This window comes from Plantactinospora sp. B24E8, assembly GCF_039871735.1.
GTDB lineage: Bacteria > Actinomycetota > Actinomycetes > Mycobacteriales > Micromonosporaceae > Plantactinospora.
This window is the reverse complement of the sequence record NZ_JBDPMH010000004.1, coordinates 345,536-401,476: the sequence shown is the minus strand read 5'-3', so window position 1 is coordinate 401,476 and position 55,941 is coordinate 345,536. Positions and strand designations below refer to the sequence as shown.

The window sequence follows — 55,941 nt, the reverse complement described above, 5'->3', positions numbered from 1 at the left end:
CGGTCGACCCTCCTCGCCGAGTACGGTGACCTGCCAGCGGCCGGCGGTGTCCCGGGCCCGCAGTGCCTCGACGAACCGTTGTCCCACCATGCCGTTGCCGATGACGACAACCCGCTCCGACGTCCCCATCAGGCCGCCACCTCCTCCGCCGCGTCCGGCGTGTCTACTGTGGAAAGCCAGCCGAGGATCCCCTCGACGGCGTCCCGGCAGCTGCCGCAGCCCGTGGTCGCCCGGGTGGCGGCGACCAGCTCGTCCATGGACCGGGCCCCGGCGCGCCAGGAGCGCACCAGCGCACCCTTGCGCACGGTGTTGCACTGACAGACCGTCGCCGCGTCCGGCATCAGCGCCGGAGACTCGACGGCGGCCGGAGCCGCCGCGTCGCGGCTGCGGCCCAGCAGCAGGGTCCGGCGGTCCAGCGGCACCGGCGTACCCCGGTCGAAGAGCTGGATCACGGTGCCGACCGCCGGGTTGTCGCCGAGCATGATCGCGCCGGTCAGCCGCTCGCCGACGATCCGCAACCGGGCGTACGTCCCCCGGCTCGGATCGGAGAAGCTGAGCTCCTCGACGTCGGCGCCACCGCCGAACCCGGGGTCGCCCATCGCGGCGAGGTCGATCCCGGCCGCCTTCAGCCGGGTCACCGGCGGCCGGGGCCGGTAGCGCTCGCCGGGGTTGTCCCCGGTCAGCACCCGGGACAGCACCCGGGCCTGTTCCCAGGCCGGAGCGACCAGGCCGCCCACCATGCCGTCGTGTTCGGCGCAGTCGCCGATCGCCGAGATGTCCGGGTCGCTGGTCCGCAGCCGGTCGTCGACCACCACACCCCGGTTCACGGTCAGCCCGGCGGACCGGGCCAACGCCACGTCCGGACGGATCCCGCAGGAGAGGACCAGCAGGTCGGTGCTGATCTGCCGGCCGTCGGAGAGGGTGAGCACCACCTCGTCGCCGCGGGTCTCGACCGCGGTCGCCGCCACCTCCAGGTGGGTGGTGACGCCGAGCCCGGCCAGGGTCCGGGCCAGCACCGCCCCGGCGGCCGGATCCAGTTGCCGTTCCATCAGGTGGCCGACCGGGTGCACCACCTGTACGTCCAGACCCCGGGTGGCCAGGCCCCGGGCCGCCTCCAGACCGAGCAGCCCGCCGCCGAGCACCACCGCCCGGCGGGCGGCGTCGGCGATCGCGAGGATCCGGCGGCAGTCGCCGAGGGTACGGAAGACCGCGACCCGCTCCGGCAGCCGGTCCGGGTCCAGACCGGCCAGCGGCGGGATCAGCGCCCGGCCACCGGTGGCGAGCACCAGGTGGTCGTAGCCGAGCACGTCACCCCGGTCGGTGCGGACCGTCCGGGCGGCCCGGTCGATCGAGGTCACCTCGACCCCCGGTCGTACGTCGATCCCGTGCCCGGCCGCCTCGGCCAGCTCCACACCCGCCTCGTCGACCTTGCCGGCCAGCAGGCTGGACAGCATGATCCGGTTGTAGGCCCGGTGCGGCTCGGCGCCGAGGACGGTCACCTTCACGTCCGGCGACCGGGCCGGTAGCTCGGCCGCCAGCCGGGCGCCGGCCATGCCGTGTCCGACGATGACGATCCGGTTGCCTGGGTTGCCCACGCTGCTCGCCTCTCGCTCGTTCCCGTCCGTCCTCCACACCCCTGGTCCACGCCCTCGTGGACCCCGCTTCTGTCGCGCCCCCACCGCCGTTGCGCCCCGACCTCGTTCAGACCTTCTCGACCCGGACCGCGCAGACCTTGAACTCCGGCATCCGGGAGACCGGGTCGAGGGCGTCGCTGGTCACCGAGTTGATCCGGGCCGTACCCGCCCAGTGGAACGGGGCGAAGACGGTGTCCGGGCGGATCGTCGGACTCAACCGCGCCGGGGCCCGCATCTCGCCGCGCCGGCTGGTCACCCGTACCTCGTCGCCGTCGTCGACGCCGAGCCGGGCCGCCAGGTCGGGGTGCAGCTCCACGAAGGCGTTCGGCGCGGCCCGACGCAGCGGGTCGATCCGCCGGGTCTGCGCCCCCGACTGGTACTGCGCCAGCACCCGGCCGGTGGTGAGGTACACCGGATAGTCCGGGCACACCTCCTCGGCGACCGGCCGGTGTTCCACCGGCACGAACCGGGCCCGGCCGTCCGGGGTGGGGAACCGGTCGGTGAACATCCGCGGCGTGCCCGGCCGGTCCTGTGCGGCACAGGGCCAGAAGACCCCCTGCTCGGCGTCGATCCGGTCCCAGCTGATCCCCGAGTAGTCGGCGATCCCGCCCGCCGACGCCCGGCGCAGTTCGGCGAAGACCTCGTCCGGCTCGGTCGGGAACCGGGGTCCGGCACCGACCGTCGAGGGCGGATCGAGCCGGTCCGCCAGCTCGGCGAGGATCGCCAGGTCGGTCCGGACCCCCGGCGGCGGCGGACGCAGCGCCCGGCGGCGCAGCACCCGGCCCTCCAGGTTGGTCATCGTGCCGTCCTCCTCGGCCCACTGCGCGGTGGGCAGCACCACGTCGGCGAGCTCGGCGGTCTCGGAGCGGACGAAGTCGGCGACGACCAGCAGGTCGAGGGCGCGTAGCCGGTCGGTGACCCGGGCTGCCCGGGGCGCCGAGACCACCGGGTTGGAGCCGAAGACCAGCAGCGCCTTCGGGCCGTCGGCGGTGCCGAGCGCGTCCAGCAGCTCGTACGCCGACACACCCGGCCCGGGCAGCGCCTCCGGCGCGACCCCCCAGACGCCGGCGACGTGCTCCCGGGCCGCCGGGTCGTCGATCCGTCGGTAGCCGGGAAGCTGGTCGGCCTTCTGCCCGTGCTCCCGGCCACCCTGGCCGTTGCCCTGGCCGGTGAGGCAGCCGTACCCGGAACCGGGGCGGCCGGGCAGCCCGAGCGCCAGGGCCAGGTTGATGAAGGCGCTGACGGTGTCGACGCCCTTGGCGTGCTGCTCGGCGCCGCGCGCGGTCAGGATGACCGCCCGTTCGGCGGTGCCGAGCGCCCGGGCCGCCGCCTCCAGGTCGGCCACCGGCACCCCGGAGAGCTGCTCGACCCGGGCCGGCCAGTAGCCGGCCGCGACCCGGCGGACCTCGTCGAATCCGGTGGTCCGGGCGGCGATGTAGTCCTTGTCGAGCAGGCCCTCGGCCAGGGCGATGTGCAGCAGCGCGTTGCCGACCGCGAGGTCGGTGCCCGGGGTGGGCTGCAGGTGCAGGTCGGCCTGCCGGGCGGTCGCGGTGGCCCGGGGGTCGACCACGATCAGGGTGCCGCCGCGCTGCCGCTGCTCCACCAGGTAGCGGACCAGCGGCGGCATCGTCTCGGCGACGTTGGCGCCGACCAGCAGCAGGGTGTCGGCGGTGCCGAGGTCGGCCAGTGGAAAGGGCAGCCCCCGGTCGACGCCGAAGGCCCGCATCCCGGCGGCCGCCGCCGAGGACATGCAGAACCGTCCGTTGTAGTCGATGTTCCGGGTGCCGAGCGCCACCCGGGCGAACTTGCCGAGCGCGTACGCCTTCTCGTTGGTGAGGCCGCCGCCGCCGAAGACCGCCACCGCGTCCCGGCCGTACGTCTGCTGTACGCCGCGGATCCCGCCTTCGATCCGGTCCAGTGCCTCGGCCCAGCTCGCCGGGCGCAGCTCGGCGCCGGGACGGTCCCGTAGCAGCGGGGTGGTGAGCCGGTCCGGGTGGTCGAGGAGTTCGGCGGCGGTCCAGCCCTTCTGACAGAGCCCGCCGCGGTTGGTGGGGAACTGCCGGGGCAGTACCTCGACCCGGCCGCCGGGCCCGGCGGCGCGCAGCGTCATGCCACACTGCAGGGCACAGTACGGGCAGTGCGTGGCGACGTCCTGGGACACATCACCCGAATGCGTCGCAGCTCGTGCACCGTCTGTCATGTCCGGAAGCGTGCCGGCGGCCGGTTTCACTGCCGGGTCCCGTGTGTTTCGGGCCTGTCAAGAGCCGCTCACACAGAGCCGGGGCAGCCGGTCGGCCGGTATCCCGGTGGCACGATGGTGGCGCCGACCCCGGCCGGGACTAAGATCGGCTTCGGTATCTGGGACCGATCTTCCACCTGTCAGGAGAAGCGTGATGGCGGTGGCCTCCCTCTTCGACGCGGCGGCCGGCACGTACGACGAATCCCGGCGTCGGCTGCTGCCCTGCTTCGACGACTTCTACGGCACGGCGGTGGAGGTGGCCGCCCCGCCGCTGCGCCGCGCGCTCGCCTCCGGACGTGTCCCGACGGTGCTCGACCTCGGCGCCGGCACCGGACTACTCACCCTGCTGCTCGCCGGTGCGGTGCCCGGAATCCGGTCGACCCTGCTCGACGCGGCGCCGGCGATGCTCGCGGTCGCCGAGGGGCACCTCGTCCGGCGCGGCATGGCGTACACGACGGTCGTCGCCGACCTGGCCGGGCCGCTGCCCGGCGGGCCGTACGACGCGGTCGTCTCGGCCCTGGCCATCCACCACCTGGACGACGTCACCAAGCGCGACCTGTACCGGCGGATCCGGCAGGTCCTGGTGCCCGGCGGCGTCTTCGTCAACGCCGACCAGGTCGCCGGCCCGACCCCCGACCTCGACCTGCGCTACGACGAGGTGTGGCAGGCGCAGATCACCGCGCTCGGCGCCACCGAGGAGGAGATCGCCGGCGCCCGGCAGCGGATGGCGCACGACCGGCCGGCCCCGGTGCCGGACCAGTGCCGCTGGCTGGGCGAGGCCGGTTTCGTCGGCGTCGACTGTTTCTACAAGGCGTGGCGGTTCGCCGTCTTCGGCGGCCGGCGCGAACTGGACTGAGGTCGTCGGGCGGGCCCGTCTCACCACCTGGCCGGACGGGTCGTGCGCGGACCGTTGCCGGCCCGACCCGTGACGCGAACGGTCGGGAAACCGCCGACTCCTACGTTCGGGCGGCATGACCGACACCGCCGCCCGTACGGGCACGACGGCCGCTCCCGGCGGCACCGACAGTACGGCCACCGCCCCGGCGGTGCATCCCACCGAGGCCAGCCCACCGGGTCGCCGGCACCAACTCGACGACTGGCGTCCGGAGGACCCGGACTTCTGGCGTACCACCGGGGCGCCGATCGCCCGGCGCAACCTGATCGTTTCGATCACCTCGGAGCACATCGGCTTCTCCGTCTGGAGTCTCTGGTCGGTGATGGTGCTCTTCCTCGGCCCCGAGTACGGCATCGACCCGGCCGGCAAGTTCCTGCTCACCGCGGTACCGACCGCGCTCGGCGCGGCCCTGCGGCTGCCGTACACCCTGGCCGTGGCCCGGTTCGGGGGGCGGAACTGGACGATCGTCAGCGCCCTGCTGCTGCTCCTGCCGGCGGTGCCGATGACGATCCTGATCGAGCCGGGCGTGTCGTACGGCACGCTGATGGTGCTGGCCTGCCTCGCCGGGGTCGGCGGCGGCAACTTCGCCTCGTCGATGGCGAACATCAACCTCTTCTACCCGCAACGGCTCAAGGGCTGGGCGCTCGGGCTGAACGCCGGCGGCGGCAACATCGGGGTCGCCGCGGTACAGCTGGTCGGGTTGGCAGTGCTGGCGACCGCGGGCGCCGCGTACCCGAGGCTGGTGCCGGCTGTCTACCTCCCGTTGATCGTGCTCGCCGCGCTCGCCTCGGCCCGGTACATGGACAACATCACCGGGGTCCGCAACGAGAAGCGCGCGATGCGGGAGGCCGCCCGTGACCCGCACACCTGGATCATGTCGGTGCTGTACATCGGCACCTTCGGCTCCTTCATCGGGTTCGGCTTCGCCTTCGGTCAGGTGCTCCAGGTGCAGTTCAGGGAGCAGTTCGCCACCCCGATCGACGCGGCGTACCTGACCTTCCTCGGGCCGCTGGTCGGCTCGTTGATCCGCCCGGTCGGCGGCTGGCTGGCCGACCGGTTCGGCGGGGCCCGGGTCACCCTCTGGAACTTCGCCGCGATGGCCGCCGGTGCGGCGCTGGTGTACTTCGCCTCCGGCGAGCGGTCGTTGCCGCTCTACCTGATCGGCTTCATCGGGCTTTTCGTCTTCTCCGGGGTGGGCAACGGGTCGACGTACAAGATGATCCCGGCGATCTTCCGGGCCAAGGCGGGGCTGGCGGTCTCGTCGGGCCGGCTCGACGCGGCCACCGCGCAGCGGCAGGCGTGGCGGCTCTCCGGAGCGTTGATCGGGATCGCCGGCGCGGTCGGCGCCTTCGGCGGTGTGCTGGTCAACATCGCCTTCCGGCAGTCGTTCCTGGCCTACCAGACCGCCGACGCGGCGTACCTCGCCTTCATCGTCTGGTACGCCCTCTGCTTCGCGGTCACCTGGGTGGTCTACCTCCGGCCGGCCCGCCGACACGCCCTGCCGGGGGTGTGACGAGAGGGGCGGCCGGAGTCGTCCCGCGCTCGATCTCGGCCGACCGCGTGACGGGTGTCCGTGGCGCCGGAAAGGGCTGGTTCCGGACTGCCCGTGAGCTGGGCCCGGCGCCGGACCGGCTGGCCCGGGGTCGTTTTGACCCCGAGGCCGGCGACCGGGTATCGTTGCCTGCTGTTGTGTGACAAGCAATTTTTCACGTGACAGCCGAAAGCGTGCCGACAAGAGCGGACGTGCCCCGAGCAGGTGGTGCGGACGTACCTCAGGTACGCTTGGTCGTTCGTACGCGCCTGGCGACCGGTGCGTGACCCCAGACCGACGACGAGACAAGGTAGACCTGTGCGTACGTACAGCCCGAAGCCGGGTGAAATTGAGCGTCAGTGGCACGTCATCGACGCCTCTGACGTCGTGCTGGGCCGACTGGCCACCCACGCCGCCACGCTGCTGCGGGGCAAGCACAAGCCGACCTTCGCGCCGCACGTCGACACCGGTGACTTCGTCGTCATCGTCAACGCGGGCAAGGTGGCGCTGACCGGTAACAAGCGTCAGCAGAAGATCGCCTACCGGCACTCCGGCTACCCGGGCGGTCTGAAGCAGGTCCGCTACGAGGAGCTGCTGGCCAAGCGTCCCGACCGGGCCATCGAGCTGGCCGTCAAGGGCATGCTGCCGCACAACAAGCTCGGCCGTCAGCTGATCAAGAAGCTGAAGGTCTACGCCGGTGCCGAGCACCCGCACGCCGCGCAGCAGCCGGTGCCGTTCGAGATCAAGCAGATCGCGCAGTGAGCGCGGGCGAAGGAAACAGCATGACCGACACCATCGCGACCGCCGACGCTCCGGTGCCCGCCCCGGTGGTCCGGGCCCCGCGCGGCGACCGCCCGATCCAGACCGTGGGCCGCCGCAAGGAGGCGATTGTCCGGGTCCGGATCGTCCCCGGCAGCGGCAAGATCACCTGCAACGGCCGTGAGCTGGAGGCGTACTTCCCCAGCAAGGTCCACCAGCAGCTGATCAAGGAGCCGCTGGTGACCGCCGAGAAGGCCGAGGCCTTCGACGTGATCGCCAACCTCCGTGGCGGCGGCATCACCGGCCAGGCCGGTGCGCTGCGGCTCGCCATCGCCCGGGCCCTGATCACGAACGACCCGGACGACCGCCCCGCCCTCAAGAAGGCCGGCTTCCTCACCCGGGACGCCCGGGTCAAGGAGAGCAAGAAGTACGGTCTCAAGAAGGCCCGCAAGGCGCCCCAGTACTCGAAGCGTTGATCACCAGCTTCACACCTTTGTACTACTGACCGGACGGCCGGTACCGCCCCCCTTTCTGCGGTGGCGGTACCGGCCGTTCGGGCTTTCCAGGTCTTTCCAGGTCTTTTCCACGGGTGCGCTCTGACGGAGGTTTCAACCATGGGGCGGCTGTTCGGCACCGACGGCGTACGCGGACGCGCTAACGCCGACCTGACTCCCGAGCTGGCGCTCGCGGTGGCGGTCGCCGCCGCGCACACCCTCGCCGAGTCCGACCGCAGCCATCCGCCGCTCGCGGTGGTGGGCCGGGACACCCGGGCCAGCGGCGAGATGCTGGAGGCGGCGGTGGTCGCCGGACTGACCAGCGCGGGCGCCAACGTGGTCCGGGTCGGCGTGCTGCCGACCCCCGGGGTGGCCTTCCTGGTCAGCGAGGCCAAGGCGGACTTCGGGGTGATGCTCTCCGCCTCGCACAACCCGATGCCGGACAACGGGATCAAGCTCTTCGCCGCCGGCGGGCACAAGCTCCCCGACGAGATCGAACTGCGGATCGAGGCGGCCGTCGAGGCGAACGACACAGCCGGCTGGACCCGGCCGACCGGGGCCGCCATCGGCCGGGTGCACGACCTGCTGGACGGTGCCGAGCACTACGTACAGCACCTGGTCGGGACGGTGCCGCACCGCCTCGACGGGCTCAAGATCGTGGTCGACTGCGCGAACGGCGCCGCCTCGGAGGTCGCGCCGGTGGCGTACCGGGAGGCCGGCGCCGAGGTGATCGCGATCCACGCGGAACCGGACGGTCTCAACATCAACGACGAGTGCGGGTCGAACCACCTCGACGCGCTCCGCGCCGCGGTGCAGGAGCACGGGGCGGACCTCGGCATCGCGCACGACGGCGACGCGGACCGGTGTGTCGCGATCACCGCCGACGGCGACGAGGTCGACGGCGACCAGATCATGGCGATCCTCGCCCTCGCCATGCGGGAGGCCGGCACGCTGACCCGGGACACCCTGGTCGCGACGGTGATGAGCAACCTCGGCCTCCGCCTCGCCATGTCCGCGGCCGGCATCCGGCTGGTCGAGACCAAGGTCGGCGACCGGTACGTGCTGGAGGAGCTCCGGGCGTCCGGGCTGGCGCTCGGCGGCGAGCAGAGCGGCCACCTGGTGCTGCCCGCGTACGCCACCACCGGCGACGGGATCCTGACCGGGCTGCACCTGATGTCCCGGGTGGCGGCGACCGGCCGGTCCCTGGCCGAGCTGGCGTCGGTGGTGACGAAGCTGCCGCAGGTCCTGATCAACGTGCCGGTCGGGGACCGGACCGTGGGCGCCGGGGCGCAGGGGGTGCTCGACGAGGTCGCGCGGGCCGAGGCGGAACTGGGCGAGACCGGTCGGGTGCTGCTCCGCCCCTCCGGGACCGAACCACTGGTCCGGGTGATGGTCGAGGCACTGACCCTGGATCTCGCCCAGGAGATCGCCGAGCGGATCGCCGCCGAGGTCCGTGCCGCCAGCCCCTGCTGACGGCGCCCCGCCGGGTCTGACGGCGCTCCGGCTCTGACCTCCCACGAGCGGTCAGAGCCGGAGCTGGGTCGCCCGGTGCAGGGTTTCGGCCGGGTCGTCGCCGCCGGTGAGGTCGAGTTCCTCGGCGATCCGCCCGTCGCGCAGCCGGACCAGCCGGTCGCACCGGGCCGCCACGTGCTGCTCGTGGGTGGCGAGCACGATCGTCATCCCCCGCTCGTCGTGCAGCCGGAGCAGCAGGTCGATGATCTCCGCGCCGGTGGTCGAGTCGAGGTTGCCGGTCGGCTCGTCGGCCAGCAGCAGCGCCGGCTCGCCGATCAGCGCCCGGGCCACCGCGACCCGCTGTTGCTGACCGCCGGAGAGCTGGGCCGGCAGCGCCTGTTCCCGGCCGGCCAGGCCGACGGCGTCGAGCAGTTCGCGGGCGCGGGCGACCCGGTCGAACCCGACCCGGTACGGCAGCACCGGCGCGACCACGTTGTCCAGCGCGGTGAGCGCGGGCAGCAGGTGGTAGCGCTGGAAGACGAATCCCACGCTCCGGCGGTATCCGGCGAGGGCCCGCCGGGAGAGCCTGGTGATCTCCTGGCCGCCGACGACAACCGTGCCCTCGTCGGCCGCCTCCATCGCGCCGACCAGGTGCAGCAGGGTCGACTTCCCGGAGCCGCTCGGTCCGGTCAGCCCCACCACCGAACCGGCGGCGACCGCGAGCGACAGGTTGTCGAGCGCGACGATCGGGAGGTCGCCACTCCGGAACGTCTTGGTCAGGCCGGTGATCGTGATCGGGACCCCGGTGTTCGCCATGGTCACTCCTCCGCGAGCAGTTGGCCGGTGGGGATGCGGCGCAGCAGCGCCGCCGGGACGAGCGCCGCGAGGCAGGCGACCAGCGCCCCGGCGGCGGCGGTGCCCGCCCCGGTGAGCAGGACCCCGCCGGTCAGGTCACCGATCAGCACGGCGGCGCCGGCGAGCCCGAGCGCGCCACCGACCGCCGCGCCGAGCAGGCCGATCCCGATCCCCTCGTACGCGGCGAGCCGGGTCAGCGCGGCCTCGGTCCAGCCGGTGGCCCGCAGGGCCGCGAGCTCGGCCGACCGGTCGCGGATGTTCAGGTACAGCACGTCGGCGACGGCCGCCGCGCCGAGCAGCACGGTGGCGATCGCGGCGACCAGGTCGGTGGTCCGGACGGTCGCCGAGACGGTGTCGCCGAGCAGGCTGCCCAGCACGGTGTCCCGGAACGCGTGGTTGATCGCGGCGAGCACGGTCAGCGCGGCGACGCCGATGCCGAGGGCCGTCGCGCCGAGCAGGGCCCGTCCCGGCACCCGGACCAGGTTGGCCACGGCGAGTCCGAGTACGCCACGTACCCGTCGGGCCCGGCGCACCGGGGTGACCGCCGGGCGGAGGGCGGCGGCCGGGTGGGCCCGCGCGGCCCGCAGCGCCGGACCCGCACCGGCCACGACCGCGACCAGCAACGCCACCGGTACGGCGAGCAGCGCCCGCCGCCAGCCGACGTCGACGTCGAGGACGGCGCCCAGCGGGGCGGCGAGGAGCAGCGCCAGCAGCCCGGCGGCGAGCCCGATCAACGCGACCTCGCCGAGGATCGCCGCGGCGATCCGTCGGGCCGGCCAACCGAGGCAGGCGAGTACCGCCAGTTCGCCGCGACGGTCCCGGACGGCGGCGGAGACCGCGTTGGCCAGGAACAGCGTGCAGACGATCAGGACCAGCAGGAAGAGCACGACGCTCTTGCGGTCGACGGCCTGGACGATGACCGACGCCACGCCGATCGAGGACCAGCCCTCGGTCAGCCGCAGTTCCGGCCGGCCGAACGACCCGGCGGGCAGTTCGACGGTCTGCGGAGCCGGGGACGAGCCGAAGGTGACGTCCACGTCCAGCCCGGTCCGTTCGGCGAGCTGGGCGGCGACCTGCCGGACCTGCTCTTCCGCCCCCTCGGTGTAGCCGTCCACCCCGGCGACCCGGACCCGGATCGCGCTGATCGGGGCAGTCGCCTGTTGGTCCTTGCGGCTCTCGAGCAGCTTCGACGCGCCGGCGAGGCTGGTCAGCAGCAGGGGAGGGCTGGAGAGGTAACCACCGGGGTTGCCACTCGGCAGCATCGGCCGGTCGCCGAGCGCGTCCCGGCTGTCCTGGTCGGCGCCGACCGCCGACGGCACCGCGTACGTCTCCAACGGGACCTCGGAGAGGGTGCTGAAGTCGGTCAGCCGTTCGGGGTCGAACATGCCCACCGGTGCCCAGGCCATGGGTTCGAGGAGGCTCGGGCCGTTGGGATCGGGCACGGCGAGCCGACGCATCGACCGGAAGGCGAGGTCGCCGGTGAGCCAGGGCACCAGGACGGTGCTGGACCCGTCGTTGCGATAGACCGTCGAGTCTCCCTCGGTGGGTCGGGGACGCAGGCTGCCGTCCGGCAGTTGGTCGTAGTCGACGGGTCCGGCCTGGACCAGCGGGCTCAGCCAGCCCCACAGGGTCGTCTCCCGATCGATCGCGGTCCGGATGTCCTCCTGGTATCTCTCGACCAGTTCCACGCTGCCGCTGCCAGTCGGTTCGCCGCCCTGCAGGGCGCCGAGCGTGCTGAGCAGTTCGGTCTGTTGCAGGCCGGCGACCCGGTCCGGGCGCAACCGGGTGTAGGTGGCGCTGACCGTGCCGTCGACGTACGGGCGGCTGGCGGCCAGCACCGGGAGGTTCTGCACGGTGTTGCCGAGCAGCGTGTCCTCGACGGTCACGTCCTGGGCGGTCAGCGGCCGGCCGTCGACCACCGCGTCGGCGAGGCCGACGAGCTTGTCCTCGGCCTCCGGCTCGACGGCGGCGAGCAGGAACGGGACGAGCCAGCGGACCGGTAGCACCAGCCGTTCGTCGACGGCGGGTTCTGCGGAGTCCGGGAGGGTCGGGTTGTACGGCGGGTTCTCGAACCGGCCGTCCGGCAGCAGGCGGACCGCATGCACCTCGCTGACGTCGGTTTCCGGGGCGGTACGGGTGGTGGTGGCCTCGGCCAGCGTGTTGCAGACCGGTTCGGTGTGCCCGTCCGGGAAGATCTCCCGGGGCGAGATGTAGCCGTTGGTGCAGGCGTTCAGCGGGTAACGTTCGCCGTCGGTGTAGAGGGTGTCCGCCCCGAAGCCGCCGTCCTCCACCATCGGATAGGCGAGCCGGTTGCGGGTCAGGTAGACGTACCGGGGCTTGGCGGCGGTCTTGGACAGGCCGCGTTCGCCCAGGAAGGTGGGGTCGACCCGGATCACCTGACGATCGGCGGTCGGGTCCACCGCGTCGGTGAGGTCGAAGTACGCGAACATCGGGTGGATCGTGTAGCCCAGCATCGCCACCGGCGCCGCGACGTCGACGCCGGGGGTCTGCCGGATCTGTTCGTACTGGGCGAGACTGATGCCGCCGTAGAGACCGGAGAGGTAGTTGGGGCGGACCACCCGGCGCTGCGTCTCGAGCGTGGTCTGGGTGCCGTTCGGCCGGACCAGGATGTCGTACGCGGCGCGGGTCTCGTACTGAACCTGCTCGGTGAGCCGCAGGTGGGCGGAGGTGGTGGCGTTGGTCAGCACCACGAAGCCGGTGGTCGCGACGAGCACGCCGGTGAGCAGGGCGAGCGACCGCCGGAGTCGGGCCCGCAGGTGTCGCCAGATGAATCCGAACACACCAGTTCTCCTCGGCTGTCGCAGAATCTTCCTCGGCCGCCGAAGACACTCTCCGCCATACATTGTCACAATGCAAGAGGCCGTGGATGCGGCCAGATGGGAGCGTTATGGCAATCCAGCACGCGGTGCTCGCGCTGCTCGTCGAGGGACGCAGCCACGGTTACGAGCTGAAGGGCGCCTTCGAGGCGGCGGTCGGTCCACAGTGGGGACCGTTGAACATCGGCCACCTCTACCAGATCCTCGACCGGCTCTCCCGGGACGAGCTGGTCCGCGCCGAGCGGCAGGCGCAGCCGGTCAAGCCGGACCGGGTGGTCTACGAGATCACCCCGGCCGGCCGGGCTGAGCTGGACCGGTGGCTGGCCGAGCCGAGTCCCCGCAGCGGCGGGTTCCGCGACGACTTCTTCCTGAAACTCACCGCCGCCGCCCGGTCCAATTCGGCCGGGGTGCTGCGTACCGTGCTCGCCAACCAGCGTGGTCACCTGCTGCGGGAGCTGCGCAATCTCGGCACGCTGCGCCGGGAGGCGACGGATCCGGTGGTCGGCCTGCTGCTCTCCGCCGCCGGTCGACACGTGGCGGCGGACCTGGCCTTCCTCGACGACGCCGAGGCCGCGCTGCTCGACGGGGACCGGATCCGCGCCCCGGCCCGCCCGGCCCACCGTACGGGCGGCGAGCCGACAGGCCGGAACGGTTCCGGTGCCGACCTCGCCGACAGCGCCTGAACCGGGACGACCGGCTGACCGGGGTGTCGGTCGGCCAGCGGCCCCGGCGGGGATCAGGCGGTCGCGGTTGCCAGCCCGCGCAGCCGGGAGACGGCCTCGGCCAGCACCTCGGGACGCTTGCAGAAGGCGAACCGGACCAGGCGGCGCCCGGCCTCGGTGCGGTCGTAGAAGACCTGGGTCGGCACCGCCACCACCCCGCACCGCTGCGGCAGCCGGCGGCAGAACTCCAGCCCGTCGTCCGCGCCGAGCGGGGTGATGTCGGCGGTGACGAAGTACGTCCCCTGTGGGCTCAGCACCCCGAACCCGGCGTCGGTCAGCCCGGCGACCAGCTGGTCCCGGCGTACCTGCAGGTCGGCCAGGAAGCCCTGGTAGTAGCTGTCCGGCAGGGCCAGCGCGACCGCGACCGCCGGTTGCAGCGGCGCCCCGTTGACATAGGTGAGGAACTGCTTCACCCGCAGCGTCGCGGCGACCAGCGGCGCCGGGCCGCTGGCCCAGCCGATCTTCCAGCCGGTGCAGGAGAAGGTCTTGCCGGCCGACGAGATCCGCAGCGTCCGCTCCCGCATCCCGGGCAGGGTGGCCAGCGGAACGTGCGGCACGCCGGCGTCGGTGAAGACGAGATGCTCGTAGACCTCGTCGGTGACCGCGTACGCGTCGTACTCCTGGCACAACTCGGCGATCAGGGCGAGTTCGTCGGCGGCGAAGACCTTGCCGGTCGGGTTGTGCGGCGAGTTGAGCAGCACCAGCCGGGTACGTGGCCCGAACGCGGCCCGCAGTTCGGCCGGGTCGAAGGCGTACCGCCCGTCGGGGCCGGGACGCAGTGTCACCGGTCGACGGACCGCGCCGGCCAGCGCGATCGACGCGGCGTACGAGTCGTAGTACGGCTCGAAGCAGACCACCTCGTCACCCGGTTCGGCCAGGCCGAGGATCGCGGCGGCGACCGCCTCGGTCGCCCCGGCGGTGACCAGCACCTCGCCGTCCGGGTCGTAGTCGAGCCCCCAGAACCGGCGCTGGTGCGCGGTGATCGCGGCACGCAGCGCGGGGATGCCCGGCCCCGGCGGGTACTGGTTCTGCCCGCCGCGCAGCGCCTCGACCGCCGCGGCCAGCATCTCGGCCGGGCCGTCCGTGTCCGGGAAGCCCTGGCCGAGATTGACCGCGCCGGTGCGGACCGCCAGCGCCGACATCTCGGCGAAGATGGTGGTGCCGAACGGCCGCATCCGGCGTACCAGGGGATCGCTGTCGGTCGTGGTCACCTCGTCACCCTAGGCCGGTGACGCCGCTTCGGTCGACGAGGCTGTAGCTGGAGGTGCTGACCTGGCTGCCCTCGTTGACCAGGTCCGTCATCCCCTTCATGAACCCGAACGGGGCCCAGCAGGCGAGGCCGCAGAGGCCGATGATCAGCACGACCCCGATCACCACAAGGGTGATGATCAGCCCCTTGTTGCTCTTCTTGGCGACGGGCGGCGGGAACTGCCCGGGCGCGCCCGGGTAGCCCTGCTGAGCGCCCGGGTAGCCCTGCTGTGCGCCCGGGTAGCCCTGCTGAGCGCCGGGGTAACCCTGCTGAGCAGGCGGGCCGGACTGCGGCGCGTACTGCCCGGGGCCGGGCGGGCCGGACTGCGGCGGGTAGACCCCGTAGCCGGTGTCCTGGTTCGGGACCCCGCTGGAGGGGTATGGCGAGGCCGGAGGCCCGGACTGCGGGTACGTCGCCGGAGGCCCGGACTGCGCGTACGTCGCGGCGGCGTCCTGGCCCGGCTGCGGGTAACCGGCCTGCTGCGGGGGCGTCGGGAAACCGGTGGCCGGCGACGCGTACGGGTTGGGCTGGGCGGTCGGCGCGTAGGGGTTGGCCTGTCCGCCCTGGCCGTACGTGGTCGGCTGGGCCGGCTGCCCGTGGCCCGGCTGCGGCGGGGCGAACTTCGCGGTCGGCTGGTTCTCCTCGGCGTCGGGGGTCGGCGGCGGGGCGAACCTGGCGGTCGGCGCGGCCAGGTCGTCAACCGGGCCCGGCTGCGGCGGCGGACTGAACCTCGCCGTCGGCTGGTGCTCCTCGTCGTCCGGAATGCCCGGCTGCAGCGGGGTGAACCGCGTGGTCGGCGGCTCCGGAGCCGCCGACGGGTCATACGGGTTGTACGAGGAGGGGGGCGGAGAGTCGGTCATCGGGTCTGGCTCCAGGTGCGGACAGCAGGGGTGGGCGGAGGTGGGTGCCGAGATCGGCGGGCCGATGCGCCAGTCACGGTACCCCGTCCCCGTCGCGCCCGATGTACCGGTGAAGGCCGGAGCTGCCGCCGCACGTGCTGCTCGTCCGGTTGATCCCGGGCGACACCGTAACGAGCAGGCAAGGTGATCAAACAGGCGCCTTTCGCGCACATCAGATGAGCGAATCTAGGTTAGGCTGCGGGCCATGTGTGGAATCGTGGGATACGCCGGCGCCAGGCCGGCGCTGGGCATCGTGCTGGACGGGTTGCGGCGGCTGGAGTACCGCGGCTACGACTCGGCCGGCGTGGCCGTCGTCTGCGACGACGAACTGCTGACCGAGAAGAAGGCCGGCAAGCTGGCCAACCTGGAGAAGGCGCTGGCCGAGCGGTCGGCGGCGGACCCGGATTCCGCCGGGTCGGCCCCGGCGCCCGGCATCGCCGCCGGCACCACCGGAATCGGCCACACCCGCTGGGCCACCCACGGCGGTCCCACCGACCGCAACGCGCACCCGCACCGCGCACACGACGGCCGGGTCGCGGTCATCCACAACGGCATCATCGAGAACTTCGCGAAGCTCCGGGCCGACCTGGAGGCCGACGGGGTCGAGTTCGTCAGCGACACCGACACCGAGTGCGCCGCGCACCTGCTCGCCGGGGAGCTGGACCGGCTGCGCGCCGCCGGCGAGCCGGAGGGCCCGCGACTGCTGGCCGCCGCGATGCGGCAGGTCTGCCAGCGGCTGGAGGGGGCGTTCACCCTGCTCGCCGTGGACTCCGGGATTCCCGGTGCGGTGGTCGGGGCCCGGCGCAACTCGCCGCTGGTGGTCGGCCGGGGAGCCGGGGAGAACTACCTGGCCAGCGACGTCTCCGCGTTCATCGAGCACACCCGGGAAGCGGTCGAACTCGGCCAGGACCAGGTCGTCCTGATCACCGCCGACGACATCGAGATCACCGACTTCGCCGGACACCCCGCCAGCGGCAAGGACTTCCACATCGACTGGGACGCCTCCGCCGCCGAGAAGGGCGGCTACGACTACTTCATGCTCAAGGAGATCGCCGAGCAGCCGCAGGCGGTCGCCGACACGCTGCTGGGCCGGCTCACCGAGACCGGTGAGATCGCCCTGGACGAGGTCCGCCTCACCGATCAGGACCTGCGGGACGTGGACAAGATCTTCATTGTCGCCTGCGGTACGGCGTACCACTCGGGAATGGTCGCCAAGTACGCCATCGAGCACTGGACCCGGATCCCCTGCGAGGTCGAGCTGGCCAGCGAGTTCCGCTACCGGGACCCGGTGCTGGACCGGTCCACGCTGGTGGTGGCGATCTCCCAGTCCGGCGAGACGATGGACACCCTGATGGCGCTGCGGCACGCCAAGGAGCAGAAGGCCCGGGTGCTGGCGATCTGCAACACCAACGGCTCCACCATCCCCCGCGAGTCCGACGCGGTGCTCTACACCCACGGCGGGCCGGAGATCGCGGTCGCCTCGACCAAGGCGTTCCTGACCCAGCTCGTCGCCTGCTACCTGATCGGCCTGCACCTGGCCCAGGTCCGCGGCATCAAGTACGCCGACGAGGTCGCCGCCGTGGTGGCCCAGTTGCAGGAGATGCCGGAAAAGCTGCGTCGGCTGCTCGACGGCATCGAGCCGGTCCGCGAGCTGGCCCGCGAGTTGAAGTCGGCGCCGCAGGTGCTCTTCATCGGCCGGCACGTCGGCTTCCCGGTCGCCCTCGAGGGGGCGCTCAAGCTCAAGGAGCTGGCCTACATGCACGCCGAGGGGTTCGCCGCCGGTGAGCTGAAGCACGGGCCGATAGCCCTGATCGACCAGGGGACCCCGGTGGTCTGCGTGGTGCCGTCTCCGGCCGGTCGGGGCGTACTGCACGACAAGATCGTCTCCAACATCCAGGAGATCCGTGCCCGGGGCGCCCGGACCATCGTGATCGCCGAGGAGGGCGACCGGGCCGTGGTGCCGTACGCGGACGACCTGATCTACGTGCCACGGACCCCGACCCTGCTCGCCCCGCTGGTCACCACCGTGCCGTTGCAGGTCCTCGCCTGCGAGATCGCGGCCGCCCGGGGACACGACGTGGACCAGCCCCGGAACCTGGCCAAGTCCGTCACCGTGGAGTAGGGCAGCCGTGGCCGGCGGCGGCCGCCGGTAGGGTGAATTTCGTGATCGTCGCAGTCGGCATCGACGTTGTCCTGGTCGACCGGTTCGCCCGGGCACTCGCCCGGACCCCGCTGCTGGCCGAGCGGCTCTTCACCGAGGCGGAGCGGATCACGGTCTCCGGCAACCCCCGCTCCGCCGAGTCGCTCGCCGCCCGGTTCGCCGCCAAGGAGGCGGTGGCCAAGGCGCTCGGCGCGCCGGTCGGGCTGCACTGGCACGACTGCGAGGTGGTTTCCGCCCCGGACGGCCGCCCGTGGTTGACCGTTTCCGGTACGGTCGCCGCCATCGCCGCCGAACGCGGGGTGCAACGCTGGCACCTGTCGTTGTCGCACGACGGCGGGATCGCCTCGGCGATGGTGGTCGCCGAACAGTGAGTGGTGACGGGACCGACGGAGCAGAGCGGGAGCGCCGATGAGATCCGCCTGGCGGGTGGCCGACGTACGCAACGCCGAGCAGGCCCTGATGGCCACCCTGCCGCCGGGCACGCTGATGCGGCGTGCCGCCGGTGGGCTGGCCGGACACTGCGCCCGGCTGCTCGCCGGACGCGGCGGAACGTACGGCGCCCCGGTGCTGCTGCTGGTCGGCTCCGGTGACAACGGCGGCGACACCCTGTACGCCGGGGCCCGGCTGGCCGGCCGGGGCGCCCAGGTCGTCGCCGTGCTGCTCAGTCCCGACCGGGTGCATCCCGACGGGCTGGCCGCGTTCCGGGCCGCCGGCGGCCGGACCGTGGAACGGCTGCCGGACCGGGCCGACCTGGTGCTCGACGGCATCGTCGGGATCGGCGGCACCGGTGGGCTGCGGGAGCCGGCGGCCCGACTGGTGGCCGGGCTGGCCACGCTGCGCGGCCGGGACGGGGGCCGGGCCAGCGTGGTGGCGGTCGACGTACCGAGCGGGGTCGCGGTCGACACCGGCGACGTCCCGCAGCCCTCGGAGTTGCCGACCGCGGTGACCGCCGATGTCACCGTCACCTTCGGCTGCCTCAAACCCGCCCTGGTGGTGGGCCCGGCCGCGGTCCACGCCGGCCGGGTCGAACTGGTCGACATCGGGCTGGGGCCGTGGTTGCGGGCCGATCCGGCGCTGCGGGTCACCGAGTGGTCGGACGTGACCGACTGGTGGCCCCGGGTCGGGCCGGAGGCGGAGAAGTACAGCCGGGGCGTGGTCGGGCTGGCGACCGGTTCGCGGACGTACCCGGGGGCGGCGGTGCTCTCCGTCGGCGGCGCGCTCGCCGGACCGACCGGCATGATCCGGTACGCCGGCGGCGCCCGGGACGAGGTGCTGCGGCACTACCCGTCGGTGGTCGCCACCGAGCGGGTCGGTGAGGCCGGCCGGGTGCAGGCCTGGGTCTGCGGCTCGGGACTCGGCACCGACGAGGCCGCCGCCACCGAACTGCGGTCGGTGCTCGCTGCCCCGGTGCCGGCGGTGCTGGACGCCGACGCGCTGACCCTGCTGGTCGACGGCTCGATGGCGAAGTGGCTGCGGCAGCGGGACGCCCCGATCGTGGTGACCCCGCACGATCGGGAGTACGCCCGGCTCTGCGGCGAGGCACCCGGCGCGGACCGGGTGGAGGCGGCGCTGCGGCTGGCCAGCTGGATGAAGGCGACGGTGCTGCTCAAGGGGGACCGGACGGTGGTCGCCACCCCGGACGGGCGGGCGGCGGTGAACCCGACCGGCACCTCCGCGCTGGCCACCGGCGGCACCGGCGACGTGCTGGCCGGCCTGCTCGGTTCGCTGCTCGCCGCCGGGCTGCCGACGGACCGGGCGGCGCTCACCGCGGCGTACCTGCACGGGCTGGCCGGCCGGGAGGCGGCCCGGCACGGCCCGGTGAGCGCCCCCGACGTGGTGGCCGGGCTGCGTCCGGTCGTCGCCGAGCTGCCCCGCTGAGCCGGGGCGGCGCGCGCGGGGCCCGGCGTTTGTCGTCCACCTCGCGTCAAGTCGATCTACTGCCCAGTAGGCTGGGCGCATGTGGCAGGCCGAGGTACGCGTCGACTTGGACGCGATCCGCGACAACGTGACCCGGCTCAAGGCCGGGACGACCGCCGAGCTGATGGCCGTGGTCAAGGCCGACGGGTACGGCCACGGCATGCTCCCGGTCGCGCGGGCCGCGCTCGACGCCGGGGCGGACTGGCTCGGCGTCTGCACCCTCGACGAGGCGCTGACCCTGCGCCGGGAGGGGATCTCCGCACCGGTGCTGGCCTGGCTGCTCGCCCCCGGGCTGCCGCTGCACGAGGGGGTCGCGGCCAAGGTGGACCTGGCCGCCGCCAGCGTCGCCCAGCTCGCCGAGCTGGTGGCCGCCGGGGAGCGGGCCGGTCAGCCCGTCCGGACCCACCTCAAGATCGACACTGGGTTGTCCCGGGGTGGTGCCACCGTCGACGACTGGCCGCAGCTGCTCGACGCCGCCGCGAAGGCCCAGGCCGAGGGCGTGGTCGAGGTGGTCGGGGTGTGGAGCCACCTGGTGTACGCCGACTCGCCCGGCCATCCCACCATCGACCGGCAGCTCGCGGTCTTCACCGAGGGCCTGGTCATGGCCGAGCGGGCCGGGCTGCGTCCCCGGTACCGGCACCTGGCGAACTCGGCGGCCACGCTGACCCGGCCCGACACCCACTTCGACCTGGTCCGACCGGGGATCGCCCTGTACGGGTTGTCGCCGGTGCCGGGGGAGCGGTTCGGGCTGCGGCCGGCGATGACCGCCCGGGCCCGGGTCACCCTGACCAAGCGGGTCCCGGCCGGCACCGGCGTCTCGTACGGGCACACCCACGTCACCGAGCGGGAGACGACGCTGGCGGTCGTACCGCTCGGCTACGCCGACGGGGTGCCCCGGCACGCCTCCAACCTCGGCCCGGTCCAGCTCGCCGGCCGGACCCGACGGATCGCCGGACGGGTCTGCATGGACCAGTTCGTCCTGGAGGTCGGCGACGACCCGGTGGCCCCGGGCGACGTGGCGACCCTGTTCGGGGACGGCAGCGACGGCGGGCCGACCGCCGACGACTGGGCCGAGGCGGTCGACACCATCAACTACGAGATCGTCACCCGGTTCGGCGGCGTCCGGGTGCCCCGGATCTACGACGGACGGCCGGCGTGAGCACCCGGCGCACCGCTGGCGGTGGCACCGGCACCCGACGGCCGGTCAGCACGCTGATTCCCGCCCAGCGCCAGCCGGCGAAGCGGTTCGCCGGCCGGAGCGGGCTGCTCCGGGTCGCCGGGATCATCGGCGCGGCGGCGGGGGTCGCGGCGGCCGGGATCGCCGCCGGGGTCGCCGCCGAGCGGGCGGTGGTACGCCGTTCCAAGGCCGCCCCCGGGGACCGGTACGCGGACGAGCCCTTCGGCGAGCTGCCGTACGACGAGTCGTGCCAGATCGAGACCGCGGACGGCACCGAGATCCACGTCGAGATGGTCGGTCCGCCACCCGGCCCGGGCCGGCCGACCCTGGTCTTCGTGCACGGGTTCTGCCTCGACATGGGGACCTTCCACTTCCAGCGCAGTGTCCTGACCCGGCGGGGCGAGGACCGGATGGTCTTCTACGACCAGCCCGGACACGGCCGGTCCGGGCGGCTGGAGTCGGGTGAGTACCACCTCGCCGCCCTGGGCGAGACGCTCCGGTCGGTGATCGACCGGACCGTGCCGAGCGGCCCGATGGTGCTGGTCGGGCACTCGATGGGCGGCATGACGATCATGGCGTTCGCCGAGCGGTACCCGGAGATGTTCGGCGACCGGGTGGTCGGCACCGTGCTGATGGCCACCTCCGGCGGCCTGGTCGCGGAGACCAAGTTCGGCCTGCCGGCGATCATCGCCCGGGCCGGCGCGCCGCTGCTGCCGGTGGTCGACAACGCCACGAAACTCACCGGCACGGTGATCGACCGGGCCCGGCGGGCGTCGGCCAACCTCGCCTGGCTGCTCACCCGCCGGTACGGCTTCGGCACCCCGACCCCGAGCCCCGCCCTGGTCTCGTACGTGGAGCGGATGAACGCCCGGACCTCGACCGAGACGGTGGCCCGGTATCTGCGTACCCTCTATTCGCACGCCCGCTATCCGGCGCTGGCCGCGCTGCGGAACACCCCGACCCTGGTCATCGTCGGTGAGCGGGACATGATCACTCCGGTCACCCACTCCGAGGAGATCCTGCGCTGGCTGCCCGACGCCGAGTACGTCAAGGTGCCCGACAGCGGGCACGTGGTGATGCTCGAGCACGCCGACGAGGTGAACGAGGCGCTGCTGGACTTCCTCGACCGGCTGCCCGGACGAGCGACGACGGAGGCCGATCCGGATGACTGACGCGGTGCGTGGTGCCGAGCTGGTCCGTGACCTGCCCACGGTGGCCGACACCCGGGAGTTCGGGCGTCGGCTCGCCGACCTGCTGCGCCCCGGTGACCTGCTGGTCCTGGTCGGCCCGCTCGGCGCCGGCAAGACCGCCCTGGTCCAGGGGATCGCCGCCGGGCTGGGCGTGTTCGGCGACGTGACGTCGCCGACCTTCGTGATCGCCCGGGTGCACCGGCCGGACCGGTCCCGGGGCGGCTGGGTGACCCTGGTGCACGCGGACGCGTACCGGCTCGGGGACGCGGTCGACCCGCGTGCCGAGATCGACGACCTCGACCTGGACGCCTCGATGGACGAGGCGGTCACCGTGGTCGAGTGGGGCGAGGGCATGGTCGAGCAGTTGGCCGACGCGCATCTGCGGGTCCGGCTCGACCGGCGGGACGACGACACCCGGGAGGTCACGCTGATCCCGGTCGGCGGTGACTGGGCGCAGCGGCTCGGTTCGCTCTGAGGGCTCGGCTGGTCCGGTGTCACACCGGGCTTCTAGAGTGCGGGGAACGTTCGTGCACCCGAGAGGCGAGCCCCCGATGACCCTGGATTCTGCGGCGACCGGTTCTCCGGCGGCCCATGACCCGACGGCCCTGGACCTTCCGGCCCTGCTGCCGCCGGCCTGGCGTGCGGCGTTGGAGCCGCACCTCGACCCGGCGGTCACCGCCGCGCTGGGCGAGTTCGTCGCCGCGGAGTACGCGACCGAGACGGTCTTCCCGCCGCTTGAGGACCTCTTCGCCGCGTACCGGCTCTGTGGGCCGGAGCAGACCCGGGTGCTGATCCTGGGCCAGGACCCGTACCACAAGGCCGGCCAGGCGCACGGGCTCAGCTTCAGCGTGCGGGACGGGGTCAGCGTTCCGCCGTCGCTGCGCAACGTCTACAAGGAACTCGCCGAGGACCTGGGGGTGCCGGTCTCGCGCAGCGGCAACCTGACCCGCTGGGCGAGTCAGGGGGTGCTGCTGCTCAACGCGGTGTTGACCGTGCGGCAGGCCAAGCCGGGCTCCCACGCCAACAAGGGCTGGGAGGAGTTCACCGACGCGACCATCCGGGCCCTCGACGCCCGGTCGGAGCGGGTGGTCTTCCTGCTCTGGGGCGGGTACGCCCGCAAGAAGGCCGCCCTGGTCACCAATCCGGCGCACGTGGTGTTGGAGGCCGGTCACCCGAGCCCGATGAACCCGCGCGGCTTCCTCGGCAGCCGTCCGTTCAGTGCCGCCAACAAGGCCCTCGCCGATGCCGGCCTGCCGACGATCGACTGGGACCTGACCGCAGCCTGAGTCACCCGGCCTGCCGTTCGCGCCAACGGCGTAGTAGCGCGGCGGTGGCCGGGTCGGTCACCTCGACCAGCGCCAGCGGCACCACCTGGTAGCTCCGGCCGCCGTGCCGGACCTCGATGGTCTCCGGCAGCTCGTCGCACATCCGCGCCCGGACCACCCCGCCGACGACCCGCCACCGGTGCTCCCCGGGCTCGCGCGGATCGATCCGGACGAAGCCGAACTCCTCCCACCGGGCGTTCCACCGTTCGGCCCAGTTGCGGGTCAGCCAGGCCGTGAACTGGTCGGCGTCGGACCAGCGGACGTTGATCTCCAGGTCGTCGTCGGGCAGCGGCGCGCCCTGCAGCAGCGCCGCCGTGCTCCCGGTCCAGACGTACGGCAACTCGCCGAGCCGGTCGGCCATCAGGTCGAGGCGGAGGTCGCCGATGCGTTCGGTGGTGGGCGACCGGCGCAGTTCGTCGATCCGCGCGTCGAGGTGGGCGTCGAGCGGCTCGACGCGGAAGGCGAGCTGCAGGTCGAGCGCGGCGAAGAGCCGTTCCAGCATCGGCAGGCCCGGCGCCCGGGATCCCTGCTCGATCCGGGTGATCGTCGACTGGTTCAGGCCCGTACGCTCGGCCAGCCCGGCCTGGGTGAGACCGTGGCGTTCCCGTTGCTGGCGCAGGGTCGCGGCGAGCAGCGCGGTCAGGCGGGAGTGGGGCATCCCCGGATATTGCATGTAGTCGTTCGCGTCTCATGCCAGTACGTCATAAATATGACTCAGAGTCATATTTTTCGGCTGGCGTATTGGTTCGCTGCGACTGCGTCGGGTAGCCGGACCGCTACCTGGGCGACGGTGGGCGCCCGACCGCCGGGTCCCGCGAGCGCGGCGGAGCCGCCCGGTTAGGGTGCCTATGTGCTCGTACTCGTGCTGGACTCGTCGACTCCGGCGGTGACCGCCGCGCTGGCGGAGATCACCGCCGACGGTGTGCTGCTCCGTGCCGAGCGGAGCCGGGTCGACGCCCGGGCCCACGGTGAACTGCTCGCCCCGGAGGTGGCCGAGGTGCTCGCCGAGGTCGGCGCCCGGGCGGCCGACCTGACCGCCGTGGTCGCCGGCGTCGGGCCCGGACCGTTCACCGGACTACGGGTCGGCCTGGTCACCGCGGCGAGCATGGGCCAGGTGCTGGACATTCCGACGTACGCGGTCGGCTCGCTCGACGCGATCGGCCACGCCGCCACCCATCCCCGCTCGGACGCGGCCCCCGAGGTCGGGCCAATCCTGGTCGCCACCGACGCGCGACGTCGCGAGATCTACTGGGCGGTCTACGACCTGACCGGCGACCGGCTGGTCGGCCCGGCGGTCGACGCCCCCGCGGTGGTCGCGCAGCGGGCCGCCGAGCTGGGTGTCCGGGTCGCGGTCGGCGAGGGGGCGGGACGGTACGCCGACATTCTCGGCCTGCCGCCCCGGGCCGGGCTGGACCACCCGCCGGCGTACGCGTTGGCCGAACTCGCGGCGGACCGGGTCCGGTCCGGTGCGCCCGGCGACCGACTCACCCCGCTCTACCTGCGCCGCCCGGACGCGGTCGCGGCTGCCGGCCGCAAGCCGGTCCTGCGGTAGGTGACCAGGCCCGTGACCAGGTTGAGCCGGTTCCGCTGGTGGCACATCACCGAGGCGCTGCCGATCGAGGACGACCTGTTCGGCGCCGAACGCTGGTCACCGGCGATGTTCTGGAACGAACTCGCGAACGGGCACTACTACGTGGCGGCGCTGGACGCCTCCGACGCCCTGATCGGCTACGCCGGACTCGCGGTCGCCCCGCCCGACGAGGCCTGGGTGCAGAACGTGGCGGTACGCCGGGACGTCCAGCGCGGCGGCATCGGCCGGATGCTGCTGACCGACCTGCTGGCCGAGGCGACCCGACGTGGCGTACGTCGGGTGCTGCTGGAGGTGGCGGTGGACAACGCCCCGGCCCAACGGCTCTACGCGACGTACGGCTTCGAGCCGGTCGGGATCCGACGCGGCTACTACCAACCGAGCAACACCGACGCCCTGGTCATGCAGGCAGACCTGGACCGGGCCGAGCTCGACCGGACCGAACTGGAACAGGCGAACGATGGCTGACGAACCACTGATCCTCGGGATCGAGACCTCCTGCGACGAGACCGGCGTCGGTGTCGTACGCGGACACACCCTGCTCGCCGACGCGCTCGCGTCCAGTGTGGAGGAACACGCCCGGTTCGGCGGGGTGGTGCCCGAGGTGGCCAGTCGGGCCCACCTGGAGGCGATCGTGCCGACCATGCAGCGGGCGCTCGACGAGGCCAAGGTGACCCTGGCCGACATCGACGCGATCGCCGTCACCGCCGGACCCGGCCTGGCCGGCGCCCTGCTCGTCGGGGTCGCCGCCGCCAAGGGGTACGCGCTCGCCGCCGAGAAACCCGTGTACGGCGTCAACCACCTCGCCGCGCACGTCGCGGTCGACACCCTGGAACACGGTCCGCTGCCCGAACCGGCGATCGCCCTGCTGGTCTCCGGCGGACACTCGTCCCTGCTGATGATCGACGACCTGGCGACCGGGGTGACCCCGCTCGGCGCCACCATCGACGACGCGGCCGGCGAGGCGTTCGACAAGGTGGCCCGGCTGCTCGGACTGCCGTTCCCGGGTGGGCCGCCGATCGACCGGGAGGCCCGGGCGGGCGCGGCGGACGCGATAGCCTTCCCGCGCGGCCTGACCGCTCCCCGGGACATGGCGGAGCACCGGTTCGACTTCTCCTTCTCCGGGCTGAAGACCGCGGTCGCCCGCTGGGTCGAGGCGCGGGAACGGGCCAGCGAGCCGGTGCCGGTGCCGGACGTGGCCGCCTCGTTCCAGGAGGCGGTCTGCGACGTGCTCACCGCCAAGGCGATCGAGGCGTGCCGTACCAACGGTGTCGAGACCCTGGTGCTCGGCGGCGGGGTGGCGGCGAACTCCCGGCTGCGCGCGATGGCCGAGGAGCGGGCCGCGAAGTACGGCATCCAGGTCCGGGTGCCCCGGCCGAAGCTCTGCACCGACAACGGCGCGATGGTGGCAGCGCTCGGATCACACCTGGTCGCCGCCGGGGTGGCGCCGAGTCGGCTGGATCTGCCCGCCGATTCCGCGATGCCGTTGACGATCGTCAGCGTGTAGTGTTCCGGCGGCGCCGAGGGCGGCGGGAGGAGCGATGGCCGACGTGATCGTACGGATGTGGGAAGCTCGGGCCGAGCGGGCCCGGACCCCGGAGCTGGTCTCGTGGGTCTGCGACACCGCACTGCCCGAAGTGGAGCACAGCCCGCTGCACATCACCAGCGAGGTCTTCTCCTCCGCCGACGACCGGGTCGTGGTCATCTCCAAGTGGCGCGGCGACCCGCTGCCGCTGCCGGAGCCGCCGCTGCGGCTCGTCGCCCGCCCGCCGCACTCCTGGGACTTCACCCAGGTCGACCGCTGACCGGTTCTGTCGGTGTGCGGCGATAGTCTGCCGGCATGCCGAGCGCCGACCTGGATGAGTTGATCGTGGCGGACGCCGAGGCACTGCGTGCCTGGCTCTCGGCCAACCACGCGACCTCACCCGGTGTCTGGCTCGCCCTGACCAGGAAGGGCGGCACAGTCACGGCCCTGACCTGGCAGCAGGCGGTCGACGAGGCCCTGTGCTTCGGTTGGATCGACGGGCAGGCCCGTAAACGGGATCAGGAAACCTCGTGGATCCGGTTCACGCCTCGCCGGCCCCGCAGCGCTTGGTCGCAACGCAACGTCGCGCACGTGGCCCGGCTGGAGGCACAGGGGCGGATGCTGGCGCCAGGCCGCGCAGCGGTGGAGGCCGCGAAGGCGGACGGGCGGTGGGCGGCCGCCTACGCCCCGCCGTCGGAAGCCGAGGTGCCGACCGACCTCCTGACCGCCATCGCGGCCGATCCCGCCGCGCAGGCCATGTTCGACGTACTCACCAAGACCAACCGGTTCGCTCTCATCCACCGCCTCAACGCCGTCAAACGAGCGGAGACCCGGGCGCGGAAGATATCCGAGTTCGTTGCCATGTTGGCCCGTCAGGAGACGATCCACCCGCAGAAGGCCAAGCCCTCGGAGCGGCCGTAGTCGTGGCTCCCCGTCGGCGGCCCGGACCCGCGGGCGGGGCGTACGGGGCTGGTCACCGGGTATAGCGCTTGCCGGTCGAGGATCCGAGACCCGGAAAGCGACATCGGGAGGGAACCAGGGATGGTCAGCCCAAAGCACGCCGATCCGTTCCATGCGGGGGAGAAGAGCGACGGTCAGGTGCGGAACAGTCAGCCGCTGTTCCACCAGTACGGCCAGGAGGTGCAGCGGTTCGGGGACGTACGCCTGTTCCCGATCGCCCTGGGCTACAACTCCAGGGCCGAGAGTTGCCAGCTGCTGAACCACATCCTGGCCGACACGATCATCCTCTACAACCTGTACAAGAAGCACCACTGGTTGGTCCGGGGGCACACCTTCTACCAGTTGCACCTGCTGCTCGACAAGCATGCCGACGAGCAGCTCAAGCTGGTCGACCTGATGGCGGAACGGGTGCAGACCCTCGGCGGGGTCGCCGTCGCCGATCCTCGGCACGTGGCGGAGCTGACCACGATCCCGCGCCCGCCGAACGGGGCCGAGCAGGTGCCGGCGATGCTCTCCCGGCTCCTCGAAGCGCACGAGATCGTGATCACGAAGGTCCGGGACGCGGTGGACAAGACCGCCGACAACCGTGACGACGGTACGAACGACATCCTGGTCAGCGAGGTACTGCGGACCAACGAACTGCAGGTGTGGTTCATCGCGGAACATCTGGTGGACGTACCGGCGGTGCGGATCGACCAGGACGGCTGACGGGAGGACCGTCGGCGCTCGGCCGCCGGCTCAACCGCCGGTCCGGCCGTAGACGACCAGCGCCCAGGCGAGGCAGCCGAAGGTCGCCGTGTTGGCGAGTGCGCGGACGACGTTCCAGGTGGCCCAGGTGGATTCGAAGTGTGCGCGTACGGCTGCCAGGTCGGCGATGCGGTCGGGGTTGCCGGCCGCCGCGAGCTGGTTGTTGAGCGGCACGTTGACGACGCCGGTGACGACCAGCACCACCACGTAGAGCGCGAGTCCACAGAGGATCCACGTCAGTGCCGGCCGGCCCTCGCCCCGCCAGGCGAGCAGCGCCGACACGGTGAGGAACAGCAGGGCACCGAGGAAGCTCAGCAGGAACCAACCGTTGACGATGGTCACGTTGATCCGCTGCATGGCGTCGACGAAGGTGCGGTTGTCAGCCCCTCTCAGTGCTGGCATGACCGCGTACGCGAAGGCGGTGAAGAGTCCGGCCATCAGCCCGGTGCTGACGGTGGCGGCGATCAGCGAGACGTGTTGCAGGAGTCTGACGGTCATGGAGACCAGTCAAGTGCAGAAGGCGTGAGACGGTACATGGCTGAAACGCGCAGTCTTGTGTTCAATCGTCTACGTGGACGCGTTCACCAGTCTCCTCGACGGACCCCGGGCGCACGGCGCGTTCCTGCTGCGTTCGGTGCTCGCCCCGCCCTGGTCGATGCGGATCGAGGACCGGGCGCCGCTGACCCTGGTCGCGATGGTTCGGGGTGACGCCTGGATCGTCCCCGACAAGGGTGCGGCGGTCCGACTCGATCCGGGGGACGTGGCGGTGGTCCGCGGTCCCGACCCGTACTTGGTCGCCGACGAGCCGACGACGGCGCCGCAGGTCGTCATCCGGCCGGACCAGGTCTGCGTCGCCGCGGACGGCCGAGAACTGTCCGGGATGGTGGAGCAGGGGGTACGGACCTGGGGCAACCGCGCGGACGGCCCGACGATGCTGCTCACCGGCACGTACGCGATGCAGGGTGAGGTCAGCCGGCGCCTGCTCGGGGTGTTGCCGCCGCTGCTGGTCGTCCCGGGTGACTCCTGGGATTCGCCGCTGGTCCGGCTGCTGGCGACCGAGATCGTGCGGAACGATCCCGGTCAGGAGGCGGTTCTCGACCGCCTGCTCGACCTGCTGGTGATCGCCGTGTTACGGGAGTGGTTCGGCCGGCCCGGCGCCGAGGCGCCCGCCTGGTACCGGGCGTACGGCGATCCGGTCGTCGGGCCGGCACTGCGGATGCTTCACGACGATCCGGCGCAGCCCTGGACGGTGGCGACCCTGGCTGCCCGGGTCGGGGTCTCCCGGGCGGCCCTCGCCCGCCGGTTCACCGCACTGGTCGGTGAACCGCCGATGTCGTACCTCACCGGGTGGCGGCTGGCGCTCGCCGCCGACCTGCTGCGCGAGCCGGACGCCACTGTCGGTGTGGTCGCCCGCCAGGTCGGTTACGGCAGTTCCTTCGCGTTGAGCACCGCGTTCAAGCGCCACCGTGGGGTGAGCCCTCGGGAGTACCGGTCGGCTGTTCCGCATCCTGGCTCGGTCTAGGCTCCGACGCGTCCGATCGTCGATTTCTCCTCGGGATGGCGCCGGTGTCGCTCCTTGTCGTGCACGTTGTCGGGTTGGCCGCGAGTGCCGTTGCGCTGCTGCTCGTCGCGCTCACCCGGTTCGCCACGGATTCGCTCGTCGAGCGGATCTTCAGTGGGATCGGGGCCGTCATTGCCGGCGTCTACGCGTACCACCTCGCGTTCCGGTACGAGGGTGGGCGGTTCATGTTCTTCGGCTGGGCTCTCATCCTGCCGTTGTACGCCGGTTTCAAGCTCTACGTCGGGTTCCGGCGACGTCATCAGGACCGGGCGGAACGGCAGGCGGCGCGGTCCGCGCAGCAGGCTGCGGACGAGTGGCGGGCAACCCGTCGCTGGTAGGGCCGCTGCTGGATGACTGGCCGGCCACCTCCACGGTGCGGGAGTCGGCGGGCGGGGCGACGAAGGCGGGCCGGCTGGCGTTGGTGAGCCAGCGCAGCAGCCACTCGACCGGCCCGTACCGGAAGCGGCGCAGCCAGAGCGCGCTCAGCAGCACCTGGACGGCGAAGACGGCCAGCGCGAGGCCGAGGAGCCCGAGCGGCGAGAACCTGCCGGCGAATCCGAACCCGATGCCGGTGAAGATGATCAGGCCGGCCACCGACTGTCCCAGGTAGTTGGTGAGTGCCATCCGGCCGGCCGGGGCGAGCGCCGTCCGGACCACCGCCGTACCCGGACGGTGCATGATCCGCAGCAGGGTCGCCACGTACGCGGCGGTCAGCAGCGGTGCGGTCGCGACGCTCGCCGCGACCCCGAGGGTGTTGCCGTTGCCGCCGCTGGTCGCGTAGACGATCGCGCCGAGCAGTCCGACCGGGAAGCCGATCCACTGGATCCGGCGCAGCACCGGTTCGTTGCCGGTCACCCGGCCGAGCCACTGTCGACGTCCGGCGACCATGCCGAACAGGAACAGCCCGAGCGCGGTCGGGCCCTGCACGGTCACCGCCTGGAGGACCAGCAGCGGCAGGCCGGCGAAGTGTTCACCGATGTTCGCCTCCCAGCCGCCGAGCAGTGCCTGCGTTGCCCGCGCGCCGTTCGCCAGGGCCTCGGCCTCGTCGGGTACGAACGTCGAGCGGTCCACCAGGAACGCGCTGGCGAGCAGGCTGAGCAGCACGAGGGCGTAGAGGGCGACCGCGATCCGGATCGCGGTCCGGTCCCTCACCTGGCGGAGCAGGAGCAGGACCAGACAGGCCACCGCGTACGTGGTGAGCACGTCACCGCCGTAGAGGAGCACGATGTGCAGGGCGCCGAGGGCGAAGAGGCCGCCGATCCGGCGGAGCAAACGGGGCGTGAATGCCGTACCGGCCCGGCTCGCCGCCTGCATCTGCAGGGTGAAGCTGTACCCGAAGAGGAACGAGAACAGCACGTAGAACTTCATGTCGACGAAGACCGAGGAGAACGTGCGGACGGCGTCGTCGAGCGCCGAGCCGAAGGCGGGGTCGGTGACCAGGTTCCCCGGGTAGCCGGAGGCCATGAAGGTGATGTTGACGGCGAAGATCCCGAGCAGCGCGAACCCCCGGATCGCGTCGACGTCGAGGACTCTCCGTATGGAAGGTGCGGGAACTGTTGGACTCTGCATGCTCACTGTCGGCCTCCCCAAGGACTGCGTATGTAATACAGCGTACGTGATACAGAGTCCCTGAGATCTAGAGTGAGCGCAAGACCCGTGGGCGGAGGACGAGGAGAGGTTGCCGTGGCGGAACATCAACTTCCCCCCGTGGTGTCCCGGATGTGGGGCCGCGACACCGGCTCCCGGCACGGCCCCCGACCCAGCCTTGACCTGGGCAGGATCGTCGCCGCCGCGATCGGGGTGGCGGACCGCGACGGTCTGGAGGGGGTGACCATGGGCAGCGTCGCCAAAGAGGTCGGAATGGCGACGATGTCCCTGTACCGCTACGTCGGCAGCAAGGACGAACTGCTGATCCTGATGGCGGACGCCGCCGCTCCCGAACCGCCGCCACTGGACGGGCAGCCCTGGCGTGCGTACCTGACCGACTGGACCCGGGCCAACCGGGACTTCCTGCTCGACCGGCCCTGGGTGTTGGCGCTCGGCCAGCACACCCCGCCCGCCGGGCCCCGGGCCCTACGCTGGCTCGACCGCGCGCTCGCCGCGCTCGCCGACACCGGACTCGACCACGGTGAGCGGATCAACATCGCGACCACGCTCACCGGCTACGCCGCCCGGCAGGCGGCCATGGCGCACGCCCTGAACGGCGCCGTGGGCAAGGACACGGCCGATCAGTTCGGCGGGTTGACCGGGTACGGCGAGATCCTCGGCCAGGTCCTCGACCCGGACCGGTACCCGGAGCTGACCGCGGCGGTCCGCGCGAACGCGTTCGGCGGCGCGGCGGAGTGGGTCGACGACAGCGACTTCACCTTCGGGCTCGACCTGCTGCTCGACGGCATCCAGGCGCTGATCTCCCGGGGTCGCGGCGACAGACGAAGATCTTGACGGGGCAGGGGGCCAGAGGTTGACTCAGGGTATGGGCCCCGCCTCCGCAGAAGGACAAAATTCGTTGGCCGGGTCGAATGCGGCTGACCGCCAGACGGCTTCTTGGTCGAGCGCGACGAGACCGTCGCAGCCTGATCACACGTCACCGACGACACCGATTGACAATTGCTCCCGCCGCTCGTCTGCTTGACTCCCGGCTCCTCCAACGCGGGACATTGTCGCCGGCTTGGTATCGGCCACGCTCGCATTCAGCGGCTTCAACCAGATCCAGCGCCTGGTCGTCGCCGATGGCGGCCACCTGGTGATTCACCCCGCAATTGGCTAGGTTGCCCTCACCTTGGCCGATTCTCACAGGGGGAGTGGCAGCCGTGCGGCAAGAGCACAAGACCTTTCAGGCGATCGAGGTCGGCGACGGCGGCGACGGGCGGTGGGCCGCCTACGCCCGGGGCCTGTGGCAGGAGATGGAGGGTCTGCTGACCGAGGAGGGCCGGACTCCGGAGGGCGCGGATCGTGTTCGGGCGCTGTTCCGTGCGCACATGCCGGAACTGGTCCCGGTTCTGGACCGCCTGGCCGGCCAACTCAACCGGCCCGAGGCGGAAGTCTTCCTCACACACGCGGCACTGCGGCCGTTCTCCCAGGCGTGCACCCAGATCGGCAGGAACGGCATTCTGCTGCGCAACTATGACCTACGGCCAGATCAGTGCGAAGGGACCATCGTCTCCTCCTGCTTCCTGCGCCCCGTGATCGGAATGCAGGACATGCTGTGGGGCTTGCTGGACGGGATGAACGACGCCGGTCTCGCGGTCTCGCTCACCTGGGGCGGACGTTCCGTCTACGGACGCGGCTTCGCCATTCTCATCCTCGTGCGCTACCTGCTGGAAACGTGCGACACCGTCGATGAGGCGGTCGACAGGCTGCGGTCCCTACCGGTCGCCGTCCCCCAGAACCTCACCCTTGTCGATCCCACCAAGGCGGTGACGGTGTTCGTGGGGCCGGATATGTCACCGACGGTGGCACCGGACGCCTGCGCCGCCAACCACCAGCACCTGCCGGTGACCGACGAGCAGGAGCGTGCCCTGCGGACGCAGGAGCGGCTGCACGCCATTCGCGCCGCGGGTGTGGACGACGTGGCGGCGATGCTGAAGCCGCCGCTATACCAATCCGTCGACGAGCAGGGGTCAAGAACGCTCTACACAGCCCACTACCGGCCCGTCGACGGCCGTGTGACGTACTACTGGCCCGGTGAGTCCTGGCAACAGTCCTTCGGCGACTTCACACCCGGATCCCGCACCGTGACCTTGGGCCGGACCAGCTGAGAGGCTTTCCGGACCCCTGCTCACCCTGCATGAAGATCCTGCAAGAACGGGATGTCACCCACCGCCGACAGGCCCTCCCTCGGCCCGCCCCGCCACGGCCACACGATGAACCGGCAGGGGCTCGGCATCGCTCCACCTGTCGGACGAGCGCCTCCCCCAATACGCCCCGACAAGGCGTCTCTCGCTACATAGTCACTAATCCACAGGTCTTGACAATTGCTCCGCCGATCGTACGACCGGTGGCGTGAGGCAGACCCATCGGCAGGGTGCCGAGGGCCGGGCCGAGCAACGCCCAGCCAGCGACCACCAGGTCGCTGGCTGATCTGACGTCGGCTCGTGTGGTGGCTAGCGGACCGAGGTGACGAAACGCCGCCAGGCGGTCGGGGTGAAGGTCAGGGCCGGCCCCGACGGGTCCTTGCTGTCGCGTACGCCGACCACACCGGTGAGGTTGTCGGCCACCTCGACGCAGGCACCGCCCGATCCGTTGCTGCGGCTGCTCTTGCGCCACCTGGCGCCGGTCAGGTCAGTCATCGCTGCACTCCTTGGCGATCGTCGCGATCAGGTCGGCCGAGCGGGAGGGATCCAGCGACAACGCTTCGAGGGCCCTCCATGCCTTAGCGTACGACGCGACCTCGGTCGGCCGGTCCAGGTAGATCGCCCCGGTCAGCGACTCGCTGTAGATGGTGGTCGGCTCCGGGGTACGCAGCCCGGTGGACGGGAAGTCGAGGATGATGAAGTTCCCGCCGGCCAGGGCCCAGTTCGTCGGGGCGGCCAGCGGCACCACCCGGACGGTCGCCGTGCCGTCGGTCGCGACCGAGTGCAGGTGGGTGAGCTGACCGGCCATCCCCGGGGTGCGGCGGCGTAACACCACCTCGTCGAGGATCACCTCCAGCTTCGGTGCCGCCGGCTTCCTGCGGCGGAGGATCTGCTGACGCTCCATCCGGACCTCCACCTGGCGTGCGATCTCCGACTCCGGCAGGTCGGGCTGAGCACGGAGCAGGTGGGTGGCGTACTCCCGGGTCTGGAGCAGTCCGGGCACCGTGAACGGTTCCCAGTGGCGTAGTCGGGAGGCGGCGGCCTCCAGCCCGACGTACAGCTCGAACCAGGCGGGGACGGCGTCGCCGTACGCGTGCCACCAGCCCTTCGCCTTCGTCTGGGTGGAGAGCCCGATCAGCGCCTCGGTCATCTCCCCCGGCACCCCGTACGCCCGGCACAGGAGCAGGACGTCGGCCTTGCGGGCGGCGGCGCTGCCGCTCTCGATCCGGTACATGGTCGTCCGCGAGTACTCCAACTCCTGGGCGGCCGCCTCCAGCGAGAGTCCCGCCTGCTCGCGGGCGATCCGGAGGTGGCGTCCGAGCTGCCGGCGCGGCACTGACGATCCGTTGTCGGTCATCTGGTCCCCCTGTTTCAGATTGGCACGGAAAACGTTCCATCCTGGAACACTCGACCGGTCACCATTCGGGATAGCGGCCGGTCGATCTGCTATCCCGACCCTAGGGGGTTGTGGGGGCGAACTCCAGTGGTGAGAGTGGGTGACAAGCGGTCCTGTTCGGAATTCGAGTGGCACTGACCTGCCGGGCGGGATCTGCGGGGGTCAGCTCCATTTCCCCTCCGTGGAGCTGACCCCCATCCACCGAGACGAGGGAGGTTGCCGTGCGGAACGGTCACCGGTCGCGATTGACGTCACCAACCGCAGGTCACGGGCGTGACAGGCGTCGACTCTGGCTGTGCTGCCGGTGCGGGCGATGGTGGACCTGCCCTCGCCGAAGCCGGCCGGTTGCGCTTCTCCCGCGCTTTCCGTGCTCTGTTTCGTCGGTGTTAACGGCAGATCCGAATATTCCTCAGAAGTCGCTCCGGATTCCGTCGCGGAATAGCTGGGCAGGCTGGGACCGACCCACCCGGGCCGACGGTTATTTCACGCTCGGCCAACTCCGCCGGGGCCGAACGACGGACGGAGTGCGGCGGTGACCGAAGAGAGAACGGAGGAGGGGGCAAAGGCCGTCTCCGACGAACTCCGGCACCTTCCGCTGCGTCCGCTCTGGCTCTGCCGACACGACGGGCAGCCGTGGCCGTGCGGCGCCGCCCGGGTCACCCTCTCCCGGGAGTACGCGCACGACCGGCTGGCCCTCTGCGTCTACCTCGGGCTCTCGCTCGCCGAGGCGTACCTCGACCTGACCCGACTGCACCCGGACACCGCGCCCGGGCCCGGCGCGCTCACCGAGCGTTTCCTCGGTTGGGTCCGTCTCCGGTAGCCGGTGGTTAACCAGCCTGCCCGATGGTGGTGCCGGTGCGCGCCGCCCGCCCGGTGCCCCATTCGTACAGTGCCTGGAGTACGGGCGCCAGGCTGAGGCCCTCCTCGGTGAGCCGGTACTCGACGTGCGGAGGGTTCGTCCCGTGGTCGTGGCGGACGACGAGTCCGTCGGCCTCCAGCTCGCGGAGCCGCTGCGTCAGCATCTTCTCGCTGATACCCGGCATCCGGCGGCGCAACTCTCCGTACCGGTGCACGCCCTCCTTCAGGTGGGCGAGGATGACCGGCCGCCACTTGCCGCCGATGACATCGACCGCCAGCTCTACCGGACAGTCGTAGCGTCGGATCATCTGGACTCCTCGCCCGTACGCACCGAATGGTGCGTACTTGATCTTTGTTGTGCTGGGTGCTGGGCTCTGACCCATGGTCATCGAGTACATCAGGTACCGCGTACCGCCGGAGCGGCTGGGCGGTTTCGAGGCGGCGTACGAGCGGGCCGCCGAGGCTTTCCGGGCCGCCCCGGAGTGTGTGGACTACGAACTGAGCCGCTGCGTCGACGATCCCGCCTGTCACGTACTGCGGATCACCTGGACGTCGGCGGAGGCGCACCTGGGCGGATTCCGGCGCGGCCCGCAGTTCCCGGCGTTCTTCGCCGAGATCAAGCCGTACGTCGAGGACATCGAGGAGATGCGGCACTACACCCGCACCCCGGTGACCGGCCCGGGCGGTGCCGCCCCGCCGACCCTGTACGAGTGGGCCGGGGGCATGGACGCCCTCGTCAAGCTCTGCGACGTCTTCTACCGGCTGGTCCGGGCCGATGCGCTGCTCGCGCCGGTGTTCGCGCGGATGGACCCCGAGCATCCCCGGCACGTGGCGGTGTGGCTCGCCGAGGTCTTCGGCGGGCCGGCCAGCTACACCGAACGGCACGGCGGCTACCCCCACATGCTGGGCAAACACCTCGGTAGGGCGATCACCGAGGCGCAACGCCGACGGTGGGTCAACCTGTTGATGGACGCCGCCGACGAGGTCGGCCTGCCGGACGATCCGGAGTTCCGTGCCGCCTTCGCCAGCTATCTGGAGTGGGGAACCCGGCTGGCGGTACAGAACTCCCAACCCGACGCGGACCCGGTCCGGGAGGCGCCGGTGCCGCGCTGGGGTTGGGGCGTGGCCCCGCCGTACCAGGGGTGACCGGTCTGCGGATCCGCCGGTGGGTTCAACCCCCTGGTTGAGGGTTTTCGGCCCGACCACGTGGCGAGGTCGGGCAGAACTCTCACAAAGGAGTTCAATGAAACGATTGAAGGTATGAACGCTGACGAGATGACCCGCCACATCCGCGACACCTACCAGGGGGTCAACGTCCTGGAAGCCGCCGGTGACCTGTTCTTCCTCTACGACCCCGACCGTGACCTGCCGCCGGAACGGCAGATGCCGTTCGCGACGATCGTCACGGGCGACCGGTACGACAGCGTCTCCCACCTCGACCGACCCGACACCTACCGGCTCAACCTGGGGCTGACCAAGGCGGGGTACGTCGCCCGGTTCGGCACCCCGCCCACCGAACGCGACGAGCGTGGCGCGTGGCGGACCGGCGTCGACTACGCCGCCACCGACGTGCTGATGCCGCACCCCGAGTACGCGTCCCAGTACTGGGTCTGCGTGGTCAACCCGGGTACGACGAGCCTGCCCGAGGTCCGCGAACTGCTCCGCGAGGCGTACGAGTTCGCCGCCCGCAAACACGCCAACCACCGGGCCCGGCGGAGTTAGCGCGGCTGGTCGCCGGCACCCCGGACCGGTCGTACCGGATCGGTAGGGTGCCGGCGTGGCGGACATGTACGAGTTCATGGTGTCGATGGACCTGCGGTGCGAGCTGACCGACGACGAGGTCGCCGAACTCCGCTGGCACCTGGGTCTCGGTTCCCGGCCCGAACGGCTCACCATCATCACCACGTTCCCCGAGATCGTCATCGGCGACGACGGACGGCCCGTCGAGGACGAGCGCGGCGACTGGGTGTACGAGGACCGGCCGCGACCGGTGTGGGACCTGGTCCAGGCAGGGACCAGCAAGATCGGCGGAGCCGCTGTCTCCGCGTTCGACCTGCACGAGGACCGGTACGGCCGACGCTGGGGGCTGACCTGTCGGTGGGCCGTCCATCCCGAGGACTGCCCCGAGGTGGGGAAACTGTTCGGCTGGCTGGTCGGCAGGTGTGTCGGCGACGAGCGGTTCTTCGGCTACCTGCGCTGGTTCGAGGAGGACTGGCCGGACACCCGGCTGGGCATCGCCGACAACACCCTGATGACCTACGTCGACGGACGTCCGCCGAAGCCGTTCGCCAGCCTCGGCTGAACGGGGCGGGACAGCGTCGGCCGAGTCCCCGGTGCGGCGGGCTGCCCGGTCCGGATGAGTAGGGAAAACCGGTGGCGATCGTGGCGACCGGGTCATAGCGTCGCGGGCGATGCGCTCCTTACCCGTACCCGATCCCGGCAGGCCGGACCACCGGTCGGCGACCAGGTTCCTGCTCTGGCACGCCGCCCGGATCTGGCCCACGCTCGCCGCCGGCATGGCGCTGGCCGTGGTCTCGTACGTCGGCCAGGCGCTGATGCCGGCCGTGCTCGGTAAGGCGATCGACGCCGGGATCGTCGGGCGGGACGCCGACGCGCTGCTGCGCTGGGCACTGGTGCTGCTCGCGGTCGGGGTCGGGCAGGCGGTCGCCGGGATCATCCGGCACCGGTTCGCGGTCTACAACTACCTGGCCGGGGCGTACCGGACCGTGCAGCTCACCATCGACAAGGCCAACCAGCTCGGAGCGACGCTGCCGAAACGGCTCGCCACCGGTGAGGTGGTCAGCATCGGCACCGCCGACATCAGCCACATCGGCGGGGCGCTCGACATCCTCTCCCGGGGCACCGGTTCGATCTTTGCGATCGGCACCATCATGGCGATCCTGCTCGCCACCTCGGTCCCGCTCGGGCTGGTGGTGCTGCTCGGCGTACCGGCGCTGATGGTGATCGTCGGGCTGCTGATCCGACCGCTGCACCGCCGGCAGGAGACGTACCGCGACCAGCAGGCGACCCTCACCACCCGGGCCAGCGACATCGTCTCCGGGCTGCGGGTGCTGCGCGGTGTCGGCGGTGAGGCGGTCTTCGCGGCCCGCTACCGCGCCGAGTCGCAGACGCTGCGCGGCGACGGAATCCGGGTGGCCCGGGTCGAGGCGCTGCTGGAGTCGGCGCAGGTGCTGCTCCCCGGCGTCTTCCTGGTGCTGGTCACCTGGCTCGGCGCCCGGTTCGCGCTGCGTGGCGAGATCACCGTCGGGCAGCTCGTCTCCTTCTACGGCTACACCGTCTACCTGGTCGGCCCGCTGCGCACCGTGAGCGAGATGATCGACCGGATCGTCCGGGGACACGTCTCGGCCCGCCGGGTCGTCGCACTGCTGCGGCTGGCTCGGGAGGTCACCGAACCGGCCCGACCGGCCACCGTGCCGGACGGCCCCGGCGAGCTGGTCGACATCGAGTCCGGAGTCACCGTCCGGCCGGGCCGGTTGACCGCCCTGGCCGCCGCGGTACCCGCCGACGCCGTCGAGATCGCCGACCGTCTCGGCCGGTACGTCGACAGCGACGCGACGCTGCACGGCGTACCCCTGCGGGAGCTGGCGCTGGCGACGGTCCGGCGCCGGATCATGGTGGCCGACAACGGCGCGCGGCTCTTCTCCGGGGCGCTGCGCGCCGAGCTGGACCCGCACGACACCGCCGACGTGGCGGCCGTCGAGGCGGCGTTGACCGCGGCCAGCGCCACCGACATCGTCGAGGCGCTGCCCGGCGGGCTCGCCGCCGGCCAGGTCGCCGAGCGCGGCCGGGAGTTCTCCGGCGGCCAGCAGCAGCGGCTGCGGCTGGCCCGGGCCCTGGTCGCCGACCCGGAGACGCTGATCCTGATCGAACCGACCAGTGCGGTCGACGCGCACACCGAGGCGCGGATCGCACAGCGGCTCGGCCCGGCCCGGCGTGGCCGGACCACCGTGGTCTGCACGACCAGCCCGCTGGTGCTGGACCGGGCCGACCACGTGGTCTTCGTCGAGGACGGCAAGGCGGTGGCCGAGGGTACGCACCGCGAACTGCTGGCGAACGAGCCCCGGTACGCCGCCACGGTGACCCGGGCCGAGGAGGAATGATGGCGGGGCAGCGCCCCACGTTGCCGGTCGCCGACGCGGCGCAGGTCCGACGCTACGCCCGGACGCTGTTCCGCCGGCATCCGCGCGGGCTCGCCGCGGTCCTCGGGCTGCACGCGTTGGCCGCGGTCACCGGACTCGCCGCGCCCCGACTCCTCGGCGAGTTGGTGGAGCGGGTGTCCGCCGGTACGACCAGCGTCACCGTCGACCGGGTGGCGATGGCGATCGCCGGCTTCGTGCTGGCCCAGGCGGTGCTGATCCGGTTCGCGCACTTCGCCTCGGCCCGGCTCGGCGAGCGGGTGCTGGCCGAGCTGCGTGAGGAGTTCGTCGACCGGATCCTCGCCATCCCACTCTCCACGGTGGAGCGTGCCGGCACCGGTGATCTGCTGACCCGGACCACCCGGGACGTCGCCGCCCTCTCCCGGTCGGTCCGGTTCGCGGTGCCGGAGACGCTGATCGCGGTGGTCACCGCCCTCCTGGTCGTCGGTGCGATCGTGCTGACCAGCCCGTTGCTGCTGTTGCCCGGTCTGGTCTCGGTGCCGCTGTTCTGGTTCGCCACCCGCTGGTACCTGCACCGGGCCGGTCCCGGCTACCTGGCGGAGAGCGCCGCGTACGCGGACATCACCGACGGGATCAGCGAGACGGTGGAGGGGTCGCGCAGCACCGAGGTGCTCGGCCAGCAGCGCCGCCGCCGGGCCCGTACCGACGCCCACATCGCCCGGTCGTACGCCGCCGAGCGGTACACGATGTGGCTGCGTACCGTCTTCTTCCCGCTCGCCGAGCTCGGGTACCTGCTGCCGGTCGTCGCGACGCTGCTCTGCGGTGGGTGGTTCTATCTGCGGGGCTGGGTCAGCCTCGGCGAGGTCACCGCCGCGACCCTGTACGTGCAGCAGTTGATGGATCCGATCGACCGGCTGCTCTCCTGGTTGGACGAGGTGCAGGTGGGTGGGGCGTCGCTGGCGCGGCTGCTCGGGGTGTCGTCTGCCCCGTCCGAGGATGGAGAGCGTCGGGGACCTTCTGGTGGGGAGGGTCGGGGGCCGTACGTCCGTGCCGCCTCCGCTGGTGGTCCGGGATGTGCGGTACGCCTACCAGGAGCGGCGGGACGTGCTGCACGGGGTCAGCCTGGAGCTGCGCGCCGGAGAGACGCTCGCCATGGTCGGTCCGTCCGGGGCCGGCAAGTCGACACTCGGTCGGCTGCTCGCCGGCATCCACCAGCCGCGTACCGGCTCGGTTGCGGTCGGCGGGGTGCCGCTGACGGAGCTGTCACCGGACCAGCTCCGGACCGAGGTCGCGCTGGTCACCCAGGAACACCACGTGTTCATCGGTACGCTGCGCGACAACCTGACCATGGTGCGGCCGGCGGCTTCCGAGGCCCAGGTACGGAGCGCGCTGGCCGCGGTCGACGCGCTCGACTGGGCGGAGGAGTTGCCGGAGGGGTTGGCGACGGTGGTCGGCTCGGCGGGGCATCCGCTCTCCGCCGCCCAGGCCCAGCAGTTGGCGTTGGCCCGGCTGGTGCTGGCCGACCCGCACACCCTGGTGCTGGACGAGGCGACGTCGCTGATCGACCCCCGGGCGGCCCGGCATCTGGAGCGGTCGCTCGCGGCGGTGCTGCGGGGTCGTACCGTGGTCGCGATCGCGCACCGGCTGCACTCGGCGCACGACGCGGACCGGGTGGCGGTGGTCGAGGACGGCCGGATCACCGAGCTGGGGCCGCATGCCGAGCTGGTCGCCGCCGGTGGTTCGTACGCGGCGCTGTGGCGTTCCTGGCACGGGGTGGATCAGGACTGATCCGGCGGTTCGGCGGCGGTTCGGCCGGTCGGGTCCCATCGGCCCAGGATTGCAAAGAAGTCTCTGCGAAGATATCTTTGCAAACATGTCTAGTGATGATGTGCGGCTCAATCCGACGTCGCTGCGGGGTCTCGCGCATCCGTTGCGGGTACGGATGATCAACCTGCTGCGGGAGGAGGGGCCGGCGACCGCCACCAGCCTCGCCCAACGGCTCGGGCAGTCCACCGGCAGCACCAGCTACCACCTGCGGCAACTCGCCCAGTACGGCTTCGTGACCGAGGAGGCGGGGCGCGGCTCCGGCCGGGAACGGTGGTGGCGGGCGGTGCACCGGGGCACCATCCTGGAAAACGAGGTCGGGCAGGCTGCGGCGGCCGAAGCCGAGACCTACATGCGGGCGGTCGCGGCGCTCTACGCCGACCGGGTCGACCGCTGGCTCAACGAGGTGGTCGAAACCCCGGAGGAGTGGCGGGGGAAGTCGACCCTCAGCGACTGGCGGTTCCGGCTGACCCCGGACGAGGCCGGTGAGCTGTACGACGCCTTGCACGAGGTACTCGGCCGCTACCGTCGGGACGATCCGGATGTGGCGGCACCAGCGGACGCCCGGCCGTACGTCGTACAGGCGCAGCTGATGTCCTTCCCCGGGCGGGGGCCGGCGGATGTGACCGGCGGGGGCGAGGCTGACGGTCCCGATGCTCCCGAGGGGCGTGAGACCGATGGGTAGCGACCGGGGTCGGATGGACCGGCGGGCCGGTAGGAACCGGCGGCCACTGGTCGGGTTGCTGGTCGCCGAGGTGGTGTCGCTGACCGGCAGCCGGATGAGCATGGTCGCGCTGCCCTGGTTCACCCTGGTCAGCACCGGCAGCGCGAGTCGTACCGGCGTCGTGGCGTTCGCCGAGACACTGCCGTACGTCCTGGTCTGTGCCCTGGGCGGGCCGCTGATCGACCGGCTCGGCGCCCGCCGGGTCAGCATCGGCGCCGACGTCGCCAGCGGCGTCGCCGTCGCGGCGATCCCGCTGCTGCACCTCGCCGGCCTGCTGCACTTCGGCGCGCTCGTCGGGCTGGTGGCGGTGGCCGGGACGTTGCGCGGCTTCGGGGACAACGCCAAACGGGTGATCTTCCCGGAGACGGTCGAGGCGGCCGGGATGTCGATGACCCGGGCGACCAGCGTGCACGACGGACTGCACCGGCTCGCCACGCTGCTCGGTGCGCCACTGGCCGGCCTGCTGATCGCCGTACTGGACGCGCCGACCGTGCTGCTGCTCGACGCCGCGACCTTCGCGGTCGGGGCGGCGGTGCTGGCGGTGACGGTGGCGGGACGGTGGCGGTCGGGCGAGGCGGTGTCTAAAGTCGACGCCCCGGACGGGCACGACGATGGGCCGGGGCGGGAGTCGTACCTGGCGGCGCTCCGGGTCGGGCTCCGCTACCTGCGGCGGGAACCGCTGATCCACGGCATCGTGCTGCTGCTGTTCGTCACCAACCTGGCCGACGCCGCGTACGGCGGGATCATCGCCCCGGTCTGGGCGGCCGAGGTGGTCGGCTCGTCGGTCGCGCTCGGACTGCTGAGCGCGACCTTCGCGACCGGCGCGGTGCTCGGCAACGTGGTCTTCACCGCCGTTGCCCCGAAGGTGCCGAGGTATGCGATCTTCGCGGTGGGTTTCCTGCTCGCCGGTGCGCCCCGGTTCGTGGCACTCGCCTTCCTGGATCCGCTCTGGGCGGTGTACACGGTGTCGTTCGTGGCCGGGCTGTCGATCGCCGCGATCAACCCGATCCTCGGTGCGGTCAGTTACGAACGGATTCCCGCGTCGCTACGGGCCCGGGTGCTCGGGCTGACCCAGGCCGCCGCCTGGGCCGGTATCCCGCTCGGCGGGCTGCTCGGCGGGCTGGCGGTGACCGGGCTCGGGCTGACCGGTGCGGCCGTGGTGTTCGGGGCGGCGTACCTGGCGGTGACCCTGCTGCCGTTCCTCATGCCGGTCTGGCGGGAACTGGACCGACATCCGGGTCCGATCGGGCGGGCCGCCGCTGACGACGTCGAGCTCATCGACGCCGACGGAGCTGCTGAATCGCGCGTTGGTCAGCCAACGAGCCATCGGTGACCGTGGCCACCGCTGGCTCATTGGTCGCCATACCTCAATATTTACTCAAGTCGCATCGATGGCTGGTGACACGGCCGAGTCGCTGTGCCAGGGTCGGCGCCATGATCGAACAAGATGATTCCGGAACAGCCCGTACACGCTCGCGGTGGCGGTCAGGACTGCCGGCATCCGTTATGGCGGCCACCGTCGCCGCTGTCGCCACGACCCTGGCGCTTGCGGCACCGACCTTGGTCATCGCCTCACCGGCGGCGGCTGCGGCGGCGGCTGCCCGCGACGGCGTCTGCGACAGCGGCGAGTTCTGCTACTACTACAACAGCGACGAGGCCGGCTCCGTCTCCGACTTCACCACCTCGGTCGACGACTACGGCACCAGCCAACCTTCCTGCTACGACTTCAAAGGCCCCGGCAACGGGCAGGGCACCTGCGTCAAGAACAACGCCGCCTCGGCCTGGAACCGCTCCAGCAAGACCGCCCGGGTCTACTACAACAGCGGCTACGCCGGCACGTACCAGGACTTCGCCGCGGGCGCCAAGGGCAACCTCAACGCAACGCTGAAGAACAACAACGCCTCGCACCTGCTGATCACAGCTGGCGCGGAATACTACAACACGTACGCCGACGTCGCGACGCTCGGCAACGCGAACAGCTGCTACTCCGCACAGGGATTTGCCGTGGGTTCCACCTACACCTACTCCGCGAAGATCAACGATGCCGGCACCGCGGCGGTCATCTACCGCACCAAGATGAGCGACGGAACCACGACGCTCATGAGCAACGGCGACACCGGGCAAACCTACGCGAATTATCTCGGTCATGCCAATGACATCGTGCTGAGCTCAACTGGCGACAACTATTACATGTTCGTCGTCACCATGAACGCCGACAGCACCAGCCTGGTGAAACTCAGGTACGTAGGAACCACGTACTACAAGGTGGGCAACTACACGATCAAACACAATGGCGCGAACAAGGCCATGTCTGGCGTAAAGATCACCAGCAAGGATGCCAGCAACATAAACTTCCTCTTCAAGAGCGGCCGAACCTTCTACCGGGGCTCACTTCCGCTGAACGCAACCAGCGGCACGATCAACGTGACCAACTCGTTCTACCTGAACATCGAGGACGCACTGGTCAACGGCAGCCCTGTCGCCAACATCACCTCGTACACGACCCAGGGAATCGGTTACTACGGCAACACCCTGTATTACCCGCTGACCAACAAGAACGTCAGCCTCGTGCTTGTCTACCGGAACATCTCTTCCGCCTCCGGCACGATACGGGCGGACGACAACCTGTCTTTCCGAATCACCTCCAGCGCGTACCCTGACCTCTTCGAGATAGAGGGCGTCGGAGTCGCCGGCGGGGACAAGCTCTGGTTCAGCACCAACCGGAGAACGGCGCCGGGCGACACCGCCCACGACGGAGTTCACTACTTCAACGGCTATAGCGCCTCCTAATTCCTGACCGATCCGTACCGTCGGAGTTGGTACGCGAGCCGCCGGCGCCTGCACGGTCGTCGACCCCGATGGTCGGCCTGACTGGCAGGCGCCCCTTCGGGTGCTGGCCGCCGGCGCCAGCGGACAGCGAACGTGGTGGAGACCGCTGGTGTCCCTTCCTTTCAGCCGAGGGGGTCGGCGAGGAGGTGTTCGAAGGCGAGTTCGGCGGCACCGACCAGTGCCGCGTCCTCGCCGAGTTGCGGGGTACGGAGTCGTACCTGCTCCCGGGGCGCCGGCAGGGCCATCGAGTTGAGCCGGCTCCGTACCCGGGCGGCGGCGGCGAGGTAGACGTCCCGGAGGGTGCCGCCGAAGATGACCACACCGGGGTTGAAGACGTTCACCAGGTTCGCCACCCCGAACCCGAGCCAGTCGCCGACCTGTCGGACCGCCGCCTGTGCGTTCGCGTCCCCCCGGGACGCCGCGTCGATCACCCGGGCGACCGCGTCCCGGCCGACGGCGTCGCCCCGCCCGGCGGCCTGCAGCAGGGCGTGCTCGCCGATCTCGGTCTCCCAGCAGCCGTACGAGCCGCACCGGCAGGGCCGGCCGCCCGGCTGGACCACCATGTGGCCGACCTCGCCGGCGTACCCGCCCTGGCCGGTCAGCCGACGGCCGCCGACGATGATGCCGGCGTCGATGCCGACGTCCCGGTGCAGGAAGACGACGTTGTCGTAGCCGGCGGCGGCGCCGCGGACGTGTTCGGCGACGGCGCTGGCGTCGGCGGCGTTGCTGATCAGGAGCGGCCGGTCGGCGGAGAGCGCCTCACCGAGTACGGCCTCCAGCGGGGGCGGCGGCTCCGGCCGGTCGCCGCGACCGCCGTCCTGGTCCGGTTGGCGTGCCGTGGGTACGGCGGTGCCGGGGCGGCTCGGACAGCCACCGTCCTGTTCCGGTTGGCGTGCCGTGGGTACGGCTCCGGTGGTTGCCGGGTGGGTGCTCCCCGGCGGCCGATGCTCCGACTGACGCAGTCGACCGCCGACGGCGACACCGCTGCCGACGTGGACGGAGCCGTCGGCGACCGCCTGGTGCATCTCCTTCAGGAAGCCGGTCAGCACCGGCAGCGCCTCCGCCGGGCGCAGACCCGGAGGCCGGTCGGCCTGTCGCCGGTCCAGTACCACGCCACCCAGCCCGATCCGGGCCGCGCGGAGTCGGTCCACCTCGATGCTGTACGCGTACGCGAAGACCCGGGCCGACTCGGGCCGGACGACCAGCGACGGTCGTCCGGCCCGGCCGGTCTCCCGGGGGGCCTGCTCGCTGACCAGGCCAGCGGCGGCGAGCTCGGCGGTGAGCGCGCCGATGGTGCTCCGGTTGAGGCCGAGCGCGGTGGTCAGCTCCGCGCGGGAGGTGGCACCGTGCACGTGGACGTACCGCAGCAGGGCGCCGAGATTCTGCCGTCGAATCTCCTCCTGACTCGGCCCCGCGCGCATCGTTCCCCTTATCGGTTACCGGTCGCGGTGGCTCGGCGACGGGACAGCGCGTCGACGCTGGCGGCGGCCAGCAGCACCAGACCGGTGAAGACGAACTTGACCCCGGAGCTGACGTTCATCAGAGCCATGCCGTTGTCGATGACCGCGATCACGGCGCCACCGAGCACCGCGTCCAGCACCCGTCCCTTGCCTCCGAACAGGCTGGTGCCACCGATCACCGCCGCGCCGACAGCGTAGAGCAGGACGTTGCTTCCGCCGGTGTTGGCATCGACCGAACCGCCCCGGCTGGCCGCGATGATGCCACCGACCGCGGCCATCGAGGAGCAGATGACGAACACCGAGATGCGGATCCGGTCCACGTTGATGCCGGCCCGACGGGCCGCCTCGCGGTTGCCGCCGACCGCGTAGATGTGCCGGCCGTACGCGGTCCGGTGCAGGACGAAGGTCCAGACGACCAGCAGCACGATGATGATCGGTACGACGATCGGTACGCCCCGCAGCGAGATGAGCCGGTTGTGCCCGCGTTCCAGGTTGAGGATGTGGACGGCGATCCCGGCGATCAGCGCCAGTCCACCGATCCGGGCCAGCACGATCGCGAGCGGCTCCACGGCCAGCCCGCGTGCGGTGCGGTTGCGGTAGCGGAGCAGTTGCGCCAGTGCGTAGCCGCCGATCCCGAGCGCCGCCAGGCTCCAGCCGAGCCAGACCGGCATGTTGCGGATCTCGATGGCCCGGATCACCTCGTCGTGCACCGAGACGTTGGTGCCGCCCTTGATGAGCAGCAGGACAACACCCTGGAAGCCGAGGAAGGCGGCGAGGGTGACCACGAAGGACGGGATGCCGACCTTCGCTACCAGGAGCCCGATGACCAGGCCGATGACCACGCCGGTGACGATCGCGGCGAGTACGGCGACGTACCAGGGGAAGCCGCGCAGCGTGACCATCTGGGCCAGTACGGCGGCGCAGACTCCGCTGGCGTAGCCGGCCGAGAGGTCGATCTCGCCGAGCAGCAGGACGAAGACGAGGCCCATCGCGATCACCGTGGTCGCGGCGCCCTGGGTGAAGAGGTTGGCGAAGTTGCCCTCGGTGAAGAAGTTGTCGTGCAGGGTGGAGAAGATCAGGCAGAGCACGAGCAGCCCGAGGACCGCCGGCAGGGCGCCCATGTCGCCACCGCGTACCCGGGCCAGGTAGTTCCGGAGGTGGCCGCCGACCGTGGGGGCCGGAGCGGCCGGCACGTCGGCCGGCTTCGCCCCGATCGTGGTGGGGGTGCTCATCTGTCGGCTCCTGCGGTCGTCGCGGTGGGAGGGGTGTCGTCCGGGGCGGCGCCGTCGCCGTCACCGGCGTGCTCGGCACCGCCGTTGGTGCCGTTACCGTTGCCGTTCTCCCCGGTGAGGCCGAGGCCGCCACTGCGGCCGGCGGTGATCAGCTCGACCACCTGGGCGTGGGTGACCTCGCTGGTCCGCAGTTGGGCGACCAGTTGTCCGAGGTAGAGCATGGCGATCTGGTCGGAGACGGCGAAGACGTCGTTCATGTTGTGCGAGATCAGCACCACCGCGAGCCCGTTGTCGGCGAGCCGGCGTACGAGTTCGAGGACCTGGGCGGTCTGCGCGACGCCGAGCGCGGCGGTCGGCTCGTCGAGGATGACGACCCGGCTGTTCCAGAGCACCGCCTTGGCGATCGCGACGGTCTGGCGTTGCCCGCCGGAGAGGCTGGAGACGTGCTGGCGCAGGGACTTCACGGTACGGACGGAGAGGCCGGCCAGGGTATCGGCGGCCATCTGCTCCATGGTGGGGTCGTCCAGGACGAGACCGCGGCGCTTTTCCCGACCGAGGAACATGTTCTGCACGATGTCGAGGTTGTCGCAGAGCGCGAGATCCTGGTAGACGACCTCGATGCCCAGGCTGGCGGCGTCCCGGGGGCTGTTGATGTGCACCGGTCGACCGTCGAAGATGACCTCACCGCCGTCCGGCGGATGGATGCCGCTGATGCATTTGACCAGGGTGGACTTGCCGGCGCCGTTGTCGCCGACGAGTGCGGTGACCTCGCCCGCGTGCACGGTGAGGTCGACGGCGCGCAGGACCTGTACGGGACCGAAACTCTTGTCGATCCCGCGCAGCTCCAGCAGGGGTGTCGCGGACACGGTGGTCTCCTTCGCAAGGGGGTGTCCGATCGCGGGTCCGGTCAGGGGTCCGGTCGATCGTGGTCCCGCCGTTGGGGCGCGCCGACGGCGGGCGTGGGTGGCCTGTGCCGACGCGTCGCGACCGACGGGGATCCGGACGAGCGGCGCCACCGGTGTGGGTGCACACCGGCGGCGCCGCCTGTCAGCGGGCCGGCTGGGCCGACATCATCGGAGGATCAGCTGATGCCGGCCTCGGTGCAGAGGGTGGCGAACTTGTCGGCGCAGAGCTCGTCCTTGGTGACGTAGCCGTCCGCGACGACGTCCTTGACGTTGTCCTTGTAGATCGCCTTCGGTTCGAGCAGCACCGACGGGACGTCCCGGTTGCCCTGCGGGTCCTTCACCGTCTGGCTGGTCTGCTTCCGCTCGCCCTTGGCCAGCGCGATCGCCAGTTCGGCGGCGGCGTCGGCCTCCTGCTTGACCGCCTTGTAGACGGTCATGCACTGGTCGCCGGCGAGGATGTTCTGCAGGCCCTGCACGCTGGCGTCCTGGCCGGTCACCGGGACCTTGCCGTTCAGCTTGTTCTTCTTCAGGATCGAGATGGCCGAGTTGCCCAGCGTGTCGTTCGCGGCGAGCACACCGTCGATCTTGCCGTTCTGCTGGGTCACCATCTGCTCGAAGATGGTGGTCGCCTGGGCACCGTCCCAGCCGGGCACCCACTGGTCCGGGCCCTTGACGTACTCCTTGGCGTCGTACTTGGCCTTGAGCACGCCCTCGTAGCCGTTCTTGAACAGCGTGGCGTTGTTGTCGGTCTCGGCGCCGTTCAGCGTCGCGATGACGGGGTTCTGGACGTTCTTCTCGGTCAGGCACTTGACCAGGCCCTCGCCCTGGAGTTGGCCGACCTTCACGTTGTCGAAGCTGACGTAGTACTCCGCCGAGCCGCCCAGGGTCAGCCGGTCGTAGTCGATGGTCAGCACGCCCTGGCTCTTGGCCTTGTCCAGGACCGCCTTGCCGGTGCCGGAGTCCAGGTTGACGATCATGAGCACGTTCACGCCGTTGGTCATCATCTGCTCGGCGATGGTCTGGAACTGCGCCTTGTCGTTCTGGGCGTTCTGGATCGTGTAGTCGACGCCGGCGGCCTTGAACGCGGCCTCCAGGTACCTGCGGTCCGCGGTCTCCCAGCGGTCGGAGGAGGCGCTGTCCGGAAGGATGACGCCGATCTTCGGCTTCGCGGTCTCACCGCCGCTGCCGGAGTCGTCGCCACAGGCGGCGAGGCCACCCGTGGTCAGCAGGCCGACTGCGGCGATGGTGAGGATCCCTCTGCGCATTGCACGGGTCCTTTCGGGGTGGGTGGTGTCTCAGGTCGGGCTGTGCGGTGGTACCCCGATCGGACCGACGCCCCGGATGGGTGGCCGTCGGTCCGCCTCACTTTTGTTGTGTCCGGCAACGTATGGCGCCCGAGGTCACCGGGGCAAGAGAACCACGGCGATGAGTTTGTTGGAGGCGATAACAATTCGGCAACGTGGCCGACATCCCGGGCGGGAGACACCAAGCCGACGGGGTGGGTAGGGGCGGGGTGCGGTGCGGTGCGGAGTCGACCGCGACGACGGCCGGCCCGGGACGACCGGGCTCTCAGCCGGCGGTGGCCAGCGGTGCGGTGCGCGCGGCGGTGAGCCGGATCAGATCCGCCGGACTGATCTCCAGTTGGAGCCCCCGGCGACCGGCCGAGACGTAGACCGTGGCGAACCGCTCGGCGGAGGCGTCGACCACGGTGGGCAGTCGTTTGCGCTGGCCGAGCGGGCTGATTCCACCCCGGACGTAACCGGTGGTCCGTTCGGCCAGGGCGCGGTCGGCCAGCGCGGCCCGCTTGCCACCCACCGCCGAGGCCAGCGACTTGAGGTCCAGCTCGCCGGTGACCGGTACGACCGCCACGGTCAACCCGCCGTCGACCTCGGCGACCAGCGACTTGAAGACCCGTTCCGGCGGTACGCCGAGCGCGGCGGCCACCTCGGCACCGTAGTTCGGGGTGTCCGGGGCGACGTCGTACGGGTGCAGCGTGTGCGGCACCCGCTGCCGGGTCAGCAGCGCGGTCGCCGGAGTCCCCTTGCCCGCCACGGCCGTACCCTACCGCCGCCCGTGCCGGGGCCGGCGCCGGCGGGCCCTGCCGGTCGGTCGTCCCCGGAGATCCGGCCGCGATGGCGGCCGGCGGCGGAGCCTGGGCGTTGCGTCCCGGCGATAGCATTCGTTTCGCCAGGGTTCGATGTCAGCCGATGGCTGACGTTCGGAAGGGGTGAACGTGCTGGGGGACGAGGACCTCGACGCCGCCGAACATTGGGTCGACAACTGGGAGTCGGGGTTGGCGGAGCGGCTGCGGCAGACCCGTGAGCTGTCCCAGCGGGTGTCGGAGTTGACCGTGACCGTGCACAGCGATGACGGGCTCGTCGAGATGACGGTCGGATCGTCGGGTGCGGTCACCGGCCTCCGGCTGGACGAGAGGATCCGCCGTCAGCCGGCGGACCGGACCGCAGAGCAGATCCTCGCCGTGCTGCGGCAGGCGACGACCGAGCTGGCCGCCCAGGTCGCCCGGGTCACCGAGGAGACCGTCGGCACCGACAACGAGACCGGCCGGGCCGTGATCGCGTCGTTCACCCGCCGAATCGTGTCGGACGATGGGCACGACCATGGCCGCCGGTGACGACTTCCGGGTCACCGCCGCCGATCTGCGCGCGCACGCCGGCCACCTCGACCAGGTGGCGGACGATCTGGCGACGGCCAAGCAGGCCGGCGACACGACCACGCCGGGACCCGAGGCGTACGGCCGGCTCTGCGTGATCGTGCCGATGCTGCTCGGGCGTCTGCAGTCGGTCCTGACGGACGGCATCGAGGCGGCGGTGCAGTCGGTGCGGGACACCGGCGGACGGGTGCGTTCGGCAGCTGACGACTACCGGGCGACCGACGAGGCCAGTTCGGCCAAACTCGACCGGATCCGAGGGCCGCGATGAGCGTCAACCCGCTGGTGGCGACGCCGGAGAACGTCTCGCCGAGTCCGTGGTCCGGAATCTGGATCGCCGAGGACATCGAACTGCTCATCCAGGGCATCGAGAACGGCAGCTGGGTCGACGGCATCCTCGGCGGCGTCAGCGCCGGGTTGGACGCTCTCGCCCTGGTCAGCGACCCGGCCGGTGTCCTGCTGCAGTACGGCATCGCCTGGTTGATCGAACACGTCAAACCGTTGAGCGAGGCGCTGGACTGGCTGGCCGGTGACCCGGCGCAGATCGCCGCGTACGCCCAGACCTGGCGCAACGTGGCTGGCTCACTGCGGGAGAGCACCGCGGAGCTCGCCCAGCAGGTCCGGATGGACGTCTCCGACTGGACGGGTAGTGCCGGGGACGCCTACCGCGCGTGGGCGAAGGAGCAGCAGGACGCGATCTCCGGCCTCGCCAAGGCCGCCGACACGATGGCTGTCGCAACCGAGAGCGCGGGTCAGCTGATCGCCGGAGTGCGGACGATGGTCCGGGACGCGATCGCCGCGCTGGTCTCCAGACTCGTGGTCTACGCCGCCGAACTACTGGCCACCGGCGGGCTCGCCGCCCCGGTGGTGGTGGAGCAGGCGGTCACCCTCATCGCCTCCTGGGGTGCGAAGATAGCCCGCTGGCTGCGCGCCCTGTTGAGCAGCCTGCGGAAGTTCGCCTCCTTTGTCGGCCGCCTCGACGAACTCGTCGCGGCCCTGAAGAAGATCCTGGAGCGGTTGCGTAGAGGTCTCGGTAAAGGAGGTGGGAAGGGCACCACCAACCCTTCGAAGAAGCCCGACCCCAACGCCAAGCCGCGCGGCGAACGGACCGAGGCGCACCCGACCAGGAAGAAGGACCGAGGGCTGCGCCGGGAGAACGAATCGGCCGACACCCTCGCTGAGAACGGCTACGACGTCGAGCAGAATCCGCCTCCCAAACCGAACGGCAAGGAGCCGGACTACAAAATTGAAGGAGAATATTTCGACTGTTTCGCTCCGGATTCCGATAAGCTCGACCAGATTCGCAAGGGGATCAGCCGGAAAGTAGCCGATGGGCAGGCTGATCGGATCATCCTGAACCTCGACGACTGTCCGCGTTCTGCAGAGGAAATCGCGGAGATACTACGGCGTAAGCCTATCGAAGGGCTACAGGAGATCAAGGTCATCAAAGATGGCGAAGTTATCCAGTTCTATCCGTTCGACTAGTGGGTTGGACGCCTCCTCATGGCATTGGAATACGTGCTGTACGCCTCTGCGGATGTCACCACCGAAGAGCTTCTCTCGTTCATGGCGAACGCGACCGGCGGTGAGATCTCAGGTAACTACGTCCGACGGGGTGCCCTCGACGTGACCGCCTACCGGGATGATCCGGATGATCCGGCCCCGGTCGCCGAGATGCTCGGGTTCACACACCGGGTCACCGCGACGTACCGGCTCTCGAACCGGGCGACCCCCGATGCACGTGACGAAGCGGCCCGGGTGATGATTCGGTCGGCGCTGACCTTCTTCGCCCACTATCCAGCCGATGGCGTGCTCCTGTTCAACGACTCGCGGATCATCCTGCAGCGGCTGAACGGGCCCGTGGTCGTCGACCATGAGTGGGAGGACTGGACGGACGTGCCGGGCATGCGGCAGCTGATCGCCGGGATCGAGACCCGCCGTCTGGCCCAGCCGTTGCTCTGAACCGCGCCTTCCACGACACGCCTGCTCCGCCGGAACGGCACTGACCGGACCAGTAGGGCGGTCAGTTGTCGAGACCGGCCGCCCGGGCCATGTGGTCGGCGTACCAGGTCGGCCAGTCGGGGTCCTCGTGGCCGAGTTCCGCCTCGTACCGGCCGTGTGCGTCGGAGGCGTCGCGCAACGCCGCGGTCAGCTGCTCCCGGGAGTCGTAGACGACGTGGCTGATCCGTCCCGGCATCCGGCTGGTGACCTCCTGGAGGACAAAACCGTTGCCGTCCGGGTCCTGGAACGACAGGAACGACGCGTACGACTTCCGCTCCGGATCCGGGCCGGCGACCCGGTTGCGGTCGCCGGCGTGGTGGAACGCGCCATCGGCGTCGTGGAAGACCTCGCTCACCTCGATCCCCCGGGCGACGAGCTTCGCCCGGGCCGCGTCGATGTCGTCGACGACCAGGTGGACGCCCTGGGCCGAGCCGGGCGTGGCGTCGGTGATCCCGCTGCCGATGGTGATCGAGGCGGTCGAGCCGGGCGGGGTGAACTGGACGACCCGGAAGCCGTCCGGGCCGGCGAAGTCGATGTCCTCCCGGAAGCCGAGCCGGGTGTAGAACTCCTTGGCCCGGTCGACGTCGGTGACCGGCAGTACGACGATCTCGAGTTTGAGGTCCATGGTCCGCAGCTCCTCCGCTGTCCGTCCGCCGTGCGACGCGACGGCTGTCCGCCCGCCCGGCGACGGCTGTCCGCCCGCCCGGCGACGGCTGTCCGTCCGCCCTGTGACGGTCGCGTCGCCAGCACCGGAATCCCTGCCATCCGCCCCGGTCAAACGTGCGGGGGAGGACCCGATCGGGGGACGGTCAGCGGACCGGGTGGCAGAGCAGCACGGTCGGCGCGTCGGCGACCCGGGTGAGCACCAGGCTGGCTGACTCCGGACCGCTCAGCCGCAGGTCGCGGCGGAGCCGTTCCGGTTCCAGCGCGGAACCGCGCTTCAGGATCTCCACCCGGCCGACCGCCCGGTCCCGGAGTAGGGCGCGGAGCCGCTTGAGCGAGAACGGCAGCACGTCGACCACCTCCAGACAGCGGGCGTACGGGGTCGGCACGGCGCGGTCGGCGTAGACGTACGCGATCTCCGGGTCGGCGAGGGTGCCGTCGACGGTGTCGGCGAACTGGGCGACCAGGTGGGAGCGGACCACCGCGCCGTCCGGGTCGTACAGGTAGCGGCGGACCGGGCCGACCGGTGCCCGGCCCGTCCCGGGGCCGGTGAGGTCGTGGGCCACCGGGCCGGCCAGCACCGTCGCCCGGCGGGGTACGTCGGCGAGCGGGCCGCACCAGACGGCCGCCTCGACCAGGTCGCCGTCGACGCTGACCCACTCGGCCTCCGCCCCGGCCGGCAGCACCGCGTGGTCGATGCCCGGGGCGACCTTGAAGACCGTCCGGGGCACCCGTTCGGCGAGCCCGAGCAGGAAGTCCCAGGGCGGCGAGTAGGCGGCCGGGTCGAAGACCCGGCGACCGGTGCCGGCCCGGCGTCGGGCCGGGTCGCAGAAGACCGCGTCGACCGGGTCGCCGCCGAACCGGGTGGCGCCGAACCGGGTGACGTCGAACTGGGTGACGTCGAACCGGGTGGCGTCGCCGGTGGTGACCGTGAACCGGTCGGCCACCCCGGTCGCCTCGGCGTTCGCGGCGGCCATCGCCGCGGTCAACGGGTCGGCCTCCACGCCGTACACCCGGATGCCGGTCCGGGCGGCGGCGATGGCGTCCGCGCCGAGACCGCAACCGACGTCGACCATGGTGCGGACCCCGGCGGCGCGTAACCGGGCGGCGCGGCGTGCCGCGACCGGGCCCCGGGTGGCCTGTTCCAGCCCGGCCCGGGTGAAGTACATCCCGGCGGCGTCCGGTCCGAACTTGCCGACCGCCCGGCGGCGCAGCTCGGCCTGGGTGAGCGCGGCGGCGGCCAGGCCGGCGGGGACGCCGGCGGCCCGCAGCGTGGCCGCCGCGAGCAGCGGATCACCGTCGGTCAGTTTCGCCGCCGTGGCCAGCGCGGTCTCCCCGTCCGGGGTACGCAGGGCAGCCAGCAGGTCGAGATCCACCGGCTCATTGTGGCGGTCCGGCCCTGGCGGGTGCCCCACCGGAGTGTGTCGGGTTGGCACTCTCCTTGACGGAGTGCTAGTTGCCGGCATAACCTCCGGTTAGCACTCTCAAGCCGAGGGTGCCAGTTTCCGGGCTCCGGTCCGGAGGCTGAACGCCAGGCGGACCGGCACCCGCGACGACGGACCCGCCCGGTGGCATGTGGCAGATCAACGCCGGTCGGCGTGCCGACCGGCACAGAAACCAAGTACCCCAGGAGGGTATGCCCGTGACTACCGCGACCAAGGTTGCGATCAAGCCGCTCGAGGACCGGATCCTGGTCCAGGCGAACGAGGCTGAGACGACCACGGCGTCGGGCATCGTGATCCCCGACACCGC

The 55,941-nt window shown here is 71.5% G+C and carries 56 protein-coding genes and 1 pseudogene (2 of these 57 only partly in view); 37 read left to right on the top strand and 20 right to left on the bottom strand.

Annotation, left to right across the window (positions count from 1 at the left end; genetic code table 11):
- The 3 genes from nirB to ABGB21_RS09990 all read right to left on the bottom strand — a co-directional run.
- Positions 1 to 129 carry the beginning of a nitrite reductase large subunit NirB gene (gene nirB, locus ABGB21_RS10000; RefSeq protein ID WP_347653323.1) on the bottom strand. Its footprint begins 2,442 nt before the window's first position, so 129 of the gene's 2,571 nt are visible here — the first part of the coding sequence; the start codon lies at positions 127 to 129; its stop codon lies beyond the left edge, outside the window.
- Positions 129 to 1,595, bottom strand: coding sequence for an FAD-dependent oxidoreductase (locus ABGB21_RS09995; protein ID WP_347677424.1), 1,467 nt, complete (start codon positions 1,593 to 1,595; stop codon positions 129 to 131). The genes nirB and ABGB21_RS09995 overlap by 1 nt, the downstream gene beginning before the upstream one ends.
- A 106-nt stretch (positions 1,596 to 1,701) precedes the next feature.
- Positions 1,702 to 3,834 carry a molybdopterin oxidoreductase family protein gene (locus ABGB21_RS09990; RefSeq protein ID WP_347653325.1) on the bottom strand — a complete coding sequence of 711 codons (2,133 nt, stop codon included), beginning with the start codon at positions 3,832 to 3,834 and terminating at the stop codon, positions 1,702 to 1,704.
- A gap of 193 nt (positions 3,835 to 4,027) precedes the next feature.
- On the opposite strand from ABGB21_RS09990, the gene ABGB21_RS09985 reads away from it, so the two are divergent.
- From ABGB21_RS09985 to glmM, 5 genes are all read left to right on the top strand, one after another.
- On the top strand, positions 4,028 to 4,729 hold the full coding sequence (locus tag ABGB21_RS09985; protein ID WP_347677422.1) for a methyltransferase domain-containing protein: 702 nt from the start codon (positions 4,028 to 4,030) through the stop codon (positions 4,727 to 4,729).
- A gap of 115 nt (positions 4,730 to 4,844) precedes the next feature.
- A complete protein-coding gene (locus ABGB21_RS09980) occupies positions 4,845 to 6,281 on the top strand; it encodes a nitrate/nitrite transporter (RefSeq protein WP_347653327.1) in 1,437 nt (478 codons plus the stop codon).
- A 336-nt stretch (positions 6,282 to 6,617) separates the two neighbouring features.
- Complete coding sequence (rplM, locus tag ABGB21_RS09975) at positions 6,618 to 7,061, top strand: 50S ribosomal protein L13 (protein WP_347653328.1); 444 nt, start codon at positions 6,618 to 6,620, stop codon at positions 7,059 to 7,061.
- 20 nt (positions 7,062 to 7,081) lie between these two features.
- Positions 7,082 to 7,534, top strand: coding sequence for a 30S ribosomal protein S9 (gene rpsI, locus ABGB21_RS09970; RefSeq protein WP_347653329.1), 453 nt, complete (start codon positions 7,082 to 7,084; stop codon positions 7,532 to 7,534).
- Between the two features lie 138 nt (positions 7,535 to 7,672).
- On the top strand, positions 7,673 to 9,025 hold the full coding sequence (glmM, locus tag ABGB21_RS09965) for a phosphoglucosamine mutase (RefSeq protein WP_347653330.1): 1,353 nt from the start codon (positions 7,673 to 7,675) through the stop codon (positions 9,023 to 9,025).
- A gap of 51 nt (positions 9,026 to 9,076) precedes the next feature.
- On the opposite strand, the gene ABGB21_RS09960 is transcribed toward glmM, so the two are convergent.
- Positions 9,077 to 9,820 (bottom strand): ABC transporter ATP-binding protein, encoded by a 744-nt coding sequence (locus ABGB21_RS09960; protein WP_347653331.1) that lies wholly within the window; start codon positions 9,818 to 9,820, stop codon positions 9,077 to 9,079.
- Between the two features lie 2 nt (positions 9,821 to 9,822).
- Positions 9,823 to 12,660 carry an FtsX-like permease family protein gene (locus ABGB21_RS09955; RefSeq protein ID WP_347677420.1) on the bottom strand — a complete coding sequence of 946 codons (2,838 nt, stop codon included), beginning with the start codon at positions 12,658 to 12,660 and terminating at the stop codon, positions 9,823 to 9,825.
- A 107-nt stretch (positions 12,661 to 12,767) separates the two neighbouring features.
- On the opposite strand from ABGB21_RS09955, the gene ABGB21_RS09950 reads away from it, so the two are divergent.
- Positions 12,768 to 13,379 carry a PadR family transcriptional regulator gene (locus ABGB21_RS09950; protein ID WP_347653333.1) on the top strand — a complete coding sequence of 204 codons (612 nt, stop codon included), beginning with the start codon at positions 12,768 to 12,770 and terminating at the stop codon, positions 13,377 to 13,379.
- A gap of 53 nt (positions 13,380 to 13,432) precedes the next feature.
- On the opposite strand, the gene ABGB21_RS09945 is transcribed toward ABGB21_RS09950, so the two are convergent.
- Positions 13,433 to 14,629 carry a pyridoxal phosphate-dependent aminotransferase gene (locus ABGB21_RS09945; RefSeq protein ID WP_347677418.1) on the bottom strand — a complete coding sequence of 399 codons (1,197 nt, stop codon included), beginning with the start codon at positions 14,627 to 14,629 and terminating at the stop codon, positions 13,433 to 13,435.
- Between the two features lie 4 nt (positions 14,630 to 14,633).
- Positions 14,634 to 15,527: a hypothetical protein gene (locus tag ABGB21_RS09940; RefSeq protein WP_347677416.1), complete on the bottom strand. Its 894-nt coding sequence runs from the start codon at positions 15,525 to 15,527 to the stop codon at positions 14,634 to 14,636.
- 244 nt (positions 15,528 to 15,771) lie between these two features.
- Here ABGB21_RS09940 and glmS point away from each other — a divergent pair, with 244 nt between their 5' ends.
- The 7 genes from glmS to ung all read left to right on the top strand — a co-directional run bounded on the left by glmS (position 15,772) and on the right by ung (position 23,297).
- Positions 15,772 to 17,688 (top strand): glutamine--fructose-6-phosphate transaminase (isomerizing), encoded by a 1,917-nt coding sequence (gene glmS / locus ABGB21_RS09935; RefSeq protein WP_347677414.1) that lies wholly within the window; start codon positions 15,772 to 15,774, stop codon positions 17,686 to 17,688.
- A 41-nt stretch (positions 17,689 to 17,729) separates the two neighbouring features.
- On the top strand, positions 17,730 to 18,098 hold the full coding sequence (locus ABGB21_RS09930) for a holo-ACP synthase (protein WP_347653337.1): 369 nt from the start codon (positions 17,730 to 17,732) through the stop codon (positions 18,096 to 18,098).
- Between the two features lie 37 nt (positions 18,099 to 18,135).
- Positions 18,136 to 19,605 (top strand): NAD(P)H-hydrate dehydratase, encoded by a 1,470-nt coding sequence (locus ABGB21_RS09925; protein WP_347677412.1) that lies wholly within the window; start codon positions 18,136 to 18,138, stop codon positions 19,603 to 19,605.
- A 79-nt stretch (positions 19,606 to 19,684) separates the two neighbouring features.
- Positions 19,685 to 20,803, top strand: a complete 1,119-nt coding sequence (alr, locus tag ABGB21_RS09920) for an alanine racemase (protein WP_347653339.1) — start codon at positions 19,685 to 19,687, stop codon at positions 20,801 to 20,803.
- A 104-nt stretch (positions 20,804 to 20,907) separates the two neighbouring features.
- A complete protein-coding gene (locus ABGB21_RS09915) occupies positions 20,908 to 21,993 on the top strand; it encodes an alpha/beta hydrolase (RefSeq protein ID WP_347653417.1) in 1,086 nt (361 codons plus the stop codon).
- Positions 21,986 to 22,486, top strand: coding sequence for a tRNA (adenosine(37)-N6)-threonylcarbamoyltransferase complex ATPase subunit type 1 TsaE (tsaE, locus tag ABGB21_RS09910; protein ID WP_347677409.1), 501 nt, complete (start codon positions 21,986 to 21,988; stop codon positions 22,484 to 22,486). Before ABGB21_RS09915 ends, tsaE begins: the two co-directional genes overlap by 8 nt.
- Before the next feature lie 76 nt (positions 22,487 to 22,562).
- Positions 22,563 to 23,297 carry a uracil-DNA glycosylase gene (gene ung, locus ABGB21_RS09905; RefSeq protein WP_347653341.1) on the top strand — a complete coding sequence of 245 codons (735 nt, stop codon included), beginning with the start codon at positions 22,563 to 22,565 and terminating at the stop codon, positions 23,295 to 23,297.
- Between the two features lies 1 nt (position 23,298).
- Here the strand turns inward: ung and ABGB21_RS09900 are convergent, their stop codons facing one another.
- Complete coding sequence (locus ABGB21_RS09900; RefSeq protein WP_347653342.1) at positions 23,299 to 23,994, bottom strand: helix-turn-helix transcriptional regulator; 696 nt, start codon at positions 23,992 to 23,994, stop codon at positions 23,299 to 23,301.
- A gap of 192 nt (positions 23,995 to 24,186) precedes the next feature.
- On the opposite strand from ABGB21_RS09900, the gene tsaB reads away from it, so the two are divergent.
- The 6 genes from tsaB to ABGB21_RS09870 all read left to right on the top strand — a co-directional run bounded on the left by tsaB (position 24,187) and on the right by ABGB21_RS09870 (position 28,117).
- Complete coding sequence (gene tsaB / locus ABGB21_RS09895) at positions 24,187 to 24,888, top strand: tRNA (adenosine(37)-N6)-threonylcarbamoyltransferase complex dimerization subunit type 1 TsaB (protein WP_347653343.1); 702 nt, start codon at positions 24,187 to 24,189, stop codon at positions 24,886 to 24,888.
- Between the two features lie 12 nt (positions 24,889 to 24,900).
- Entirely contained in the window at positions 24,901 to 25,392 is a 492-nt protein-coding gene (gene rimI / locus ABGB21_RS09890; RefSeq protein WP_347653344.1) for a ribosomal protein S18-alanine N-acetyltransferase, read from the top strand.
- A complete protein-coding gene (gene tsaD, locus ABGB21_RS09885; protein WP_347653345.1) occupies positions 25,385 to 26,431 on the top strand; it encodes a tRNA (adenosine(37)-N6)-threonylcarbamoyltransferase complex transferase subunit TsaD in 1,047 nt (348 codons plus the stop codon). Before rimI ends, tsaD begins: the two co-directional genes overlap by 8 nt.
- 43 nt (positions 26,432 to 26,474) lie before the next feature.
- On the top strand, positions 26,475 to 26,729 hold the full coding sequence (locus ABGB21_RS09880; protein ID WP_347653418.1) for a hypothetical protein: 255 nt from the start codon (positions 26,475 to 26,477) through the stop codon (positions 26,727 to 26,729).
- Between the two features lie 35 nt (positions 26,730 to 26,764).
- Positions 26,765 to 27,370, top strand: coding sequence for a YdeI/OmpD-associated family protein (locus ABGB21_RS09875; RefSeq protein ID WP_347653346.1), 606 nt, complete (start codon positions 26,765 to 26,767; stop codon positions 27,368 to 27,370).
- A 120-nt stretch (positions 27,371 to 27,490) separates the two neighbouring features.
- Positions 27,491 to 28,117: a DNA starvation/stationary phase protection protein gene (locus tag ABGB21_RS09870; RefSeq protein WP_347653347.1), complete on the top strand. Its 627-nt coding sequence runs from the start codon at positions 27,491 to 27,493 to the stop codon at positions 28,115 to 28,117.
- A 30-nt stretch (positions 28,118 to 28,147) separates the two neighbouring features.
- Here ABGB21_RS09870 and ABGB21_RS09865 read toward each other — a convergent pair whose 3' ends face one another.
- Positions 28,148 to 28,654, bottom strand: a complete 507-nt coding sequence (locus tag ABGB21_RS09865) for an anthrone oxygenase family protein (RefSeq protein WP_347677407.1) — start codon at positions 28,652 to 28,654, stop codon at positions 28,148 to 28,150.
- A 73-nt stretch (positions 28,655 to 28,727) separates the two neighbouring features.
- Here ABGB21_RS09865 and ABGB21_RS09860 point away from each other — a divergent pair, with 73 nt between their 5' ends.
- Complete coding sequence (locus ABGB21_RS09860) at positions 28,728 to 29,678, top strand: AraC family transcriptional regulator (RefSeq protein WP_347677405.1); 951 nt, start codon at positions 28,728 to 28,730, stop codon at positions 29,676 to 29,678.
- Between the two features lie 44 nt (positions 29,679 to 29,722).
- Positions 29,723 to 30,055 (top strand): hypothetical protein, encoded by a 333-nt coding sequence (locus ABGB21_RS09855; protein ID WP_347653350.1) that lies wholly within the window; start codon positions 29,723 to 29,725, stop codon positions 30,053 to 30,055.
- On the opposite strand, the gene ABGB21_RS09850 is transcribed toward ABGB21_RS09855, so the two are convergent.
- Positions 29,946 to 31,286, bottom strand: coding sequence for a DUF418 domain-containing protein (locus tag ABGB21_RS09850; RefSeq protein WP_347677450.1), 1,341 nt, complete (start codon positions 31,284 to 31,286; stop codon positions 29,946 to 29,948). The two genes, ABGB21_RS09855 and ABGB21_RS09850, sit on opposite strands and share 110 nt — an antisense overlap.
- Positions 31,287 to 31,400: 114 nt before the next feature.
- Here ABGB21_RS09850 and ABGB21_RS09845 point away from each other — a divergent pair, with 114 nt between their 5' ends.
- Both ABGB21_RS09845 and ABGB21_RS09840 read left to right on the top strand, forming a co-directional pair.
- The gene (locus ABGB21_RS09845) at positions 31,401 to 32,159 is read left to right on the top strand and encodes a TetR/AcrR family transcriptional regulator (RefSeq protein ID WP_347653351.1); all 759 of its coding nucleotides are present in this window, start codon (positions 31,401 to 31,403) and stop codon (positions 32,157 to 32,159) included.
- Between the two features lie 368 nt (positions 32,160 to 32,527).
- A complete protein-coding gene (locus ABGB21_RS09840) occupies positions 32,528 to 33,475 on the top strand; it encodes a C45 family peptidase (RefSeq protein ID WP_347677403.1) in 948 nt (315 codons plus the stop codon).
- Positions 33,476 to 33,820: 345 nt separating this feature from the next.
- Here ABGB21_RS09840 and ABGB21_RS09835 read toward each other — a convergent pair whose 3' ends face one another.
- The gene (locus ABGB21_RS09835) at positions 33,821 to 34,006 is read right to left on the bottom strand and encodes a DUF397 domain-containing protein (RefSeq protein WP_347677401.1); all 186 of its coding nucleotides are present in this window, start codon (positions 34,004 to 34,006) and stop codon (positions 33,821 to 33,823) included.
- Positions 33,999 to 34,868 (bottom strand): helix-turn-helix transcriptional regulator, encoded by an 870-nt coding sequence (locus tag ABGB21_RS09830; protein ID WP_347677399.1) that lies wholly within the window; start codon positions 34,866 to 34,868, stop codon positions 33,999 to 34,001. Before ABGB21_RS09830 ends, ABGB21_RS09835 begins: the two co-directional genes overlap by 8 nt.
- A 571-nt stretch (positions 34,869 to 35,439) precedes the next feature.
- Here ABGB21_RS09830 and ABGB21_RS09825 point away from each other — a divergent pair.
- Entirely contained in the window at positions 35,440 to 35,727 is a 288-nt protein-coding gene (locus tag ABGB21_RS09825; RefSeq protein WP_347677397.1) for a hypothetical protein, read from the top strand.
- Between the two features lie 7 nt (positions 35,728 to 35,734).
- Here the strand turns inward: ABGB21_RS09825 and ABGB21_RS09820 are convergent, their stop codons facing one another.
- Positions 35,735 to 36,073 (bottom strand): helix-turn-helix domain-containing protein, encoded by a 339-nt coding sequence (locus tag ABGB21_RS09820; RefSeq protein ID WP_347677395.1) that lies wholly within the window; start codon positions 36,071 to 36,073, stop codon positions 35,735 to 35,737.
- A 73-nt stretch (positions 36,074 to 36,146) separates the two neighbouring features.
- On the opposite strand from ABGB21_RS09820, the gene ABGB21_RS09815 reads away from it, so the two are divergent.
- The 8 genes and pseudogenes from ABGB21_RS09815 (at position 36,147) to ABGB21_RS09780 (ending at position 45,221) form a co-directional block, all read left to right on the top strand.
- Entirely contained in the window at positions 36,147 to 36,911 is a 765-nt protein-coding gene (locus tag ABGB21_RS09815; protein ID WP_347653357.1) for an antibiotic biosynthesis monooxygenase, read from the top strand.
- Positions 36,912 to 37,025: 114 nt separating this feature from the next.
- Positions 37,026 to 37,487 (top strand): DUF6194 family protein, encoded by a 462-nt coding sequence (locus ABGB21_RS09810; RefSeq protein WP_347653358.1) that lies wholly within the window; start codon positions 37,026 to 37,028, stop codon positions 37,485 to 37,487.
- Positions 37,488 to 37,542: 55 nt separating this feature from the next.
- Positions 37,543 to 38,067, top strand: coding sequence for a hypothetical protein (locus tag ABGB21_RS09805; protein ID WP_347653359.1), 525 nt, complete (start codon positions 37,543 to 37,545; stop codon positions 38,065 to 38,067).
- A gap of 109 nt (positions 38,068 to 38,176) precedes the next feature.
- Positions 38,177 to 39,886 (top strand): ABC transporter ATP-binding protein, encoded by a 1,710-nt coding sequence (locus tag ABGB21_RS09800; RefSeq protein WP_347653360.1) that lies wholly within the window; start codon positions 38,177 to 38,179, stop codon positions 39,884 to 39,886.
- Positions 39,886 to 41,671 (top strand): annotated as a pseudogene (locus tag ABGB21_RS09795) (ABC transporter ATP-binding protein). The gene ABGB21_RS09800 and the pseudogene ABGB21_RS09795 overlap by 1 nt, the downstream one beginning before the upstream one ends.
- An 85-nt stretch (positions 41,672 to 41,756) precedes the next feature.
- Complete coding sequence (locus tag ABGB21_RS09790) at positions 41,757 to 42,392, top strand: helix-turn-helix domain-containing protein (RefSeq protein WP_347653361.1); 636 nt, start codon at positions 41,757 to 41,759, stop codon at positions 42,390 to 42,392.
- Positions 42,385 to 43,764, top strand: coding sequence for an MFS transporter (locus ABGB21_RS09785; RefSeq protein ID WP_347677393.1), 1,380 nt, complete (start codon positions 42,385 to 42,387; stop codon positions 43,762 to 43,764). Before ABGB21_RS09790 ends, ABGB21_RS09785 begins: the two co-directional genes overlap by 8 nt.
- Before the next feature lie 101 nt (positions 43,765 to 43,865).
- A complete protein-coding gene (locus tag ABGB21_RS09780; protein WP_347677391.1) occupies positions 43,866 to 45,221 on the top strand; it encodes a peptidase inhibitor family I36 protein in 1,356 nt (451 codons plus the stop codon).
- A gap of 161 nt (positions 45,222 to 45,382) precedes the next feature.
- Here the strand turns inward: ABGB21_RS09780 and ABGB21_RS09775 are convergent, their stop codons facing one another.
- The 5 genes from ABGB21_RS09775 to ybaK form a co-directional block, all read right to left on the bottom strand.
- Positions 45,383 to 46,681: an ROK family transcriptional regulator gene (locus ABGB21_RS09775; protein WP_347677389.1), complete on the bottom strand. Its 1,299-nt coding sequence runs from the start codon at positions 46,679 to 46,681 to the stop codon at positions 45,383 to 45,385.
- An 8-nt stretch (positions 46,682 to 46,689) separates the two neighbouring features.
- Entirely contained in the window at positions 46,690 to 47,952 is a 1,263-nt protein-coding gene (locus ABGB21_RS09770) for an ABC transporter permease (protein ID WP_347653365.1), read from the bottom strand.
- On the bottom strand, positions 47,949 to 48,818 hold the full coding sequence (locus ABGB21_RS09765) for an ATP-binding cassette domain-containing protein (RefSeq protein ID WP_347677387.1): 870 nt from the start codon (positions 48,816 to 48,818) through the stop codon (positions 47,949 to 47,951). Before ABGB21_RS09765 ends, ABGB21_RS09770 begins: the two co-directional genes overlap by 4 nt.
- 215 nt (positions 48,819 to 49,033) lie before the next feature.
- Positions 49,034 to 50,122, bottom strand: a complete 1,089-nt coding sequence (locus ABGB21_RS09760) for a substrate-binding domain-containing protein (RefSeq protein ID WP_347653367.1) — start codon at positions 50,120 to 50,122, stop codon at positions 49,034 to 49,036.
- Positions 50,123 to 50,426: 304 nt separating this feature from the next.
- Entirely contained in the window at positions 50,427 to 50,909 is a 483-nt protein-coding gene (gene ybaK, locus ABGB21_RS09755; RefSeq protein WP_347653368.1) for a Cys-tRNA(Pro) deacylase, read from the bottom strand.
- Positions 50,910 to 51,090: 181 nt separating this feature from the next.
- On the opposite strand from ybaK, the gene ABGB21_RS09750 reads away from it, so the two are divergent.
- From ABGB21_RS09750 to ABGB21_RS09735, 4 genes are read left to right on the top strand one after another with little or no spacing between them, the layout of a single operon-like run.
- A complete protein-coding gene (locus tag ABGB21_RS09750) occupies positions 51,091 to 51,489 on the top strand; it encodes a YbaB/EbfC family nucleoid-associated protein (protein ID WP_347677385.1) in 399 nt (132 codons plus the stop codon).
- Complete coding sequence (locus ABGB21_RS09745; protein ID WP_347677383.1) at positions 51,464 to 51,796, top strand: type VII secretion target; 333 nt, start codon at positions 51,464 to 51,466, stop codon at positions 51,794 to 51,796. Before ABGB21_RS09750 ends, ABGB21_RS09745 begins: the two co-directional genes overlap by 26 nt.
- Positions 51,793 to 53,010, top strand: a complete 1,218-nt coding sequence (locus ABGB21_RS09740; protein WP_347677381.1) for a hypothetical protein — start codon at positions 51,793 to 51,795, stop codon at positions 53,008 to 53,010. The genes ABGB21_RS09745 and ABGB21_RS09740 overlap by 4 nt, the downstream gene beginning before the upstream one ends.
- 18 nt (positions 53,011 to 53,028) lie before the next feature.
- Positions 53,029 to 53,487, top strand: coding sequence for a SitI3 family protein (locus ABGB21_RS09735; RefSeq protein ID WP_347653372.1), 459 nt, complete (start codon positions 53,029 to 53,031; stop codon positions 53,485 to 53,487).
- A gap of 61 nt (positions 53,488 to 53,548) precedes the next feature.
- Here ABGB21_RS09735 and ABGB21_RS09730 read toward each other — a convergent pair whose 3' ends face one another.
- Both ABGB21_RS09730 and ABGB21_RS09725 read right to left on the bottom strand, forming a co-directional pair.
- On the bottom strand, positions 53,549 to 54,151 hold the full coding sequence (locus tag ABGB21_RS09730) for a VOC family protein (RefSeq protein ID WP_347677379.1): 603 nt from the start codon (positions 54,149 to 54,151) through the stop codon (positions 53,549 to 53,551).
- A gap of 184 nt (positions 54,152 to 54,335) precedes the next feature.
- Positions 54,336 to 55,565 carry a class I SAM-dependent methyltransferase gene (locus ABGB21_RS09725; protein ID WP_347677377.1) on the bottom strand — a complete coding sequence of 410 codons (1,230 nt, stop codon included), beginning with the start codon at positions 55,563 to 55,565 and terminating at the stop codon, positions 54,336 to 54,338.
- A gap of 260 nt (positions 55,566 to 55,825) precedes the next feature.
- On the opposite strand from ABGB21_RS09725, the gene groES reads away from it, so the two are divergent.
- Positions 55,826 to 55,941: the 5' end (the start) of a co-chaperone GroES gene (gene groES / locus ABGB21_RS09720; RefSeq protein WP_089012574.1), read on the top strand. 199 nt of this gene lie beyond the right edge of the window; only the first 116 of its 315 coding nucleotides appear in the window; the start codon lies at positions 55,826 to 55,828; its stop codon lies off the right edge, out of view.

Coding starts and splice junctions, on each gene's coding strand:
- ABGB21_RS09735 (WP_347653372.1), top strand. CDS start 53,029: ATGGCATTGGAATACGTGCTGTACGCCTCTGCGGATGTCACCACCGAA.
- ABGB21_RS09730 (WP_347677379.1), bottom strand. CDS start 54,151: ATGGACCTCAAACTCGAGATCGTCGTACTGCCGGTCACCGACGTCGAC.
- ABGB21_RS09760 (WP_347653367.1), bottom strand. CDS start 50,122: ATGCGCAGAGGGATCCTCACCATCGCCGCAGTCGGCCTGCTGACCACG.
- ABGB21_RS09820 (WP_347677395.1), bottom strand. CDS start 36,073: ATGATCCGACGCTACGACTGTCCGGTAGAGCTGGCGGTCGATGTCATC.
- ABGB21_RS09870 (WP_347653347.1), top strand. CDS start 27,491: ATGGTCAGCCCAAAGCACGCCGATCCGTTCCATGCGGGGGAGAAGAGC.
- glmM (WP_347653330.1), top strand. CDS start 7,673: ATGGGGCGGCTGTTCGGCACCGACGGCGTACGCGGACGCGCTAACGCC.
- ABGB21_RS09865 (WP_347677407.1), bottom strand. CDS start 28,654: ATGACCGTCAGACTCCTGCAACACGTCTCGCTGATCGCCGCCACCGTC.
- ABGB21_RS09810 (WP_347653358.1), top strand. CDS start 37,026: ATGAACGCTGACGAGATGACCCGCCACATCCGCGACACCTACCAGGGG.
- ABGB21_RS09835 (WP_347677401.1), bottom strand. CDS start 34,006: ATGACTGACCTGACCGGCGCCAGGTGGCGCAAGAGCAGCCGCAGCAAC.
- ABGB21_RS09785 (WP_347677393.1), top strand. CDS start 42,385: ATGGGTAGCGACCGGGGTCGGATGGACCGGCGGGCCGGTAGGAACCGG.
- alr (WP_347653339.1), top strand. CDS start 19,685: ATGTGGCAGGCCGAGGTACGCGTCGACTTGGACGCGATCCGCGACAAC.
- ABGB21_RS09745 (WP_347677383.1), top strand. CDS start 51,464: ATGGGCACGACCATGGCCGCCGGTGACGACTTCCGGGTCACCGCCGCC.
- ABGB21_RS09780 (WP_347677391.1), top strand. CDS start 43,866: ATGATCGAACAAGATGATTCCGGAACAGCCCGTACACGCTCGCGGTGG.
- ABGB21_RS09875 (WP_347653346.1), top strand. CDS start 26,765: ATGCCGAGCGCCGACCTGGATGAGTTGATCGTGGCGGACGCCGAGGCA.
- glmS (WP_347677414.1), top strand. CDS start 15,772: ATGTGTGGAATCGTGGGATACGCCGGCGCCAGGCCGGCGCTGGGCATC.
- ABGB21_RS09950 (WP_347653333.1), top strand. CDS start 12,768: ATGGCAATCCAGCACGCGGTGCTCGCGCTGCTCGTCGAGGGACGCAGC.
- ABGB21_RS09830 (WP_347677399.1), bottom strand. CDS start 34,868: ATGACCGACAACGGATCGTCAGTGCCGCGCCGGCAGCTCGGACGCCAC.
- ABGB21_RS09815 (WP_347653357.1), top strand. CDS start 36,147: ATGGTCATCGAGTACATCAGGTACCGCGTACCGCCGGAGCGGCTGGGC.
- ABGB21_RS09775 (WP_347677389.1), bottom strand. CDS start 46,681: ATGCGCGCGGGGCCGAGTCAGGAGGAGATTCGACGGCAGAATCTCGGC.
- ABGB21_RS09985 (WP_347677422.1), top strand. CDS start 4,028: ATGGCGGTGGCCTCCCTCTTCGACGCGGCGGCCGGCACGTACGACGAA.
- tsaD (WP_347653345.1), top strand. CDS start 25,385: ATGGCTGACGAACCACTGATCCTCGGGATCGAGACCTCCTGCGACGAG.
- ABGB21_RS09925 (WP_347677412.1), top strand. CDS start 18,136: ATGAGATCCGCCTGGCGGGTGGCCGACGTACGCAACGCCGAGCAGGCC.
- ABGB21_RS09940 (WP_347677416.1), bottom strand. CDS start 15,527: ATGACCGACTCTCCGCCCCCCTCCTCGTACAACCCGTATGACCCGTCG.
- tsaE (WP_347677409.1), top strand. CDS start 21,986: ATGACTGACGCGGTGCGTGGTGCCGAGCTGGTCCGTGACCTGCCCACG.
- ABGB21_RS09740 (WP_347677381.1), top strand. CDS start 51,793: ATGAGCGTCAACCCGCTGGTGGCGACGCCGGAGAACGTCTCGCCGAGT.
- ABGB21_RS09800 (WP_347653360.1), top strand. CDS start 38,177: ATGCGCTCCTTACCCGTACCCGATCCCGGCAGGCCGGACCACCGGTCG.
- ABGB21_RS09990 (WP_347653325.1), bottom strand. CDS start 3,834: ATGACAGACGGTGCACGAGCTGCGACGCATTCGGGTGATGTGTCCCAG.
- ABGB21_RS09770 (WP_347653365.1), bottom strand. CDS start 47,952: ATGAGCACCCCCACCACGATCGGGGCGAAGCCGGCCGACGTGCCGGCC.
- ABGB21_RS09790 (WP_347653361.1), top strand. CDS start 41,757: ATGTCTAGTGATGATGTGCGGCTCAATCCGACGTCGCTGCGGGGTCTC.
- ung (WP_347653341.1), top strand. CDS start 22,563: ATGACCCTGGATTCTGCGGCGACCGGTTCTCCGGCGGCCCATGACCCG.
- ABGB21_RS09960 (WP_347653331.1), bottom strand. CDS start 9,820: ATGGCGAACACCGGGGTCCCGATCACGATCACCGGCCTGACCAAGACG.
- rpsI (WP_347653329.1), top strand. CDS start 7,082: ATGACCGACACCATCGCGACCGCCGACGCTCCGGTGCCCGCCCCGGTG.
- ABGB21_RS09900 (WP_347653342.1), bottom strand. CDS start 23,994: ATGCCCCACTCCCGCCTGACCGCGCTGCTCGCCGCGACCCTGCGCCAG.
- ABGB21_RS09980 (WP_347653327.1), top strand. CDS start 4,845: ATGACCGACACCGCCGCCCGTACGGGCACGACGGCCGCTCCCGGCGGC.
- ABGB21_RS09850 (WP_347677450.1), bottom strand. CDS start 31,286: ATGCAGAGTCCAACAGTTCCCGCACCTTCCATACGGAGAGTCCTCGAC.